We start from the raw sequence: 57671 nt of genomic DNA on the forward strand, positions 1-57671 counted from the left end.
GGACCGGCAACTGGATCCAGGCAGCCGGCGGCAATCCAGGCGCCGCAAGGGCGCGCGGCGTCAACGTCAGCGGCGTCAAGATCGGCCTGTTCGTGCTGTCGTCGGTGATGGCTTCGCTTGCCGGCGTCATCTCGTCGCTGCGCACGTCGGCCGCCAACCCCAACAGCGGCACCGGCTACGAGCTCGAAGTCATCGCCATGGTGGTGATCGGCGGCACGGCGCTGACCGGTGGGCGCGGCACCATCATCGGCACCGTGCTCGGCATCCTCATCCTGCGCGTCATGCGCAACGGCATCGTGCTGATCGGCGTGCCCGGGCTGGCCTACAACATCTTCATCGGCGCCATCATCCTCGGCATGATGGCGCTGCACTCATGGCTGGAACGCCGGCATCAGGCAGGGACCTAGAACCATGGCTGAACCGCTCATCCGCATGTCCAACATCAAAAAGTCCTACGGGCGCGTGCAGGCGCTCGAAGACGCCAATTTTCATGTCAACGAAAGGGAGATCGTCGGCCTGCTCGGCGACAATGGCGCCGGCAAATCGACGCTGATCAAGGTGTTGTCGGGGGCGGTGCCGCTGACCAGCGGCGACATTTTCATCCGCGGCAAGAAGGTCAATCTGCGCAGCACCAGCGACGCCATCGCGCACGGCATCGAGACGATCTACCAGGATTCGGCACTGGTGACGCAGCTGTCGATCGCGCGCAACCTGTTCCTCGGCCGCGAGCCGATCAAACCGCCGCGCTTTTTGAACCGCATGGACCAGGAGGCGATGAACAATGTCGCGCGCGACCTGCTGAAACAGGTCGGCATCTCCAAGAACATCCCGCCGACGACGCCGATCGGCTCCCTGTCCGGCGGCGAGCGGCAGGCCGTCGCCATCGCGCGCGCCATGCACTTCGACAGCGACCTGATCATCCTCGACGAGCCGACCAACAATCTCGGCGTCGCCGAGACGCAAGGCGTGCTGAGCTTCGTGCGCAACGCGCGCGATTCCGGGCATTCCTGCATCTTCATCGCCCACAACATCCACCATGTCTTCCAGGTGGTTGACCGCATCGTCGTCATGCGCCGGGGCAAGGTGGTGGCCGACGACATCGACCCGAAGAAGACCAGCGTGGCCGAGGTCGAACGCATCATCACCGGGATGTCGGACAAGGAGATCCGCGACGCCATCATCGAAGGCGGGCCATCGCACGGCTGAACCGTCTTCGCGCCGTCTGGCACGGAAACGCATCCGCTCTAACTCGTTGTAGAGCATGACCTTTTGACAAAACGGTTCCCGTTTGTCCGAGAAAACCGGTTCCCACTTTTCGGGATCATGCTCTATGACTACAGCCATGAAAGCCACCGTTGCCGACATAGCCAGGAGCTGCGGCCTGTCGACCGCGACCGTCGACCGGGTTCTGAACAACCGGGCCGGCGCGAGCGCCGCCAACCGCCAACGGGTGATGGAGGCGGCCAAGCAGCTCGGCTATTTGCCGGTGGTCGATCAGGTGACGCTGCCGTCGCGGCCGGCGCATCTTGAATTCTTCCTGCCGATCGGCGCCAACGGTTTCATGATCGACCTCGCCGGGCACATCGAGGACTATGCGGGGCGCCTGCCGCTGGTCGCCTCGTGCCGGATCCACAATCTCGGCGGCATCTCGCCGGCAGCGCTGCAGGCGGCGGTTGAAAATCTGTCGCTGAAGGCCAATGGCGTCGGCGTCATTGCCGTCGATCATCCGCGAACGCGCAACATATTGCGCGATGTGGTCGAGGCAGGCATCCGCCTTGTCACGCTGGTCTCCGACGTTCCAGCCGCCCCGCGTTCGGCCTATGTCGGCATCGACAACCGGGTTGCCGGACGCACGGCGGCGCTGTTGATGGGGCGCTTCCTCAATGGCCGCCAGGGTCATCTGGCGATGGTCGTCGGCTCGCGTTCCTATCGCGGGCACGAGGAGCGCGAGATGGGCTTTCGGTCGGTGCTGACAGAGGAATTCCCCAATCTCACGGTCTCGAGTGCGGTCGAGATCAATGACGAACCGGAGGGCAGCTACACCGCAACGATGCAGGCGCTGCACAACGAGCCGGAACTGCTCGGCATCTACTGCGTCGGCGCCGGGCGCTCAGGTGTGGCGAGAGCGCTGCTTGAGGCCAAGCCAAAGAAGAAGCCGGTCTTCATCTGCCACGACCTGACCAAGGAAACGCGCGGCTATCTCGTTGACGACCTCGCCGATGTCGTCATCGACCAGAATGCGCGGCTGATCGCGGAGCAATCTGTGATCCGCCTGCTCGGCTCGATCGCGTCCGCCGCGCCCTACCTGACGAAGAAGTTCATCGAGCCACGGCTGATCTTCAAGGAAAACGTGCCGGTGCAGTGATTTCGCGCCGTGGCGGTTTTTCCGATTTGTATGACAAGTCGGGCAGATGCCGCAAATCTGCACAGCAGCCATGCAACTTTCATTCTTGCCGAATCATTGGGCAACCCGTACTCATCTGGGTGTCGGCCATCTACTCCTCCCAGATGCGATGCCGACGCTGAGCGCGGTGCACCTCCTCCCGCATCTCGCTCGAAATCGAGCCCGCTGCCACCTCCTCCCGGCAGCGGGCTTTTTTCATTCTCAAATGAATCTAAATTAGAGTTGACTGGCAAGTTCGGAGAATAGCCAAAAGCCACCCCGCCGGATGGGGACTCCTCAACTCCGAAAGCTGGAATTCAGCGCGCCCTGAAAGAGCTGATCAGGCCTTCAGCCATGCGCACGAACTGCGTGCTGGGGCCTTGGCAGCCCATGGTCTGCACGCTGACGCGCGCCCCTTCGAACAGCAGCGACAGCGTATCGGCCAGAAGCTCGGCCTGACCGATGCCCGCATCCCGGCACAGCGCAACGAGGCGATCGCGCTGAGCGCTCTTGAGCTCCTTGATCACGCTCCTGGCGGGATGGTCCGGCTCGGTCAATTCGGCGGCGGCATTGGCCATGTCGCAGCCGCGACCGTCAGCCGCCAGGCAAGCAGCGGCCATGCGAATCCAGGCATGCAACTGAGCGAGCTTGTCGCCGGGATGCTCAGCCTCGAATTGGTCCCACATCGCGGCGCCTTTAGCCGCCGACGCGCGCAGGCATTGGACGATCAGTTCGTCCTTGGACTCAAAATGACGGTAGAGCGTCATCTTGTTGGTGCCGGCGGCTTCCGTGATGGCGTCGACACCGACGCCCTTGATGCCATGCTTGTGAAACATGTCCTGCGCCGTCTCCAGGATTCGGTCCCGGGGGCGCACGCGATCGGTAATGCCGTCTGCCATCGCAGTCTCCCTAAAAATTCGGTTCACCTCTTGACTAGGGTGTTACCGGTCTGTAACTATCCGAATGTTACTTACTGGTAACACCTATGTGGCCTTCCGTCAATAACAAGGCCGTGAACTGGTCCTGCCAGATCACAAAGGGTGAAAATTGCAGGTCATGCGGCTCCGGCCGGTGAAGAGATGAAAACCGGTTCGCGATCGTCCGATGCGGGCCGCTGGAATGGAGACGCTCCAATGTCGCAGCGCAAGGATTTGACCATCGATGAAGCCATCCGGGATCCGATGATCCGGCTGGTGATGAAAGCGGACCGCGTCAATCCGCGCGCCTTCGAAGCGATGCTGAGGACCGTTGCCGATGAGCAGGGCCTCAGCGGCGCGGCGCCGTCTTCGTATTTTTTGCAAGACCCGGGTTCGGTGCGCGGCCGGCGGCTGTCCCGGTCTGCCAATTCTTTTAAAGAGGCCGGTTCTTCTAAAGAGGTTTGCGTGTCGTGGTAAATTTTTTCATCCATCGTCCGATCTTCGCCTCGGCCATCGCCATCATCATGGTGCTCGCCGGGACGATTTGTTATTTCCTTTTGCCGGTTTCGCAGTTTCCCGACATCACGCCGCCGCAGGTCGTGGTCAGCGCGCATTATCCGGGCGCCAGCGCGCAAGTGGTCGCCGATACGGTGACGACGCCGCTGGAGCAGCAGATCAACGGCGTCGAAGGCATGACCTACATGTCGTCGTCGAGCTCCAATGACGGCTCCTCGACCATCACCATCACCTTCGATGTCGGCTATTCCTTGAGCACCGCGGCCGTCGACGTCCAGAACCGCGTCTCGCAAGCGGCCTCCTCGCTGCCGGCGATCGTCAACCAGGGCGGCGTGACGATCAAGAAGCAGAACCCAAATTTCGTCCTCATCGTCAACCTGACCTCGCCCGACAGTTCGGTCGATCCGGTGGCGCTGAGCAACCTCGCCTATCTGCAGGTCGTCGATCCGCTGAAGCGGCTGCCTGGCGTCGGCGACGTCCAGATATTCGGCGAGCGCCGCTACTCGATGCGCGTCTGGCTCGACCCGGACAAGCTCGCCAATCTTGGCATCACCGCCGTCGACGTCCAGAATGCCATCTCGGAACAGAACGTCCAGGTGGCCGCCGGCAAGATCGGCCAGTCGCCGGCGCCCGCCGGCACCGCCTTCGAGATGCAGGTCAACGCCGTCGGCCGCCTGAGCGACCCCAAGGAGTTCGGCGACATCGTCGTGCGCGCCAACACCGGCACCGGCTCGCTGGTGCGGCTCCGCGACGTCGCCCGCATCGAGCTCGGCGCGCTGCAATATTCGTCGTCGGCCTTCTTCGGCAAGGACCCGACGGTGGTGCTCGCCGTCTACCAGATGCCGGGTTCCAACGCGCTCGATCTGCAGCAGCACGTCAAGGACAAGATGCAGGAACTGTCGGCCCGTTTTCCCAAGGGCGTCAGCTACGCCATGCACTACGACACCACGCGCTTCGTGTCGGCATCGATGCATGACGTGCTGATCACGCTTGGCGAAGCGCTGGTGCTGGTCGTGGCCGTGGTGTTCATCTTCCTGCAGAGCTGGCGCACGACGATCATCCCGACCATCGCCATTCCGGTGTCGCTGGTGGCGACGATGGTGGTCATGGAAATGATGGGCTTCTCGCTCAACATGCTCTCCCTGCTCGGCATGGTGCTGGCCATCGGCCTCGTCGTCGACGACGCCATCGTGGTGGTCGAGAATGTCGAGCGACAATTGGAGGCGGGCCTCAAACCGCTGGCGGCGACCAAGGCCGCGATGGCCGAGGTCACCGGACCGATCATCGCCACCACCGCGGTGCTGATGGCCGTCTTCGTGCCCGTCGCCTTCATTCCCGGCGTCTCCGGCAAGCTCTACAATCAGTTCGCGCTGACGGTGGCGATTTCGGTCGGCATATCCGCCTTCAACTCGCTGACGCTCAGCCCGGCGCTGAGTGCCGCCTTCCTGCGCCATCGCGGGGAGACGCAGTTCGCCCCGTTCCGCTGGTTCAACACGGGTTTCGATAGGCTGTCGCATGCCTATGCCCATGGCGTACGCATCCTCATCCGGCTGCGCTGGATCATGCTCGGTCTGTTCGCGGCCGGCCTGGTCGCCACCTACTTCGTCTGGCAGAAGCTGCCCTCGACCTTCCTTCCGGTCGAGGACCAGGGTTACTTCTTCGTCGTCATCCAGCTGCCTGACGGCGCCTCGCTGGAACGCACTGACGCGGTGGCCCAGAAGGCGCGCGACATCCTCCAAGCTACGCCCGGCGTCGAGATTGTCGGCTCGATCAGCGGCCTGAACTTCCTGACCAGTGCCGCGCAGTCGAACTCGGCTGTCGAGTTCGCCATCCTGAAGCCGTGGGAAGAGCGCGGCCCCGACCAGAGCGCGTCGAAGCTCGTCGCCGACGTGCGCGGCAAGCTGATGCAGATTCCGGAAGCCTTCGCGCTGTCCTTCGATCCGCCTTCGATCCCGGGTATCGGCACCACGGGCGGCTTCGAATTCGTCGTCGAGGATCTCACCGGGCGCGGCAGTTCAGCCCTCAACGACGCGACGCAAGCCGTGATCGCCGAGGCGCGCAAGCAGCCGGAAATCAATCCGCAGCAGCTGTTCTCGCCGTTCTCGACCTCGACGCCGCAGTTCAACTACGACCTCGACCGCAGCAAGGCCAAACTGCTCGGCCTCAACCTGCCCGACGTCTTCAACACGCTGCAGATCTATCTCGGCTCGCTCTACGTCAACGACTTCAACCTGTTCGGCCGCACCTTCCGGGTGACCATCCAGGCCGACAAGGATGCACGTGCCGACGCAGGCGACCTTTCGCGGCTCTATGTGCGCAACGCCTCCGGCGGCATGGTGCCGCTGAGCACACTGGGCAAACTGGTGCCGTTCGTCGGCCCGGAAACCGTGCCGCACTACAACAACAACGCCTCGGCCACGATCAATGGCGGCGCAGCCCCCGGCTTCTCGTCGGGCCAGGCGGTTGCCGCGATGGAACGGGCCGCCGCCACCGCTTTGCCCAGGGATTTCGGTTTCGAATGGACCGGCATCACCTTCCAGGAGCTCAAGGCAGGATCGATAGCGTCGGTCGTCTTCGGCCTCGCCATCGTCTTCGTCTTCCTGATCCTGGCGATGCAGTATGAGAGCTGGGCGATGCCGTTCATGGTGCTGCTGGCGGTGCCACTGGCCCTGTTCGGCGCCTTCGCAGCCCTGTTCTTGCGCGGCATGCAGATCGACGTCTACTCGCAGATCGGCTTCGTCATGCTGATCGGCCTCGCCGCCAAGAACGCGATCCTGATCGTCGAGTTTGCAAGGCGGCGGCGCGAGGAGGGACTGAGCATTGTCGACGCGGCAATGGAAGCCGCGCGGCTGAGGCTGCGGCCGATCCTGATGACGGCCTTCGCCTTCATCCTCGGCGTGCTGCCGCTGATGTTTGCGACGGGTGCGGGTGCGGCAAGCCGGCAGTCGATCGGCACCACCGTGTTTGGCGGCATGGTCGCGGCGACCATCCTGTCGCTGGTGTTCGTGCCAGTCTTCTACGCGGTCATCGAACAGCTGCGCGAAGGCCGCGTGCGCAGCGAACCGAACGCTGCTCATGACCAGGACAATAATGAACCGACTGCCGAACCAGCGCCGATGCGCCTGGCCGAAGCAGCCGAATAGAATTGGAGACCAAAATGCGTAAATGGAAAATAGCTTTGGGAACGGCCGTCGCCCTGGGAGCGATCTCGGTGGCAAGCGTCCACTTCCTCGACATGGGCAATCTCAGCCTCAATGCCGGCACGGCGGCAGCGACGGCAGCACCTGCGGCATTCGTTATGCCGGTGCCGGTGACGAGCGTGGTCAAGAAGACGATCCCGATCTATCTCGACTACGCCGCCCGCATCGAGGCGATCCGCAGCGTCACCTTGCAGGCCCGCGTGCCCGGTTATCTGCAGGAGCAGACGGCTGAGGACGGCGCGGATGTGCGCCAGGGTGATCTGCTCTACAAGATCTCGCCCGACGACTTCAAGGCGGCTCTCGACCAGGCCAAGGCCGAAGTGCAGCGCGACCAGGCGAGCCTCGACTATGCACGCTCCAATCTCGGCCGCGGCTCCGAACTCGCCAAGAGCGGTTATCTGGCCAAGGATGGGTTCGACCAGCGCACGAGCACCTTGCGTCAGGCCGAAGCGTCGCTTGCCGTCAACCAGGCGGCGGTGCGGACGGCCGAGCTCAATTTGAGCTACGCCGAAATCCACGCTCCGTTTGCCGGCCGCGTCGGCCGCAACCAGGCTTCGGTCGGCACGCTGGTCAGCGTCGCCGGGACGGTGCTGAACACGCTGGTGCAGCTCGACCCGATCTACGTCACCTTCAATCCGAGCGAGACGGACCTGGCCGAAATCGAACGGGCCCGGGCCGCCGGCCCGATCGAGGTCGAGGTGCTGCTGCCCGGCGAGACCGAAGCCAGCCAGAAGGGCGAACTCACCTTCATCGACAACACGGTCGACCACTCGACCGGCACGATTACGGCGCGCGCCACCATCGGCAATGCGAAGTTCTCGCTGCTGCCGGGCCAGTATGTCCGCGTGCGGCTGCACATCAAGCAGCTGCCCGACGCGCTGATGGTGCCGCAGGTGGCGCTGGGTTCGAGCCAGCTCGGCAAATATGTCTATGTCGTCGGCAAGGGCAACACGGTCGACCAGCGCATCGTCTCGCTTGGCGCGACCAGCGGCGACCTTGTGGCGGTCCTCAGCGGCGTTGCCGAAGGCGACCAGGTGATAACGGGCAATCTGCAGAAGATCGGACCAGGAATGCCGATCTCGCCGTTGCCCCAGGAGAAACCGGCCAGCTGATAACCCCCATCAGCCCCGGTCCTGCGGCGCCTTCGGCTTCCACGCCGAGGGCGCCGTTTTTTTATGGAGCGCCGCACGCCGTTTTTGGAGTAACCGCAAGGCACAAGAATCCGGAACAGACATATTGTAGGATTGTCGACAATCTGCTTGTCTGTTTCCGGCTCTCACTGGAGTGACGGAATGGCCAAGCTGGACTTCAATCCGATCGCGGATACGACACGCCGAGCCGAGATCGTTGCGCTGTTGCGGCGGGCGATCCTGATCGGCCAGCTGGAACCCGGCCAAAAGCTGAGCGAGCTGAGGATCGCCGAGCAGATGCGGGTCAGCCGCGCGCCTTTGCGCGAAGCTATGCGCGAGCTGGTGCAGGAAGGCATCCTGACCAGCATTCCCTATGCCGGCACCTTCGTCATCGATGTCACCGCCAAGGACATTGACGACGCCTACTCGCTGAACAAGGTGCTCGATGAATTCGCCATCGAGCGGACATGGAAGCTGCGCGACCAGCGCTTCTTCGATGAACTCGACCGCCGCCACGAAGCGGTGAAGCAGGCAACGCGCGCGCGCGACACCACCCGCCAGATCGAGACCGCACTGCAATTGCACGGGCTGATCTATGAATGGGCCGACAATTCGGTGCTGCTGGAAACCTGGCAGCGGCTGACCAGCCGGCTGCAGATGTACTTTGCCCTGCACCAGCAGGCCCGCAACGAGCCGGTGCCGGCCGAAGATCTCCACGAAACCTATGTGCGGCTCTTGAAGGGCGCCGACATGCGCGCTGCCCAGCGCCATGCGCGCGAGCATATCGACCTCGATTTCGAAGAGCTGCTTGCCTATGCGCGTGGCCTCGATCAGCGGAACATCGAAGGACTGACCCTCCTCAACGCCTAGAGACAACGGACAGACAAGTGCAGATCAAAACCATCAAGGCCTATCGCGTCGTGCAGCCCTTCGTGGACGGGCCCTACCGCATGTCCAAGGGGCGGGTTGCAGACTGCTTCGATGCGGTGATCGTCGCAATCACCTCCGACAGCGGCGTAACCGGCTGGGGCGAGATGGCGCCGCTCGGCAATTTCTATTCGGCCGCCTTTCCGGCGGGAACGCGCGCGGGCGTGGTCGAGATCGCGCCGCACCTGATCGGCCAGGACCCGCGTGGCCTCGCCGGCATCGGCCGATTGATGGATACGGTGTTCAAGGGCCATCCCTACATCAAGTCGGCGCTCGACATGGCCTGCTGGGATCTGGCGGCCCGGGCCGCCGACGTGCCGCTGGTGACCATGCTTGGCGGCCGCGAGAGCGACATGGCGGAGACCTACCGCGTCGTCACCCACGGCACGCTCGACCAGATGGCGGCACTGGCCAAAAGGATCATCGCGGAAGGCTGCCGGCGGCTGCAGGTCAAGGTGGGCGGCAATGTGCATGACGACATCGACCGGGTGAGCGCAGTCGCTTCGGCCGTGCCGAAAGGCACGGTGATTTTCTGCGACGCCAATGCCGGCTGGACACCCTACCAGGCGCGGCAGTTCGCCGATGCCACGCGCGGCATCGACTACACGTTCGAGCAGCCCTGCACGACGATCGAGGAGAACATGTCGGTGCGCCGCATGCTCGACAAGCCGATGGTGCTGGACGAGAGCGTCATCTCGCTCGAGGCGATGCTGGAAATCCATCGCCTCGGCGCCGCCGATGGGCTGACGCTGAAGATTTCGCGGCTGGGCGGCGTAACCAGGACAAGGCAAATCCGCGACGTCGCCGTCGATCTCGGTTTCATGATCACCGTCGAGGATACGGGCGGCGCCGAGATCGACACGGCGGCGATGGCGCATCTGTCGCTGTCGACGCCGGAAGAACGCCGGCTGCACGCCATCGCCTTCCATGAGTGGGTGACGGTGCGCACGGCCTCCAACGCCCCACCGGTCACCGGCAGCCACATGGGCATTCCCGACGGGCCCGGCCTCGGCATCGATGTCGTGCCCGACCTGCTCGGCAAGCCTTTCCTAGAGATCGGCTGAGATCAAGCGCAGCATGAAGCTGTCACCCCACGAATCCTCCGTGGGAGATTTGGTCCTGCAGCCATTCTCCGATTTGTGGGTTGAAATATTTTTCAGATGGAAATAGGAATGTTCAAAATGATGATTTGACGCTGCGGCGCGTCGTGACTGGAGGAAGCGATATGGCCCATCCGCAATTTGCAGCGGAACTTCTGCAGCGCGCTGAAGCCCAAGGGCCCATCACCATCGGACTCGCCGGCGCCGGGCAGATGGGCACCGACATCGTCGTCCAGGTGGCGCTGATGCCGGGCATGCGGATCGGTGCCATTTCCGAGGTGCGGCCGCAAGCGGCGATCGATGCCGCACTGCTCGCCGGCCATGACCGCTCCGACATCGTCCAGGCTGCGAACGCCTCTGCCATCGACCGCGCCATCGAGGCCGGCAAGATCGCTGTCACCGAAGATCTGCATGCGCTGGCCGCGGCCGGCCGCATTGATGTCATCATCGACGCGACAGGCAATCCCAACATCGGCACGCTGTTTGCGCTCGAAGTGATGAAGAACGGCAAGCACATCGTTATGCTCAATGTCGAGGCGGACATTACGATCGGCCGCTTCCTCAAGGAGGAAGCGCGCAAGGCCGGCGTGGTCTACACCGGTGCGGCCGGCGACGAACCCGCCTGCACGCTGGAGATCATCGGCTTCGCCAAGAGCCTCGGCTTCAACATCATCGCCGCCGGCAAGGGCAAAAACAACCCGCTCAAGATCGACGCCATGCCCGCCGACTACGAGAAGGAAGCGGCCGAGCGCAACATGAATGCGCGCATGCTGGTCGAGTTCGTCGACGGTTCCAAGACGGCGATCGAGATGGTGGCTATCGCCAACGCCACCGGGCTGGTGCCCGACGTGCCGGGCATGCACGGCCCGACGGCGACGCTGGAGGAACTGGCCAGCGTGCTTTGCCCGCGCGAGGATGGCGGCGTGCTGCACCGCAAGGGCGTGGTGGACTATTCTATCGGCAAGGGCGTGGCGCCCGGCGTGTTCTGCATCATCGAAACGAGGCATCCGCGCGTGCTGGAGCGCATGGTCGACCTCAAGGTCGGCAAGGGCCCCTATTTCACGATCTACCGTCCCTATCACCTGACAAGCCTTGAAGTGCCACTGTCGGCGGCGCGCGCCGTTGTCTACAAACGCGCCGACATGGAGCCCCTCGACCATCCGGTCGCCGAAGCGGTGGCGGTGGCCAAGAGCGATCTCGGCGCGGGCCAATCGCTCGGCATGATCGGCGAGAACGACTATCGCGGCTTCGCCATGACCTGGGAGGACGCCCGCGCCAAGGGCGCGCTGCCGCTCGGGATTGCCGAACGCGCCAAGGTGGTCAAGCCGGTCAAGACCGGCGACTTCCTTACCTATGAAAATTGTGTACCCGACGATTCGATGGTGATAACGCAGATCCGCCGCCGTCTAGACCAGTCGGATGGACAGTTTGTGACCAACGCCGCCTGAACCTTCGGGATCTCCCTGTGATGGACGATGTCGTTATCGGGATCGATGCCTCGACGACGGCGGTGAAGGCGATCGCCTTCACCGGCGACGGCGCGGAGCTGTTCCAGGCGCGCGAGGCCTATCCGCTGGCCAATCCTAAGCCCGGCCATTTCGAGCAGGATGCCGAACATTGGTGGGCAGCCCTTATCAGTGCGCTGAAGCAGGTTGCCGACAAGGTCGGCGCCGCGCGCGTGGCGGCAATTGCCATAGCCCATCAGCGCGAGACCTTCACCCTGATCGATCAGGCCGGCACGCCGCTCATCCCGGCGATCCTGTGGCTTGACGAGCGCGCCCGGCCTCAAGTCGCCAGGCTGTCGGCCGAGCTTGGCCGCGAGACGATCCGCGACTGGAGCGGCAAGCCGCCGGATCCGACGCCGGCGCTCTATGCCATCGCCTGGCTGGCGGAACACCAGCCGCAGGTGCTGGCCAACGCCGCCGCCCTGGTCGATGTTCATGGCTTCTTCGTTCACCGGCTGACCGCACGGCTGGTAACCAGCACGGCAAGTGCCGACCCGCTCGGCTTGCTCGATGTCACGACAGGCGAATGGCACCCTGAGCTTGTCTCGGCTGCAGGGTTGCAGCCACGGCAGTTGCCGGCGCTGATCGGCCCAGGCGAAATCTGCGGCGGCCTTGCCGAAAGCATTGCCCAGCTGACTGGCCTCAAAGCGGGCACGCCAATTGTCGCCGGCGCCGGCGATGGCCAGGCCATGGGTCTCGGCATGGGCGTCTATGGTGCCGGCAGGAGCTATCTCTCGCTCGGCTCCGGCGTCGTCAGCGGCTGCTATTCCGGCACGGTCACCACTTCGGATGCGTTTCGCACGCTGGTCTCGCCGACCGGCTCCGGCTTCATGCTGGAAACCGTGCTGCGCTCGGGCATGCAACTGGTCGACTGGATCGTGCGCACCACCGGCGCGTCTTCCGCGGCAGAACTGGAGAAGGGTGCGGTCGATGTTGCGGCCGGCGGCGACGGTCTTTTGGTCATGCCCTATTGGGCCGGCGTCATGAGCCCCTATTGGGATGGCGCGGCGCGCGGCGCCGTTGTTGGCCTGTCGCTCGACCATGAGCCCAGGCATCTCTTCCGCGCCACGCTGGAAGGCATCGCTTTGGAGCAGGCCATCGCCAGCGAGGCGATGGAGGCCGAAAGCGGCGGCAAGTCGGGAGAGATGATTTCCGCCGGCGGCGGCACCAATTCGGCGCTGCTGATGAAGATCATGGCCAGCGTGCTGGAGCGGCCGCTGTTCGTGTCGCCGGTCAACGAGGCGGCGGCCCTTGGCGCGGCCATGCTGGCTGCTTCGGCGATCGGCTGGTTCGCCTCGGCGGAAGACGCCGCCAAGGCAATGGCGGCGGCGCCGGCCAGGCGTGTCGATCCGGATATGACGCTGGTGCCGGCTTACCGGGCGCGCAAGGCGATCTACCGCGACCTCTATCACGCGACACGCGACATCCACGCGCGGCTCGGTGCGATCTGAGTTCAAGCGCAGCTTGCCTGCGTGAGGCTCCCATGCCCAACCTGCCCAGCTTGCCGATTTTGCGTCCTGCCCGGCCAATGCTAGACTCATCGGGCTCATGAAAGCAGTATTTCACCTTGCCGCCCTGCCCTGGATTGTCGCGCTTGCGGCAGCTCCGATGACGGCGCGTGCGCAGGACGAGCCGCCCTTCGAGGTCACGCTCGACATGGACAATGACGGCAGGATGGATCGGGCCGCGATCGCGGCGGATTCCGACACCGGGCTGGCGGATCTCTCGATCTATCTGGCTGCCGGCGAAGGAAAGCTCGATCCTTCGCGCAAGCCTGACTTTGTCAAAAAGGCGCTGACGCAGGACCGTATTCTCGGGCTCGAAAGCAAGGGCAAGGGATCGCTTGTCGTCACCTCGTGCTTCGGCTGCGGCGCCAACAAATCATGGGATACAACGCTGACCATCGTCTGGCGCGGCGGTAAATTCCTTGTCGCCGGCTACAGTCGCGACTGGGACTGGAATGTTCAGAAAGCCGACGGCTCGGTCGAGACGACGCTGGGCGGTTGCGACATCAATTTTCTCACCGGCAGAGGCGTTGCCTCAAAGGACCTGGACGACGGCAAACCGGTCGCGGGAAAATTCGTGCCGATCGCACTGGCCGACTGGTCGGACGACAGTCGTCCGGAGCCCTGCGAATTCTGACCGACGCCGGACAGCGCTCAACGATTGAGCAGGCCTTTGGCCGCATCCTCATCGGTGATCAGCACCGAAATCCTGGTGTTGGCCAGCGCCGCGCGCATCACAGCGACCTTCTCCTGACCACCTGAAACCAGTATGATGCTCGGAATATCGGACAAATCCTGCAGCGGATAGGCGCAGACGCGGCGGTTGACCTCATGGTCGACCGGGTGGCCCTCGGCGTCGATGAAATGGCACAAGAGGTCTCCGACCGCGCCGGCGGCCTGCAGTTCCTCAAGTTCGCTCGGCTTGATGAAGCCGTAATTGGCGATCGGGCTGTCCTTGGAAAACGAGCCGACGCTGAGCACGGCGATGTTGGCGCGGCGCGCGCGGAAGACGACATCCTGGACGCTGCGCTGGCTCATGAAGGCATCGCGCTGTTCCGGCTTGTCGGCATAGACCGGCACCGGCAGCAGGAAACATTCAGCGCCGATCTTTTCGGCGAACTCCCAGGCGCTTTCGGTCGGGTTGAGCGGCTGCGCGTGGGTGAGGCCGCCGAGCATCGAGACGACCGTCGTCCTGGCGATCGGCCGCCTCGGCAATTCGTTGATGGCGAATTTCAGCGTGCGGCCCCAGCCCAGCGCAATGACGTCGCCGGCATTCACATTGTCGGCGAGATAGGCGGCAGCCGCGTGGCCGATCATCAGCGGCGCGTTGCTGCGATCAGCGGCTGATGGCACCACGACCGCCTGGCTGAGCCCGAAACGCTGCTTCAGGCTCTCCTCGAGCTGCACGCATTCGACGACACTGTCGCGAATGCGGAACTGCACGATGCCCTCCTCTCGCGCAGCGGAGAGAATGCGGTGCACCTTGATGCGGCCGACGCCGAGGATCTCGGAAATGCGCTCTTGCGTCAGACCTTCGACATAGTAATGCCAGGCGGCCCGGGCCTTGAGCTCGGCATCGGGGAAGCGCGAGGCCTTCTCGTTTTCGACGGTCGCCATCTTTTGCCCTCCCGCGGCAAATTTCGGAAATCTTTCCGCAAGCGCCGCCCCCTGGCCTTCCCTAGGACAAACCGCCCGGTGGCGCAAACAACCGCCGAATGGCGCAACGGCTCTTGACAATTTTCTAATGAACAGTTTAGCTGAACAAAATTGCATATCAAAGATAAATTGTTCACAGGGAGGTGCCTGGTGAACAAGAGCGGACGGCAGGCCATCGCCGTTTCGCTGACGGAGGAGACGAAGTGGCCGTGAGTAATGATGCAAGCGAGTCGAAGGCTGGCGAGTTGAAAGCCGCGCCCGGCACTCAAGGTGCGACGGCCGCGAAGCTTTCGGCGCTGTTTGCCGGAACCATGGGGCCGCTGATCGGGCTGCTGCTGCTTTGCCTGGCGCTGACGTTGACCACCGACACGTTCCTCACCATGCGCAACATCCTCAACGTACTCGACCAGATCACCGTGCTCGGCATCATGGCAATCGGCATGACGCTGGTGATCCTGATCGGCGGCATCGATCTCTCGGTCGGCTCGGTGCTGGCGCTGGCCGCCATGGTGATGGGCTTCGTCGCCCACCCCGACTATCTCAATCTCGGCCTTGCGGCCGGCGTCGTTGCAGCACTGGTCGTCGCCGGCCTTTGCGGACTGGTGTCCGGCCTGCTGGTGACCGTCACCCGGCTGCCGCCCTTCATCGCGACGCTGGCGATGATGTCGGTGGCGCGCGGCCTTGCCAACATGATCACCGACGGCTCGCAGATCGTCGGCTTTCCCGACTGGTTCACCAGCCTGTCAATCATCCGCCATTTCGGCTTCCTGTCGGTCACAGTCGGGGTGATGATGGTGCTGGCGATCGTCTTCGCCATCTTCCTCAACTACCGCGCCACCGGCCGCAGCCTTTACGCCATCGGCGGCAGCGCCGAGGTGGCGCGGCTCTCCGGCATTCCGGTGAAGTCACTGACCAACTGGGTCTACACGATCTGCGGCGTACTGGCCGGACTGGCCGGCATCGTGCTCGCCGCGCGGCTGGATTCGGTGCAGCCGAGTTCCGGCCTGGGCTATGAACTCGACACCATCGCGGCGGTGGTGATCGGCGGCGCCAGCCTCTCGGGCGGCGTCGGTTCGATCGGCGGCACAGCGGTAGGCGTGCTCATCATCGGCGTGCTGCGCAACGGCCTCAATCTGCTCGGCGTCTCGCCCTTCATCCAGCAGGTGGTGATCGGCGTGGTGATCGCGCTGGCCGTCGCCAGCGACACCTGGCGGCGCAGGGCGCGATAGAGAGCGGGGCACAATTGAGAATTCGCCCGGAACGTCCGGGCGATAGACGGATCGGTCGATCCGAAACTGGGATGTTCCAAGGGGCGCGATGCGCTGGCGGGACAGTTTGACTATCAACGGAGGAAACACATGCTGACCAAACGTTCATTGCTGCTTGCCGCGGCCGCCATCATTCCGCTGCTCGGGCTGACCGACATGGCCTCGGCCAAGGAGGCCAAGAAGCTTGGCCTCGCCGTGGCCAATTTGCAGGCCGACTTCTTCAACCAGATCAAGCAGTCGGTCGAAGCCTACGGCAAGGAAAAGGGCATCGAGATCGTCACCGTCGACGCCAAGGGCGATTCGGCAACGCAGGTCAGCCAGGTACAGGATTTGATCACGCAGAACATCGACGCGCTGATCTACATTCCGGCCGGCGCCACAGCCGCCACCGTGCCGACCAAGACCGCCAAGGCTGCCGGCATCCCGGTCGTCAATGTCGACCGCAACGCCGACGGCGCGCCCGGCGACACCTTCATCGCCACCAACAGCGTCGCCTCGGCGCAGGCGGTGTGCGACTACATCGCCAAGCAGGCCGGCGGCAAAGGCGAACTGATCATCATCCACGGCCAGAAGGGCACCACGCCGGAAGTGGATCGCTCGAAGGGCTGCGGCGAAGCGCTCAAGGCCTATCCCGATATCAAGGTGGTCGGCGAATTGTGGAGCGAAGGCTGGCACCAGGACGAAGGCTTCAAGCTGACGCAGGACCTGCTGCAGTCGCATCCCGACGTCTCCATTGTCATCGGCCAGGCCGATGCGCTGGCGCTGGGTGCGGCGCAGGCGGTCAAGGTCGCCAATCCCGGCCACAAGGTCTGGGTTGCCGGCTTCGATGGCGACGTGGCCGCGCTCAAGGCGCTGAAGGACGGCGTGTTCGACGTCACCGCGACGCAGCAGACGCAAGGCATGGGCCGTCTCGCCGTCGATGCGGCGATCAAGCTGGTGGCCGGCGAAAGCGTTCCGGCCGAGCAGCTGCAGGATGCGACGCTGACCACCAAGGACAATGTCGAGCAGTTCATCGCCAAGCATCCGTAACGACCGGCACCGCTTAAGAGAGCACCACGATGTCTCCTGATCCTCGCCACAGCGAAAGCCCGCACAACGGGCTCTTCGTCAACGGCCTTTGCAAGAGCTACGGACCGGTCCAGGTCCTGGCCGATGCAAGCTTTGAGGTGCGGCCGGGCGAGGTTGTGGCGCTGCTCGGCGAAAACGGCGCCGGCAAGTCGACGGTGTCCAATATCATCGCCGGCTCGACCCGGCCCGACGCGGGCACCATCATCTGGCGGGGGAAGCCCTATTCCCCCGCCTCGCCTGCCGCGGCAATCGATGCCGGTGTGGGCATGATCCATCAGGAACTGAAGCTGCTGCCGGACCTGTCGGTGGCGGAAAATGTCTATGTCGGGCGCCTGCCGATGCGCGGCGGCCGCATCGACCGCGCGGAGATGAACGCCAAGGCCTCGGCGCAGTTGAAGCGGCTTGGCCTCGACGTCTCGCCCGAGCGCAAGGTGGGCACGCTGCGCATCGCCGCCCAGCAGCAGGTCGAGATCGCCAAGGCGCTGACGCTGAATGCCGAATTGCTGATCTTCGACGAACCGACCGCAGCGCTTGGCGGCGAGGAAACGGAGCTTTTGTTCCAGCAGATCCGCAAGCTCAAGGCGGAAGGCATGTCCTTCATCTATATCAGCCATCGTCTCGACGAGATCGCGCAGATTGCCGACCGCGTGGTGGTGATGCGCGACGGACGCATCGTCGCCCGCCACGAGCGCGCCGATATTCCCGTGCGCACAGTGGTCGAGCAGATGGTCGGCCGCTCGGTCGAGCGGATGTTCCCGCATCTGACGCCGCCGCGCGAGGAAACACTGCTCGAGGTCGAGAACCTGTCTTCGCCGGAGAAGAGTTTCAACAACGTCTCCTTCTCGGTCAAAGCAGGCGAGATTCTCGGCATTGCCGGGTTGATCGGCGCCGGCCGCACAGAACTGGTGCGGGCGATCGCCGGCGCCGATCCGATCTCGTCCGGCTCGGTGCGTGTTGCCGGCGAACCGGTGCATCTCAGCGGGCCGGCGGCGGCGATCAAGGCCGGCGTCGTGCTGGTGCCGGAAGACCGCAAGGCGCAAGGCGTCGTGCTCGACCAGACAATCGGCGAGAATCTGGCGTTAGGCAATTTCGACCATGTCGCGCCGAAGGGCTGGGTGTTCCCGAAAGCGGTGCAGAAATTCGCCGAGGCCGGCATCGCAAGGCTCGGGGTCAAGGGCAAACCTGGCCAGGCGGTCAGCAAGCTTTCCGGCGGCAACCAGCAGAAGGTGATCATTGCCAAATGGGTGTCGCGGCCGCCAAAAGTGTTCATTCTCGATGAACCGACGCGCGGCATCGATGTCGGCGCGCGTGCGGCTATCTACGACGTGATCGCCGACCTCGCCCGCTCCGGTATGGCGGTGGTGGTGGTCAGCTCCGACCTCGAGGAGGTGCTGGGGCTGTCGCACCGGGTGCTGGTGCTGAGCCGCGGCCGCCAGCGCGGCATTCTCGACCGCAGCGAGGCGAGCAATGTCGCGGTGATGGAACTCGCCACGAGCTGAGGACAGGAGTCGGAACAAAGCGCAGCAGGTGGTATCCTCCCAAGGACCGGACCGCGCGGGGCGCCAGCAAAGACTGGCGCCCCTTCATTTCAGGAGGGGGAACAACATGAAACTATTCGATCTCAGCGGCGACGTAGCGCTGGTAACAGGCGCCGGCAGCGGCATTGGCCAGGCCATTGCCATCGGGCTCGCCGAAGCCGGCGCCGATGTCGTCTGTTTCGGCCACACCTCCAAGGGCGGGCTGGACGAGACGGCGCACAAGATTTCGGCACTTGGGCGCAAGGCGGTGGTGCTGACCGGCACGGTGACGTCGGAGGCCGACCTGGCGACCGCAGTCGAGCGCACGGAAAAGGAGCTCGGCGCGCTGACCATCGCCGTCAACAATGCCGGCATTGCAGGAGCCGAGGCCGCCGAGACGCTGTCGCTGGAGAAGTGGCAGAAAATCTACGACGTGAATGTCAGCGGCGTGTTCCTGTCCTGCCAGGCCGAAGCGCGCGCAATGCTGACGCGGCGCAAGGGCTCGATCATCAACATCGCCTCCATGTCGGGTTCGATCGTCAATCGCGGCCTGACCCAGGCGCATTACAATTCGTCGAAGGCGGCGGTCATCCACATGTCGAAAAGCCTCGCCATGGAATGGGCCGATCGCGGCCTGCGCGTCAATGTGGTGAGCCCAGGCTACACGCTGACGCCGATGAACAAGCGGCCGGAGGTCGCCGAACAGATCAAGATCTTCGAACGCGACACGCCCATGGGGCGCATGGCGACGCCGGAAGAGATGGTCGGCCCGACCGTGTTCCTGGCCAGCCGCGCCGCGAGTTACGTCACCGGCATCGACCTGATCGTCGATGGCGGTTTTGTCTGCTGGTAAGGAGAAAAGATGCAGAAGCGTTTTGAAGGCAAGACTGCGGTCATCACCGGCGCGAGCGGTGGCATCGGCGCGGCGATGGCGAAGCGCTTCGCCGAGGAAGGTGCCGCGATCGTGGTCAGCGCCATCGATGCCCGCGTCGAGGACGTCGCCGCCGGCCTGAAAGCAGCGGGCGCCAAGGTCGCGTCGATGCGCATGGACGTGACCAGGAAGGATGAGGTTACAGCGCTTTACGATCTCGCCGAGAAGGAATTCGGCCGTGTCGACATTTCGGTGCAGAATGCCGGCGTCATCACCATCGCCCGGATCGAGGCGATGACCGAGGCCGAGTGGGACAAGGTGATGGCGGTCAACACCAAGGGCGTGTTCCTGTGCTGTCAGGAAGCGATCGCCCGCATCCGCAAGCATGGCGATGGCGGCCGGCTGATCAACACGGCATCGGGCCAGGCGCGGCAGGGTTTCATCTACACGCCGCATTATGCGGCGTCGAAGTTCGGCGTCGTCGGCATCACCCAGAGCCTGGCCAAGGAAGTCGCCAAGGAAAAGATCACCGTCAACGCGATTTGCCCCGGCATTATCGACACTGACATGTGGGCTTACAACGACGCCGCCTGGGGCAAGCTGATGGGTGACTACAAGCCCGGCGAGCTGATGGCCGAATGGGTGAAGAACATCCCGATGGGGCGCGCCGGCAGCGGCGAGGACGTGTCCGGCCTGGTCAGCTTTCTCGCCAGCGACGACGCCGCCTACATCACCGGCCAGACCATCAATGTCGATGGCGGCCTGATCATGTCGTGAAGTCCGCTCCAGCGGTTGGCAATCGACCAGTCTGAAATTCCGCAGTGCACAGGGCATCAGCCGTTGCGCCGCATGAACGTTGGTATATATAATTTCATCTCATGAAACGGCCTTGGCGGGGATGGGGCTCGCCGGCCGAGACCATGGGACCTTGATGGCTCGCACGTCTGAGAGCGCCGCTGGAGCGGCGATCGATCTGTTGACGATTGCTCACGCAGCAATCCATCCGATGCCATGACGCGGGCCCGCCCGGCATCACATAAACACCGAGTCGAGCAACCATTTCGCCTGCGCAAGTTGCGGCCGCGGCAATGGCATGGTGCGAACGAACTTGCGCAACGACCCGCCTTTCCAACACAATCAAGAAAAGACGCAAGAAGGGAACGATCAAGAAATTTCCACATGGTTTGACAGGAGAACAAGCATGTCATTTCGCAGTGTGATTTCGAACCTATCAATGGGAGCCTTGGCGCTTGCCACCGCAAGTGCGCTTACATCACCGGTCCACGCAGCAGCACCCGAATCCAACGACCCGATCAAGATCGCGCTGTTCGACTGGACCAGCGTCAATCTCAACGCCAAGATCCTTGGCGGTATCCTCGAAAAGCTCGGCTACACCGTCGAATATCCGACCGCCGACTACCTCTCCAGCCTGACCACCGGTCTCACCAATGGCGACCTCGATGTCGGCCTGGAGTTCTGGGACACGACGGCCGGCGAGGCGATGAAGGCTTCAGACGCCACCGGCCAGACCGAGCGGCTGGGTAAGCTCGGGCCGAAGGCCAAGGAGGAGTGGTGGTTTCCCGAATATATGAAGGAGAAATGCCCCGGCCTGCCCAATTGGGAGGCGCTGAAGGACCCGAAATGCGCCGAGGCTTTCTCGACGGCGGAGACGGCGCCGAAGGGCCGCTATCTCGGCGGCCCGGTAACCTGGGAAGGCTTTGACGACGAGCGCGTCGAGGCGCTGAAGCTGCCCTTCACCGTCATCCATGCCGGCACCGACGCGGCGATGTTCGCCGAGTTGGACTCGGCCTATCAGCGCAAGGCGCCGATCATGCTGTGGATCTATTCTCCGCATTGGGCGCCGGCCAAGTACAAGGGCGAGTGGGTCGAATTCCCGGAGTATACGCCCGAGTGCTACACCGACCCGAAATGGGGCACCAACCCGGATGCCAAATATGATTGCGGCAAACCGCATGGCGAAATCTGGAAATACTCCTGGTCCGGCATGAAGGACAAATGGCCGGTCGCCTACAAGGTGGCCAAGGCGTACACCATCGACACCGATGAGCTCAACAAGATGAGCGGCGAGATCGACCTCGGCGGCAAGACGCCCGAAGATGTCGCCGCCGCCTGGATCGCCGCTCATGAAGCCGACTGGAAAGCCTGGGCGCAGTGATCGCCTGACTGGAAGCCAGACCCGGCCCTGGCGGCCGGGTCTTATCTCCATTTTCCAGAAGGACCATTGGATGACGGAAGCGACTGAACCGCAGGCGGCTGGCACGCCGGAGGATGCGCGGCCGATAAAGCTTGCCTGCCGTAATGTCTGGAAACTGTTCGGATCGAACGCGGCCAGCTTCATCCGCGAGCGTAACGGCAAGGCCAGCATCGACGATGTCGCTGCCGCCGGACTGGTGGGTGCGGTGCGCGCCGTCGATCTCGAAATACGCCAGGGCGAGATCTTCATCATCATGGGGCTGTCCGGCTCCGGCAAGTCGACGCTGGTGCGCTGCATGTCGCGGCTGGTCGAGCCGACCCACGGCAAGGTCGAATTCGAAGGCAACGACCTGCTCAAGATTTCCGATGCGGCGCTGATCGAACTGCGGCGTCATCGCATGGGTATGGTGTTCCAGAATTTTGCGCTGCTGCCGCATCTTAACGTGCTCGACAACATTGCCTTTCCCCTGAGCATCCAGGGCCAGGACCGACCGACGCGCGAAACGAGAGCGCGGGAGGTGATCGATCTCGTGGGCTTACGCGGCCGCGAGCATTTCTATCCGCGCGAACTCTCCGGCGGCCAGCAGCAGCGCGTCGGCATTGCCCGCAGCCTCGCGACCAAGCCGGAGATCTGGTTCCTCGACGAGCCGTTCTCGGCGCTCGACCCGCTGATCCGCCGCGAGATGCAGGACGAACTGATGCGGCTGCAGACCATGCTGCACAAGACCATCGTCTTCATCACCCATGATTTCGACGAGGCGATAAGGCTTGCCGACCGCATCGCCATCATGAAGGATGGAGAGGTCATCCAGACCGGCACGCCGGAACAGCTGGTTGTCAACCCGGCGACCGACTATGTCGCCGAATTCACCCGCGATGTCGACCGCGCCAAGGTGATTTCGGCGCGCAGCCTGATGCGTGCCTGCGATGGCGCCGAGCATGGCGGCACGGTTTTGCCCGACGCCAAGATCGCCAGCTTCTCGGCCAGCATTGTCGCGTCGGGTAAGCCCTTCGCCGTGGTCAACGGCAGCGGCAGGCCGATCGGCGAGGTGACGCCGCAATCGGTGATCGAGTTGCTGGCCGGTATCGAGCATACGAGAGCCGGCGCATGACGGTGACGGCAAGCGCCAGCCAAACGAGGCCACCGGTTCAGCGCTGGCTGCTGGTCTGGGCGCTGGCGCTGGCCGCCGTGCTGGTGGTGTTTCTGCTGCAGGACAGACTGCCCTGGGCCATCAACTATCCGGCCGATGCGGTCGTTCCCGTCGCCGACTGGGTCAGTGCGCTGATGCGCTGGATCAAGCCGAACTTGTCCTGGCTGACCCGCTCGATCACCGCGGTGCTCGGCGTTCCCCTCGATTTCGCGCTCGACCTGCTGGCCAAGAATTTCAAGATTGGTCACGGCGCCGATGCCTATTTCCTGCCGCGCCTGTCCTGGATCGGCGTCTGCGTAGCCGCCTTCATCGCCGGGCACGCCGTGGGCGGTAGAAAACTCGGCATGCTGGTCGGCGGCTGCTTCCTCTACACCGCGCTGTTCGGCCAATGGACCAGCGCCATGCTGACACTGGCACTGATTTCCATCGCGGTGCCGTTCTGCATCGTCACCGGCCTGTTCGCCGGCATCTGGGCGTGGCGCAAGCCATGGGCCGAGCGGCTGATCATCTCACCTGCCCTCGATTTGATGCAGACCATCCCGACCTTCGCCTATCTCATCCCGATGCTGCTCCTGTTCGGCAACAGCCCGGTCTCGGCGATGATCGCCACCGCCATCTTCGCCACGCCGCCGATGGTGCGGGCGACGATGCTCGGCCTGTCGCGGGTGCCGTCAGAGATCGACGATTTCTCAGAGATGGCCGGCTGCACGGCGCGGCAGAAATTGTGGCGCGTGCTGCTGCCGTCGGCGCGGCCGACACTGATGATCGGCGTCAACCAGGTGATCATGCTGGCGCTGAACATGGTGATCATCGCCTCGATGATCGGCGCCGGCGGCCTCGGCTACGACGTGCTGCTGGCGCTGCGTGCGCTGAAGGTCGGCGAAGCGATGGAAGCCGGGCTCGCCATTGTGGCGCTCGCCATCGCGCTCGACCGGCTCAGCCAGGCGATCGCGCATAAGCAGGCAAAAGGCCACGTTCAACGGCAGGCGAACCAGAGCGTTTGGCGGCGCTATCCCAATCTGTCGCAGGCCATCGCCATCCTGGTCGTGACGACGCTGCTCGGCCTGTTCGTACCGGCCTTCGCGGCGGTGCCGAAGGCGATCACCTTCACCACTGCGCCACTGTGGAAGGCGGCGGTGAGCTGGGTGACGATCAACTTCTTCGACGTGATCGAAGCGTTTCGCGTGGCGCTCATCCTCAATGTACTGAACCCGCTGCGCGCCTTCTGCGAAGGCTTTCCGTGGCTCGGCGCGGTGGCCCTGCTCGGCCTCGCCGGCTACCAGTTCGGTGGCCTGCGTCTCGCCGCCTTCGTCGCCGCGCTGACCGCCTTCTGCGCCGTCACCGGCCTGTGGGAAAAGACCATGGCGACGGTTTATCTCTGCGGCATCTCGGCCTTCATCGCTTGCCTGATCGGCATCCCGATTGGCCTGATGGCCGCGCGCAGCGACCGCTTCGAAAAGATCGTCACGCCCATCATCGACACGCTGCAGGTGCTGCCGTCCTTCTGCTTCATCATTCCTGTGGTGATGCTGTTCCGGGTCGGCGACGTCACCGCCATGATCGCCACGGTCGCCTTCGCCGTGGTGCCGGCGATCCGCTACACCAATCACGGCATCCGGCAAGTGCCACCGGCGCTGATCGAGGCGGCGAAGGTTTCCGGCTGCACGCCGCGCCAGACCTTCTTTCGGGTACAATTGCCACTGGCGCTTCCCGAAATCATGCTGGGCGTCAACCAGACGATCCTGATGGCGCTGGCGATGATCATCATCTGCGCCATGGTCGGCACACGCGACCTCGGCCAGGAAGTCTTCATCGCGCTGTCCAAGGCCGATTCCGGACGCGGCATTGTCGCGGGTCTCGCCATCGCTTTCATCGGCATCGTCGCAGACCGGCTGTTCAATGCCTGGACGGCGAAGGCGCGGGCAAGACTAGGATAATTGTTGAATGTCCAATCCCGGCGAACCGCCTTTTGCCGTACTCGTCTTCGACATGGCCAAGACCGGCGAGCCGGACGGGGAGCACGTAGTTTCGGGGTTTGAGACGCTGGAGGCGGCGACGTCCTACGCCATTGCGCGGGTTCGCGCCTCGGTGGAGGAGTTGCGCAAGCCCGGCATCGCCACTGCTGAGCTTCGCCAGCTCTGGCACCTCTATGGCGAAGACTGTTCGGTGCTGAACGCCGGAGGGCGCGGCAGCGATCTACTCGACGATTTCATTGCGACGCCGTCGATGCCGGCCGAATGCAACTGGCAAGTTCTCGCGCCAAGGCTGCGCCGCTTCCGCGCCTCGCTGCTGATCTCCAACGGCAACAACGAATCCGTCTGGGCGGGCGGCTTCTTTCGCTCGACCTACAGGCTGACGCGAGACGGCCTCCTCGAGCGCTTTGGCGACGACGCCATTGCCGCCTTCAAGGCCAAGGGGATCGAGCCGGCGGAGCCGACGAAGCTCATGGTCGCCAATTACTTCGAGCTTCCCGACCCGCCCTACCCGCCGCCAGGCGTGACGCTGCGATCCTGGAAGGTCGAGGTCGGTTTTGTCTGCCATGACGTGAAGTTCGGCGGCGACGCCGCCGGAATCTTCGCCTGGCCGCAAGAGCCCACCGACTGGGCGCTCAGAACCATGCAGTTCCTGCTGATGGCCGACATGATGGCCATGCGCGGCGATGGCCCCGACTGGGCCAACGACTGCGAGATACTAACCGCCAAGGTGACCGAGACGGAGGCGCCTCCCGACTATCCGCTGGATTGAAGTGATGATCATCACCTGCCCCGTGGCCGGCACACGCGATCTCGGCCAGGAAGTGTTGGTCGCACTGTCCAAAGTCGCGGCATTGTCGCGGGCTGGCAACAACCTGCCATCGACATCATCGCGGTCGGTCTTCGACCCCTGAGCCGCGAAAGCTCAAGCACGGCTCGGATAGACGGTTTCGCCTCTTCTGGAGTTCGCCTCTTCTGGAAATGGCAGGCCGCGCTCCAGCTCTTGACTTTGACGCATTTTCGCGCGGAAAGCTGCTTCATCCTCGACCAGCCTGAGCTTGCTGCCGAATGCCCGATCAGCGCAAACCGCCTTTTACTGTCGTCGTCTTCGACATGGCCAAAACCGGCGAGCATGTGGTTTCGGGGTTTGAGACGTTGGATGCGGCTACGTCCTACGCGATTGCTCGGGTTCGCGCCTCGGTGGAAGAGCTGCGCAAGCCCGGCATCGCAGCAGCCGAGCTCCGGCGGCACTGGCATATCCATGGTGAGGATTGCACGGTGCTGAACGCCAATGTGCGCGGCAGCGATCTGCTTAACGATTTCATCGCGACGCCGGGGACACCGGCCGAATGCGACTGGCGGGCGCTGGCGCCACGACTGCGCCGTTTCTACGCCGCTGTGAACGTCTTCAACAACGATGGCAAATCTATCCGGGTCAGCGGCTTTTTCCGCGCGACCTACCGGTTATGGCACGCTGGCCTGCTCGCACGATTTGGCGACGACGCCATCGCCTCCTTCAAAGCCAAAGGCATCACGCCGGCAGTGCCGACGAGAGTCTCGGTCGACCATCACTTCGAGCAGCCCGATCCGCCGCGCCCGCCGCTCAGCGATATCAGGCCGTTGCTGTCGTGGAAGGTCGAGATCGATTTCGGATGCACCGATGTGAGGTTCGGCGCCAAAACCGACGGCGTCTTCGCCTGGCCCGAGGAGCCGACCGGCCGGGCACTCAACGACATGACACATCTGCTGATGGCTGACAGGCTGTCTATGTACGGCACCGGCCCGGAGGGTGCCTATTATAGCGAATTGGTGTGGGTCAAGGTGACGGAGACCGATGCGGCTCCCGACTACCCTCTGAATTGAAACTGGGCCGGTGCCGGCGCATTGTTTTGCATCACGCCGACCTATTCCGCCGCCACGCCCTTCACCTGGAGATAGCTTTCCATCGAGTCGTCCAGCGCCTGCAGCCAGGGCGTATGGTGCAATGGCGCCATGGTGCCGGTCATCAGCGAGCGGTAGGCGTGGTCGCGAAAGCTCATAATGTCTTCCGCCTTGTGGTGCTCCCATTCCATGAAGGTCTGGTTGACCGCCTCGACGTCGAAGCCGGGATAGTCGGTCTGGTCCATCAGTTCCTTGGTGTAGTCGCCCTGGAACCAGATCATCTGCTCGGCGTCTTCCAGCGTCTCTTCGCGTGCCCGCCACTTGGCGCCGTGCTCGGCCATCGCCTGTCCCGACGGCAGCTTGATGCGGCCCATGATGACGTCACGGGCGAACCAGGCCTGGGCGTCGAACATGTTGAAAGTGTAGAACTGGTCCTGCATGCCGATATAGGACAGTTTCGGGTTCTTCTCCCACACGACGCCCTCATAGAGCCCGTCCGGCCACATGCGGTTGGCGGTCTTCAGCTTCAGCTCTTCCGTGAGGAACGGGAAGGAATGCAGATAGCCGGTGCACAGGATGATGGCGTCGACATCTTTTGTGGTGCCGTCCTTGAAGTGCGCCGTCTTGCCGACGACCTTCTGCAGCAGCGGCACTTCCTTCCAGTTCTCCGGCCATTTGAACCCCATCGGCTTGGAGCGGTAGCTGGAGGTGATCGATCTGGCGCCGTATTTGTAGCATTGCGAGCCGATGTCCTCGGCAGAATAGGAGCGGCCGATGATCAGTATGTCCTTGCCCTTGAACTCCATGGCGTCGCGAAAATCATGGCTGTGCAGGATACGGCCGTTGAAGGTCGAAAAGCCTTCGAAATAGGGAACGTTGGGAACCGAGAAATGCCCGGAAGCGACGACGACATTGTCGAACTCTTCGGAGTAGGTGACGTCGTTGGTGCGGTCATGCGCGGTGACAGTGAATTTCCTGCTCTCGTCCGAGAAGGTGACCATGCGCACCGGGCTGTTGAAGCGCACCCATTTGCGCAGGCCTGATTTCTCGACGCGACCCTTGATGTAATCCCACAAAACGGCGCGCGGCGGGTAGGATCCGATCGGGCGGCCGAAATGCTCCTCGAACGTATAGTCGGCGAATTCCAGGCATTCCTTCGGTCCGTTCGACCAGAGGTAGCGGTACATCGAGCCGTGGACGGGGTCGCCATGCTCGTCGAGGCCGGTGCGCCAGGTGTAGTTCCACAGGCCGCCCCAGTCCGACTGCTTTTCGAAGCAGACGATTTCGGGGATCTCGGCGCCCTTGTCGGCAGCCGACTTGAAGGCCCTGAGCTGGGCCAGACCGGATGGCCCCGCTCCAATGACGGCAACGCGCGTTTTCATGGCAGGCCTCCCGGTGTCATTCGATTTTTGGAATTGCTCTTACGAAACAAATTTCACTCACAGGACAGTAATTGCCTCTTGGATGCTGTCAACAGGCCTTGTGGAGAAACCGCGTTTCGCCCCAGCGGATTTCCGGAAAAACGGATGACGGCGTAAATCCTGTTCGGACACCATTCGACTTAAGGGGCTTGCTGCGCGGTTGCGTTTCTGTATCGGCACCGAATATGTTCACCTGGAGTGAAATAATCATGGGGATTCGGAGGCGAGATGGCGAAGACAAGTTCCGATTCCAAGACTGCTTCGACAAGGGCAAAGCCACCGGCAAAGGCCTCCGTGGACGGAAAAACCATCCGCGCGCCGCTGACGCAGAATCCGCACGCCATTCGCGACACGCGCGAAAAAGTGCTGGAGGTGGCGATCGGGCGCGAGGTGCGCGCCTTCCGCAAGAAGCTCGGCATCACCGTCGCCGATCTCGCCGTCGCCACCGATATTTCGCTGGGCATGCTGTCGAAGATCGAGAACGGCATCACCTCGCCGTCGCTGACCACACTGCAGGCGCTGTCGAGGGCGCTCGGCGTTCCCGTCACCGCCTTCTTCCGCCGATTCGAGGAAGAGCGCAGCGCCGTCTTCGTCAAGGCCGGCGAAGGGCTAGATGTCGAACGCCGCGGCACCCGCGCCGGCCATCAATACAATCTGCTCGGCCATATCGGCTCCAACACCAGCGGCGTCGTCGTCGAGCCCTATCTGATTACGCTGACCGAGGATTCGGATGTGTTCCCGACCTTCCAGCATGAGGGCATGGAATTCCTCTATATGCTGGAGGGCGAGGTGGTGTACCGGCACGGCAGCAACCTCTATCCGATGAAGCCGGGCGACAGCCTGTTCTTCGACGCCGACGCGCCGCACGGGCCGGAGCAACTGACGAAACTTCCGATGCGGTATCTGTCGATTATTTGCTATCCGCAGAGCGCGGGGTAGTCGGACCGCCGCAGCCCGCTCACCCGGATTGCCCCGAGGGGAGAGGAGTCTGGCGTCAGCGCTGGCGATCTCTTCTCCGCTCGGGGAGAAGGTGGCCGCGCAGCGGCCGGATGAGGGGGCCTTTAGTCCGGCCCGAACCCCGGTGACGTCGCACTGCCATCATCCAGCTTCGACAGCCATTCCACCAATGTCGGCCGATACCGCGTCAGGCCCTTGTAGGTGGCCAGCTCTTCCGGCAAATCCCGGATCACCCGGTGCAGTCGCCTTGCCCATTTCGGCTGTGTCACCAGTTCGTCCATCTTGATCAGATAGCAGCGGATCGGGAAGACGATGCCGTTCGAGCGCGGCAGGCGCCAGAAGCTTTGCAGTTCGACGCGCAGATGCACCTTGTCGCCGACATTTTCGGGCGTCACCGTCGCGCGGTCCGGGCCCCATTTGTGGTAATTCTCCGGACTGGTGTCGAGGCGCGGGTTGATGGTCATCGTCCAGTTGAGACGCCGCGCCGGCTTGCCCTGCTGGATGTTGGTGAGGAACTTCAGCGCCCTGACGAAAATCCCCTTCTCATGCGCCAGCGGCACCGGCGCGTGCCATTCGAAGAAATTCATGCCGATGTCGAAATCGAGCGACCAGTCGGCCTGAGTGGTGACCATGCCGGCGTCCATCCAAAGATTGCCGTCGCGCTGATCGAGAATGCAGAAATCACCCTGGCTCTGGCGGGTGATGTACTCCATCGGCCCGTAAGGCAGTGTCGAGGTGTCGCCGAAGGTGAAGGTGTCGTCGATGCCGAGCGGCCGGTTGATCCAGCGCCAGCGGTCGCCGTCGCGGGTCAGGGTGAAATGCTCGGGATAGCCAAGTGCCTGTTGCTCCATCAAAAGTTCGAGCAGGTCCCAGCCGGCCAGCGTCATATGCGGCAGCGACTGGCAGCGCAGCGGATCGTCGGCCAGCACCAGTGCACGGTCCTGCATCTCGGCGACATAGTGCTCGTCGACGTCGATCAGGTTTTCCAGAACGCTGCCCTTGGGGCCAACCACATGCGGCTCGATGTTGACCGCATACATGTAGGCGTCTTCGTGGAACGGGAACGGAAACCGCCTGATGTGTTCCGGGCTGTTCCTGAAGGTGAAATCGTCGCGAAACGTTTCCTTGCGAAAGGTGATGCCCAAGCTGGCCTCCTATCTTTCCAGGACCAGCGACTTGCCTTCGAAGCGCGACACGCACGGCATGATCTTGCAGCCGGAACGATGGTCTTCCTCGCTGAGCCAGTGGTCGTTGTGGATGAACTTGCCGTCATACGAGACGACGTTGGTCTCGCACTGGCCGCAGACACCGCCGCGGCAGAGATAGGGCGGATCGACGCCGGCGGCCTCGATCGCTTCGAGCAGGCTCTGCTGCTCGCCGACGCGGATGGTCTTGCCGCTAACGGCAAGTGTGACGTCGAACGGCAGGCCGGGCTGGGGTGCCGCGAAATGCTCGTAGTGCACGGTCTCCGCCGGCCAGCCGAGAGCCGCAGCGCGCTCGCGCACCCAGTTGATCATGCCGGCCGGGCCGCAGACATAGAGATGGGTGCCGAGCGGCTGCGAGGACAAGAGACGGTCGAGTTCGATGCGCTCGTCGCGGTCGTCGTGATAGAGCCGGACGCGACGGCCATAGCGCTCCTGCAGCACATCGGCATAGGTGCCGAGCGAGGCGGTGCGGCAGGTGTAGTGCAGCTCGAAATTGCCGCCGGACCCGGCGAGCTGCGCGGTCTGCGCCATGAACGGCGTGATCCCGATGCCGCCGGCAAGCATCAGATGCTTCTTTGCCCTGAGGTCGAGCGAGAACAGATTGACGGGGCAGCTGACGACCATCTCCAGGCCAGGCTTGACGCTCCGGTGCATGAACAACGAGCCGCCGCGGCCGACATCGTCGCGGCGCACCGAGATGGTGTATTCGCGGGTGTCGAGCGGCGATCCCATCAGCGAATAGGGATTGAGCCTTGTGCGGTCGCCATCGCGCATCTCGACCACGACATGGGCGCCGCCGGAAAAGGTCGGCAAAAGCTCACCGTCACGGCGGCGGAAATGGAAGCGCGTCACCAGTTCGTTGACCGGGACGACGTCGCTGACGACGACATCGAGCTTGGTGGTGCCGGTGCTCATGGGAAGACCTCCTCTATGGGAGGGATCTCCGAGCGATCCTCGGCATTTATGCAGACGCCCTGGAATGCTGCCAGCCGTCGCGAATAATGATCGCGCACCAGAAGCAGCAGGCCGCAATGCGCGCAGGTGGCCGGCTGCGTCGTCACATTTTCGGTGATGCCTTTGCAATGCACGCACTGCATGCGCCGCGCCAATGAGCCGCGATGCTCGGTCTGCATGGAGGTATGATCGATGCCGGCTTCGAGCGCCACCTGCATGGCCTGGCCGATCAGCCCTTCGGTGCCGGCGAGATAGAGGCGCAGGCCCATATGCGCGTTGGCAAGCGTCTGCTTCAGCCGGGGCAGCAGGCTGGCGAAGGTTGGCGCGACATGAAATTGCGCGGACTTCAGTGCCTCAAGAGCGGCAACGTGCTTGCCGTCGGCCCCGGGAATGAAGACGATTTCGGCGCCGTCGAAGAAGCCGGGGGGCGCCGTCCTTGCCATATCGACGATCGCCAGCGCGCCTTCCGCATCCGCCACGAAAAGATGATGCTTGCCGGGCTGCGGGGACAGGGTTCCGTAAATGGGCCGGCTGATGATCGTTTTGGCTGCCATTCTCTACTTCGTACCTCGAAACCCCTCGCTGTCGATTGTGCCTCAGCCTTTCGCCGTGCGCTTGGTCTTTTTGGGATCGTCGAAGGGCAGAGGCTGCGCCGTCGCCCTGATCGAACCGCTCTTGTTGCGGATCTCGAGCTTGGTGTCCTTGACCGCGCAGTCGACGTCGAGGCGGGCGATGCCCATCGATTTCTCGACCAGCGGCGAATACATGGCGCAGGTGACCACGCCCACCTTTTTGCCGTCGCGATAGACCGGCGCGCCCTCATCCGCGGGTTGCTTGCCGTCGAGCAGCACGCCGTAGATCTTGAAGCGCTCCTTGCCCTTGAGGCGGTAATGCTCTTCGGCGCCGCGAAAGCCGGTCTTGCCGGGGCTGACGGTGAAGTCGAGGCCGAGCTCCCACAGCGTGTCGCCGGGGCCTTCGTTCTCGAACGGATATTTCTGCGAGTTGTCATAGGGATAAAACAGCAAATAACTTTCGACGCGCAGCATATCGAGCGTGGTGAAGCGGCACGGAATGATGCCGGCGCTCTTGCCCTCGTCGAGGATCCTGTCCCAGATCGTGCCGGCGTCCTGGCCGCGGCAGAATATCTCGTAGCCGCGCTCGCCGGTATAGCCGGTGCGCGAGATCATGACGGGAAAGCCGAACAGCTGCGTCTGCATATGATGGAAATAGTTGAGGTCGCGAATGCCCGGCACATGCTTTGAGAGATAGTCGACCGCGGTCGGTCCCTGCAGCGACAGGTCGTGCAGATTGTCGTCGAAGCGCAGCGATACGTCGCGGCCGACGGAAGCGCGCTGCAATTCCTCATGGCCGGTGCCGGAGCCGTGCACCACCATCCAGGCGTTCGGCCCGGTGCGGTAGAGGATGCAGTCGTCGGTGAATTTTCCGGCCTCGTTCAGCATGCAGGCATAGGCCGACTTGCCGGGATAGATCTTCTCCACGTCGCGCGTCGTTGCCAGGTCGATGAGGTGTGAGGCGTGCGGCCCGGTGATGTGAACCTTCTTCAGGCCCGACACATCCATCAGCCCGGCCCTGGTGCGGATGGCGGTGTATTCCTCGTCGGCGTCCTTGTCGTAGGTCCAGGCGGTGCCCATGCCGCTCCAGTCTTCGAGCTTCGAGCCTAACGCGCGATGGCGATCCGCCAGGGTCGAAAATCTCCAGGATGCCGTCATCCGCAAATCCTCCGTTCGAAAATTCTATTGTGTTCCCGGCTCCCTGCGCGAGGCGGGAGCATTTGGTCGAATATTGATCGCAAACGTCCTGATGCCGCAATACCCGGAAGCAAATAATTTCATTGTCAGGCAAAATTCGCGGCTGGGGACAAACGGTTAACCCAACGTAAAATCGGCTTGACAATTGCTGGATTCGGCCCGAATTTATGAAAAAAATTTCACTCTGTTGAAAGAGGGCAGCGGGCGGCCAATTCGGGGTCGGGCGCTGGAAAAGGGGAAACCGATGTCAGACCTGCAGCAGCGCATCGAAGCGCTGTACCGTTCCGACCTGCGCGGATCCGCGCTCCTGATCATCTGCCTTTGGGCGACGATCCTCTTCGTGCTTGTCATGACATGGCCCTACATCCCGGACACCGGGATCAAGATCGTCGTCGCTATCGCTGCCGCCGCCGTGCTGATCTTCAATACGGCCGCCATCCTGGCGATGGTCAATCACTACAAGGAAGACAAGGACTTCATCTACGGTCTCGACATCAAGAACGCCGACGCGGCCCGCAACCGCAAGTCCTGAAAACAGAACGTCCTGAGGGGTAGAAGTCATGTCGCGCTACACGCCGCCGGAACAAGGCAAGGCCGGGCAGATTTTCGATATCGTGGTCGTCGTGGTCGCCATTTTCGTGGCGCTGTGGCTGCCATTGAAACTCGGCCTGGCGGGTGCGGCGAAATCCATCGACGCGCTCGATGCCAAAACCTGGGAAGCGTTGGGACAGAACCCGACCATGGCCTCGATCTGGGAAAAGCTCGGCTATACGCCGGAGACCGCGCACGACATCATCCAGAACCGCTTCCACTACATCATCGACTGGCCGACGCTGATCATCATGGCGGCGGTGCTGATCGGCTATTTCGTCTTCCTGTTCCGCGCCTCCGACCGCGAATATCGCGACGTCATCAACGAAAAGTTCGACGACAAGTAACGCCAGAGATTTTGGGGAAGCACGCTCATGTGGGTCGCACTCTCTTACGCATCGTGGGGCATCTCGGTCGTGCTTGCGCTGTGGATGCTCTACGACTGGTTCAAGATCGACACGACCTATTCCGAGGAGGTGCTGACTTCCTCGCGCGAAGGCGAGCTTGAAGCCGCTTCCGAAAAACACCGGATCTGAGTGGGGATTGAACAATGACGATCACGCTTGAACCGGCAATACACGGCGACAGGGTTTCACTGCTACGCGTGCTCGGCCCGGCCCATGTCTGGGCGCTTGGCGTCGGCATCGTGCTGGTCGGCGAATTCACCGGCTGGAATTTCTCGGCCGACAAGGGCGGCGCACTGGCGGCGCTGATCGTCTGCTGGGTGGTCGGGCTCTTGTACACTTCGGTCGCCATGATCGACTCCGAGGTGACATCGACGGTTGCCGCCGCCGGCGGCCAATACGCGCAGGCCAAGCACATTGTCGGGCCGCTGATGGCCTTCAACGTCGCGCTGTTCCTGGTCTTTGCCTACACCATGCTGGAGGTTTCGGACGCCATCCTGCTCGGCGACACCATCGTCGCCAAGGCCGGCGTCGAAGGGCTCACCCACAACTCCTTCATTGCCGCCACCATCGTCGTGCTGGCATGGCTGAACTATCGCGGCGTGCTGATGACGCTCAACGTCAACTTCGTCATCACGGCGATAGCCTATGTCTCGATCGTTATCCTGTTCTTCTCGGTCAGCCCCTGGACGCAGGGTGCTGTGCTGAAGCTCAACGAACTGGTCACCCCCGGCAATGCGCTGCCCTATGGCTGGATCGGCGTCATCGCGGCCTTCCAGTTCGGCATCTGGTACTATCTCGGCATCGAAGGCACCACGCAGGCCGCCGAGGAAGTGCGCTCGCCGGCGCGTTCGCTGCCTTACGGCACCATGGCCGGCATGATCACGCTTTTGATCGCCGCCGCCATGACCTGGTATGTCTGCGCCTCGCTGATGCCCTGGGAGTACCTCGGTATCACCTATTATCCCTTGTGGGACGCCGGCAAGCTGACCGGCAGCCCGCTGCTGGAAAACCTGTTGTTCGTCGCCACGCTGCTCGCGGCACTGGCGTCGGCCAATGGCTGTATCAACGATGCGGCCCGCGCGTGGTTCTCGCTTGGACGCGACCGCTATCTGCCGACATGGTTCTCGGCCGTGCACCCGAAATACCGCACGCCCTATCGCTCGATCCTGTTCCTGTTGCCGATCGCGCTCGCCTTCGCCTTCATCGCCGACCTCAACCAGGCGATCACCTTCTCAATCCTGTCGGGCGTGCTGCAATACACCTTCATGAGCATAAACATCATGATGTTCCGCAAAAAGTGGCCGCTGGGCACGATCCGCCGCGGCTATACGCACCCGTTCCACCCGATCCCGGCGATCGTGCTGTTTTGCCTCTGCGTGGTGACCTTCTTTGCGATCTTCCTCGGCTACGGCACGCAGCTGATCGCCATGGTCGCCTTCTACTTCCTGATCTCGCTGTGGTTCCACTTCTACCGTTACCGCTATGTGCGCCGCGGCGACCAGTTCACCATGCCGTGGCCGAAGCCGCAGGGCTATTGACAGGAGAGGGCCTGCCGGTCTGGGCGGGCATGGCGTGACGAGGTGTCTGACGTGACGACAGCATTGCTGGCCGGGGCGGTCGCCGTGGCTCTCGTCCTGCACCTCGCCTGGCATACGCGCGCCAGCCGCAAAAAGGCCAAGGCTGATCTTGCAGCCGAGGCAGCCAGCATCCGGACCGTCATCACAGATGCCGTTGATGTCTCCGATGGCACAGCCGGCGTTGTCACCTGGGCCGGCACATGGAACGGACAGCGCGTGCAGCTGCGCACCATCGTCGACACGCTGGCAACGCGAAAGCTGCCGGCGCGATGGTTGAGTGTCACGATCACAGAGCCGGTTGCGGTGCCGGCGACCTTCGACATGATGATGCGGCCGGGCTCGCCGACGACCTTCTCCAATTTCGATCATCTTCAGCATACGCTGCCGAAGGCTCCGGGATTTCCGGCTGAAGCCGTGCTGCGAACCGACCTCAGGGCGGCGCGCTTTCCGCAGAACCTGATCGCCAGCCATCTCGACATCTTTGCCGAAGGCCGCGCCAAGGAACTCTTGATCACCCCGAACGGCGTGCGCATCGTCTGGCTGCTGGCCGAGGCCGAGCGGGCGCGCTACGGCGTGTTCCGGCAGGCCGCATTCGGCGGCGCAAGGCTGGATCCAACGCTGGTCGAGAGACTGCTGACCTCGGCCTCAGTGCTGCGCGATGCCATCAACCGACAGGAAAGGCAGGTCGCATGAGCGCACCCGCAACGACAAACCCGTATCTGGTGCTCGGCGCTGCCATCGTCTTACCGGCCAGCGGCCACGTCATTCTGGGCGTGCCCGTGCGCGGCCTGCAGTTCCTGTTCTTCATGGTGATCCTCGCCTGGGTGACGGCCAAGATCGCGCCGGCCGATGCCAGCTTCGTCGGCCGCCACGCCGGCGGCTTCCTGATCTATGCGCTGTCGATCCTCGATGCCTACAGAATAGCCCGCATCCGCACCGCCACATGGATTCACAGCGCCCGCGACGGCGGCGATAGTTCACAAGGCCGCATCGAGCCGGATACGTAACTACAGGAATATTTTTTTCATACGATTGAATTCGCACGACGCATTCGATACATCATCGTCTAGTGGTAACGTCGGGAGGCTGACATGTGTGGAATCGTCGGACTTTTTCTGAAAGACAAGTCGCTTGAGCCGCAGCTCGGCTCGATGCTGTCGCAGATGCTGATATCGCTCAGCGATCGCGGCCCCGACAGCGCCGGCATTGCCATCTATGGCGCGCCTTCCAGGAATGAAGCCAAGATCACCATCCAGTCCGCGAAGCCCGAGCGCGATTTCCGCGGCCTCGACGCCGAACTCGCGAAGGCCATCGGCGCGCCGGTGAGCATAGCGGTGAAGTCCACCCATGCAGTGTTGAGAACCGCGCCCGACAAGGTCGATGCCGCGCGCGAAGCGCTGCAGTCAATCCGCCCCGACGTGCGCATCATGGGCGCCGGCGAAGCGGTGGAAATCTACAAGGAAGTCGGTCTGCCGGAAGCGGTCGTCGACCGCTTCGACGTCCGCTCGATGACCGGCACGCATGGCATCGGCCATACCCGCATGGCGACGGAATCGGCCGTCACCACTATGGGCGCGCATCCGTTCTCGACCGGCGCCGACCAGTGCCTGGTGCACAATGGCTCGCTGTCCAACCACAACAATGTGCGGCGTGAGCTGGTGCGGGAGGGCATGAAATTCGAGACCGAGAACGACACCGAGGTCGCCGCCGCCTATCTCTCCTCGCAGATGGCGCATGGCAAGAACCTCGGCGAGGCGCTGGAAGGCACGCTGTCCGACCTCGACGGCTTCTTCACCTTCGTCGTCGGCACCAAGAACGGTTTCGGCGTGGTGCGCGATCCGATCGCCTGCAAGCCCGCCGTCATGGCCGAGACCGACCAGTATGTCGCCTTTGGCTCGGAATATCGGGCGCTGACCAAGCTGCCCGGCATAGACAATGCGAGGGTCTGGGAGCCGGAACCCGCAACCGTCTATTTCTGGGAGCATTGAGCCCATGCCGGCAACCAAACTTTCGAAGGCGGCGCAAGACCAGGCGTCCCGGGTCTTCGATCTTGATGTGTCGTCGCTGCGCGAGCTCAACCAGGCGCTTCACAATCTGACGCCCGGCTCCAACGAAACGGCGTGGGAAGTGCTGCACCCGAAGGGCAGCCATTCGGTTGCGGTCGGCGTCGACCAGCCTGTCAGCATCGATGTGCGCGGCAGCGTCGGCTACTACTGCGCCGGGATGAATGACGGCGCTGCCATCACCGTGCACGGCTCGGCCGGACCTGGCGTCGGCGAAAACATGATGTCGGGCTCGATCGTCATCAAGGGCGACGCCAGCCAGTATGCCGGCGCCACCGGCAAGGGCGGGCTGCTCGTCATCGAGGGCAACGCCTCGTCGCGCTGCGGCATCTCGATGAAGGGCATCGACATCGTCGTGCACGGCAATATCGGCCACATGTCGGCCTTCATGGCGCAGTCCGGCAATCTGGTGGTGCTGGGCGATGCCGGCGACGCACTTGGCGATTCCATCTACGAAGCGCGGCTGTTCGTGCGCGGCAAGGTCGAAAGCCTGGGCGCCGACTGCATCGCCAAGGAGATGCGGCCCGAGCATATCGAACTGCTGCAGGGACTGCTCGACCGCGCCGGCGTCACCGGCGTCAAGCCGTCGGAATTCAAGCGCTACGGCTCGGCGCGCACGCTCTACAATTTCAATATCGACAACGCCGACGCGTATTGAGGCAGCATGACCTACAAGAACCCGCCGACGACGCCGCGCAAATCCGCGACCTTCGACGACTACACGCTTTCCGAAATCCGCCGCGCCGCGGCGACCGGCATCTATGACATCAGGGGCGCCGGGGCCAAGCGCAAGCTGCCGCATTTCGATGACCTGCTGTTCCTCGGCGCGTCGATTTCGCGCTACCCGCTGGAAGGCTATCGCGAACGTTGCGACACCAGCGTCGTGCTCGGCTCGCGTTACGCCAGGAAGCCGATCGAGCTGAAGATCCCGATCACCGTTGCCGGCATGAGCTTCGGTTCGCTGTCCGGCCCGGCCAAGGAAGCGCTCGGCCGTGGCGCGACCCTGTCCGGGACGTCGACCACCACGGGCGACGGCGGCATGACCGAGGAAGAGCGCGGCCATTCCAAGCAACTGGTCTATCAATATCTGCCGTCGCGCTACGGCATGAACCCCAGGGATTTGCGCCGCGCCGACGCCATCGAAGTGGTCGTCGGCCAAGGCGCCAAGCCCGGCGGTGGCGGCATGCTGCTGGGACAAAAGATTTCCGACCGCGTCGCTGAGATGCGTACGCTGCCGAAGGGCATCGACCAGCGCTCGGCCTCGCGCCATCCCGACTGGACCGGGCCGGACGATCTCGAGATCAAGATCCTCGAACTGCGCGAGATCACCGACTGGGAAAAGCCGATCTACGTCAAGGTCGGCGGCGCCCGCCCCTATTATGACACAGCACTTGCGGTGAAGGCCGGCGCCGATGTCGTCGTGGTCGACGGCATGCAGGGCGGCACGGCGGCCACCCAGGAAGTATTCATCGAAAATGTCGGCCAGCCGACGCTTGCCTGCATCAGGCCGGCGGTGCAGGCGCTGCAGGATCTCGGCATGCACCGTAAGGTGCAGCTGATCGTCTCCGGAGGCATTCGCAACGGCGCCGACGTCGCCAAGGCGCTGGCGCTCGGCGTGGACGCGGTGTCGATCGGCACGGCAGCGCTGGTCGCACTCGGCGACAATGATCCGCGCTGGGAAGCGGAGTACAATGCACTCGGCACCACCGCCGGCGCCTATGACGACTGGCACGAGGGCCGCGACCCCGCGGGCATCACCACGCAGGACCCCGAACTGATGAAGCGGGTTGATCCGGTCGCCGCGGGACGGCGGCTGGCGAACTACCTCAAGGTGATGACGCTGGAGGCGCAGACCATTGCGCGTGCCTGCGGCAAGAACAGCCTGCACAATCTCGAGCCCGAGGATCTCGTAGCCCTCACCATCGAAGCCGCCGCCATGGCAGGCGTGCCGCTGGCCGGCACCAACTGGATACCGGGGAAAAACGGCTTCTAACAAAATCACATCAAAATAAGCGAGGAGCTATAATGGGGAACGATCTCGCCGCATTCGCCAAAGAGAACGGCGTCAAATATTTCATGATTTCCTACACCGACCTGTTCGGCGGCCAGCGCGCCAAGCTGGTGCCGGCGCAGGCGATCGCCGACATGCAGAAGGACGGCGCCGGCTTCGCCGGTTTCGCCACTTGGCTCGACCTGACGCCGGCGCATCCTGATATGCTGGCGGTGCCGGATCCGGATTCGGTGATCCAGCTGCCGTGGAAGCGCGATGTCGCCTGGGTCGCCGCCAACTGCATCATGGACGACAAGGAAGTCGAGCAGGCGCCACGCAACACGCTGCGCCGGCTGATCGCGGAAGCCGCCACTGACGGCATGCATGTCAAGACCGGCGTCGAGGCTGAGTTCTTCCTGATCTCGCCGGACGGCAGCGTCATCTCCGACAAATACGACACGGCTTCAAAACCCTGCTACGACCAGCAAGCAGTGATGCGCCGCTACGATGTCATCGCCGAGATCTGCGACCACATGCTGGCGCTGGGCTGGAGCCCCTACCAGAACGACCATGAGGACGCCAACGGCCAGTTCGAGATGAACTGGGCCTTCGACGATGTGCTCGCCACCGCCGACAAGCACTCCTTCTTCAAGTTCATGGTCAAGTCGGTGGCCGAGAAACACGGCCTGCGCGCGACCTTCATGCCAAAGCCCTTCCAGGGCCTGACCGGCAATGGCTGCCACGCCCATATTTCGGTGTGGGACAAGGCCGGCAAGGTCAACGTCTTTGCCGATAATGCGATGGAGCTCGGCCTGTCGGCCAAGGGCAAGAATTTCCTCGGCGGCATCATGAAACATGCCTCGGCGCTGGCCGCCATCACCAACCCGACGGTGAACTCCTACAAACGCATCAACGCGCCGCGCACCATTTCGGGCGCCACCTGGGCGCCGAACACGGTGACCTGGACCGGAAACAACCGCACCCACATGGTGCGCGTGCCCGGCCCCGGCCGCTTCGAGCTGCGGCTGCCGGATGGCGCCGCAAACCCTTATCTGCTGCAGGCCGTCATCATTGCCGCCGGTCTCGACGGCATCCGCTCCAAGGCCGATCCCGGCAAGCGCTACGACATCGACATGTACCAGAACGGCCACACGGTGAAAGGCGCGCCGAAGCTGCCGCTCAATCTGCTCGACGCGCTTCGCGAATACGACAAGGACAAATCGCTCAAGGCGGCGCTGGGTGAGGAATTCTCGTCGGCTTATCTAAAGCTGAAGCACCAGGAATGGAATTCCTATGCTTCGCACTTCACGCAATGGGAGCGCGACCACACGCTGGACATATAATCGTCCCAGCTGTGCGAGCGACCTCGGAATGACCTGATGAAATATTCGATCTTCTCGCTCGCCCGTGCTGCCCTTTCCGGCCACAAGAATTGGCAGCGCACCTGGCGCGATGCGGCGCCCAAGGACCACTACGATGTGGTGATCATCGGCGGCGGCGGCCATGGGCTCGCCACCGCCTGGTTCCTCGCCAGCGAGTTCGGCATCAGAAACGTCGCCGTGCTGGAAAAGGGCTGGATCGGCTCCGGCAATGCCGGCCGCAACACCACCATCATCCGTTCCAATTACGGCCTGCCCGGCAATACCGGCTTCTACGAGCTTTCGATGAAGCTTTGGGAGCGGATGGAGCAGGACCTCAACTATAACGCCATGGTCAGCCAGCGCGGCGTCCTCAACCTCTATCATTCCGACGCGCAGCGCGACGCTTATGCGCGGCGCGGCAACACCATGCGCATCAATGGCATCGATGCCGAACTGCTCGACCAGGCGGCGCTGAAGAAGATGCTGCCGTTCCTGAATTTCGACCATGCGCGCTTTCCCGTGCAGGGCGGCCTCCTGCAGCGCCGCGGCGGCACCGCGCGGCATGACGCGGTGGTCTGGGGCTATGCCCATGCGGCGAGCGAACTCGGCGTCGACATCATCCAGAACTGCGAGGTCACCGGCTTTGTCCGGGACGGCAACGGCAAGGTGACTGGCGTCGAGACGTCGCGTGGAAAAATTGGCGCCGGCAAGGTCGGCATGGCGGTCGCCGGGTCCTCCTCGCGCGTCGCCGCGATGGCGGGCCTGCGCCTGCCGATCGAAAGCCATGTGCTGCAGGCTTTCGTCTCGGAGGCGATCAAGCCGCTCATCCCCGGCGTCATGACCTTCGGCGCCGGGCATTTCTATGTCAGCCAGTCCGACAAGGGCGGGCTGGTCTTCGGCGGCGACATCGATGGCTACAATTCCTACGCCCAGCGCGGCAATTTGCCTGTCATGGAAGATGTCTGCGAAGGCGGCATGGCGCTGATCCCGATGATCGGCCGCGTGCGGCTTCTGCGCCAGTGGGGCGGCATCATGGACATGTCGATGGATGGCTCGCCGATCATCGACAAGACACCGGTCGACGGGCTCTACCTCAACGCCGGCTGGTGTTATGGCGGCTTCAAGGCGACGCCCGGTTCCGGCTTCGTCTTTGCCCATCTTCTGGCGCGTGACGAAACGCACAAGGAGGCGGCGCTGTTTCGGCTCGACCGCTTCCAGCGCGGCGCCATGATCGACGAAAAGGGCCAAGGCGCCCAACCGAACCTGCATTGAGGCGGCCGGAACAAGATGCGTATCACCTGTCCTTTCTGCGGCGAACGCGAACTCGGCGAGTTCAGCTATCTCGGCGATGCCAAGCCTGTACGGCCGGCGGCGGATGCCGGCGAAGATGCCGTCTACGACTATGTCTATCTGCGCGACAACATCGCCGGCGTGATGGCGGAGAACTGGTATCACGGCGGTGGCTGCCGGGCCTGGCTGAAGGTCACCCGCAACACGCTGACGCACGAGATTTCGGCGGTGGAACCGGCGGCGGGGGCTGGTGCGAGCCAGGTGGAGACATGAGCTATTCTGTCGAGACCACAGCCGTCGCGAAAAGCGCCAGCCCCCTACCTCCCCCTTGTGGGGAGGTCGGACCGCAGGTCCGGGTGGGGGTCGGTGCCGCACCCCCACCCCCCGGCGGCGAAGAGAACCTCCCCACAAAGGGGAGGGTAAGGGGCGGCGCCCACCGTCGCCAGGCCCCCATATGGGTCGGAGGCTGGACCTCGTGACCTCTCATCGTCTCTCATCCGGCGGTCTCATCGACCGTTCCACCCCCCTCACCTTCCGCTTCGACGGCACGACATTTTCCGGCTTCCAGGGCGACACGCTGGCGTCGGCGCTGGTCGCCAATGGCGTCAAGCTGGTCGGCCGCTCGTTCAAATACCATCGTCCGCGCGGCATTCTGACTGCGGGCTCGGAAGAACCCAACGCGCTGGTCGAACTGCGCACCGGCGCACGGCGCGAGGCCAACACCAAGGCCACGACGGCCGAACTCTATGAAGGCCTCGAAGCGGCCAGCCAGAACCGCTGGCCGTCGCTGCGCCACGATGTGATGTCGGTGAACCAGCTGTTCGCACCGATCTTCGTCGCCGGCTTCTACTACAAAACCTTCATGTGGCCCGCAAAATTCTGGGAAATGGTCTACGAGCCGGCGATCCGACGCGCCGCGGGTCTGGGTCGCGCGGCGGTCACCCCCGATCCGGATCACTACGACAAGGCCTGGGCGCATTGCGATGTGGTGATCGCCGGCTCCGGTCCGGCCGGTCTCGCCGCCGCACTCGCTGCAGGCCGCAGCGGTGCGCGCGTCATCCTGTGCGAAGAAGATTTTGCGCCCGGCGGCCGTCTGTTGTCGGATGGCGGCACGATCGACGGTCTGCCGGCCGCGGAGTGGCTGTCGCGCACACTGGCCGAGCTCAGCTCGATGCCGGATGTCCGCATCATGACCCGCACGACCCTGTTCGGCGTCTATGACGGCGGTACCTATGGCGCGATCGAGCGGGTCAACGATCATCTGCCGGTGCCGCCCGAGCATCAGGTGCGCCAGCGCCTGTGGCGCATCGTGGCCAAGCGCTGCGTCGTCGCCGCCGGCGCGATTGAGCGTCCCATCGTCTTTGCCGGCAATGACACGCCCGGCGTGATGATGGCGTCCGCCATCCGCACCTACGTCACACGTTATGCGGCGACGCCGGCAAAGCGGATCGCGCTGTTCACCAACAATGAGGATGGCTGGCGCACGGTCGAGACGGCACTCGGCGCCGGGCTGCAGATCGCGGCGGTGGTCGACGCGCGGGCTGACGTCACGCCTGCCCATCGTTCTCTCGCTTCCAGGAACGGCTTCACCGTGCTGCATGGTTCGGTCAGCGGCGTCGACGGCGGCAAGGACGGCGTAAGAAAAATAGCGGTGTCGCTGACCGGCGGCGCGCGCGCCGAGGTCGAGGCCGACGGGCTTGCCGTTTCCGGCGGCTGGAATCCGGCGGTCGGGCTGACCTCATACCATCGCGGCCGGCCGAAATGGCGCGACGACATCTCAGCTTTCGTGCCGGACGGCGCGCCGCCCGGGATGGTCGCCGCAGGTGCGGCTAACGGCGACTTCGGGCTAGGCGCCTGCCTGCGCGCAGGTTTCGAGGCCGGCGCCGCAGCGGCGCGGGACGCGGGACGCAATGGCAATCCGGGCTCTGCAGCTGTTGCCGGCGACGAGTCCTTCTCACTGACCCCGCTCTGGCACGTCGCCGGCAAAGGCAAGGCCTTTGTAGACCAGCAGCATGACGTCACCGCGTCCGACATCGAGCTGGCGCAGCGCGAGGGTTTTGAATCGGTCGAGCATCTGAAGCGCTACACCACGCTCGGCATGGCGACCGACCAGGGCAAGACGTCCAATGTCGCCGGCCTCGCCATCATGGCGGCGGTGTCGGGCAAATCCCTTCCCGAGACCGGCACGACCATCTATCGCCCGCCGTACGTGCCGGTCGCCATCGGCGCCTTTGCCGGCCACCATCGCGACGAAAATTTCCATGCGACGCGGCTGACGCCGTCGCATCACTGGGCGGCCGAACAAGGCGCGATCTTTGTCGACACCGGCCTGTGGAAGCGCGCGCAATGGTATCCGCGCGCGGGCGAGAAGGACTGGCTGGAATCGGTCACCCGCGAGGTCAAGGCGGTGCGCTCGGGCGTCGGCTTCTGCGATGTCTCGACGCTGGGCAAGATCGATGTGCACGGCCCCGATGCCGGCGCCTTCCTCGACCGCGTCTACATCAACACCTTCTCAAACCTTGCCGTGGGAAAAGCCCGCTACGGGCTGATGCTGCGCGAGGACGGCCTCGTCTATGATGACGGCACGACCTCGCGGCTGGCCGAGGACCATTATTTCCTCACCACGACCACGGCGAAGGCCGGGCTGGTGATGCAGCATCTCGAATTCTGCCGGCAGGTGCTATTCCCCGAACTCGACGTGCAACTGACCTCGGTCTCCGACCAGTGGGCGCAGTTCTCGATTGCCGGGCCAAGGACGCGAGACCTGTTGAAGGAAATCGTCGACCCTGCCGAGGACCTTTCGAACGAAGGTTTTCCCTTCATGGGCGTGCGCGAAGTCGCTTTGCGCGGCGGCATCAAGGCGCGGCTGTTCCGCATCTCCTTCTCCGGCGAGATGGCGTTCGAGATTTCGGTGCCGGCGCGTTACGGTGAAGCGATGGCACGCAATTTGATGCTGGCGGGAAAACCGTTGGGCGTGACGCCGTATGGCACAGAAGCCCTCGGCGTCATGCGCGTTGAAAAGGGCCATGTCGCCGGACCGGAACTGAGCGGCACGACGACCGCCGCCGATCTCGGTCTCGGCAAGATGATGTCGACCAAGAAGGATTTCATCGGTCGCGTCATGGCCGGCCGCGAGGCGCTGGTGGCGCCGGACCGGCAGGTCGTGGTCGGCATCAAGCCGATCGACAAGGCGCGCCGCCTGCGCTCCGGCGCGCACATCATCCCGAAGGGCCAGACGCCCGGGCCTGATAACGACCAGGGCTACGTCACCTCGGTCTGCTTCTCGCCGACGCTCGACCAGTGGATCGGTCTCGGCCTTGTCGAGCGCGGCCGCAAACGCATCGGCGAGATCGTCCACGCGCATGATCCGCTGCGCGGTGAAGACTATGATGTCGAGCTCTGCAATCCTGTCTTCTACGATCCCGATGGAGGGCGCCAGCGTGGCTGATTTTTCCTGGGATGTTCGTAGCCCGCTCGAGCGCGCGCTCGCTCCTGGCGCTTACGGCGTGCAAGGCGATGCCGGTGTGTCGCTGACCGAGATCCGCAATTTCGACCTCGTCCAGGTGATGGCACGGCGCGGCAAGGCGGGTGATTTGGCCGAGGCCGCGAACGCTCGTTTCGGCGTCGCGGCTCCGGAAACGCCGAAGGCGGTTGGCACCGCGGATGCGACGCTGATCTGGTCGGGACCGGATCAGTTTTTTGTCCTGTCGAAGGGTGGCAGGACTGAGGTGCTCGCTCAGACCTTTGCATCTTCCGCTTCGCTATCCGACCAATCGCATGCACGCGTGCTGATCAGCATCTGCGGCCCCAAGGCGCGCGCCATGCTGGCGAAACTGTCGTCGATTGATTTGCATCCCGATGCGTTTCCGGTTGGCGCTGCTGCCGCGACCTCGATGGATCACACCAGCGTCACGCTCTGGCGTGGTGGTGACAAGGCGGATGGGCAGGCGGTGTTCAACCTCCTGGTGTTTGCGACGTTTGCCGAAAGTCTGTGGCACACGATGTTGGATTCGGCTGCGGAGTATGGTGTGGCTATCGGGCATTCCGAGGAGCTTTAGCTCGATAGTTTCAGATGTTGGCGCCGCCCCTCATCGCCCTGCCGGGCATTTCTCCCCGTATAGTGACGGGGAGAAAGAAGCTGGCCGCAGCCTCGGCGCTCATCCTGCAACGTTGGCGATTGGCGAAGCCGGCGACGACAGCTTCGCCCGTTTACGGGGAGAAGATGGCGGCAGCCAGATGAGGGGCGGCGCTGGCGTTCGGAAGATGGGTTTGATTGGAAGGGTCTAACCTGCAGCGACCGCGTCGAGAACGCCACCTCCACCTTGCCAAACCCAACCGCGCTGCTATTCTTGCTGCTAAAATAATTTTACACACAGGCAAACTTGTTTCTGTAACCGCAAGGCTGAGATGAGCCAGTCGCCCTACCCTTCAGTGACAGCCGGGCCGCCGCGGCCGAGCCTCATCCTGAGGCCCGGCCAGATCGCGCTGCCGCCGGGCATGGAGCGCCATACTATCCTGGGGAATGGCGCGGTGCTGATCGAGGTCGAGGCCGGCGATACGTTCACCGTGCGCAATGTCGAGGGCGGGCAGGCTTGCGAGTTGCTGGCCTGGGACAGGACCGGCGCCACCGATCCTTCCATCCTCGGCGAAAAGTCCAACAGCAATGCCGCCGGGATCAAGGCGCTTCTGGCCGAGGGCGATGACAGCCTGGCTTCCGTCCGTCGTGGCCTTGAGCGCCGCCAGGTGCAGCTCGACGAGCCCAAGGCGGTGCGTGTGTTCGGCGGCGCAACGCCTGCCGGCACCGAGCAGGCATTCACGGTCAGGCGCGACGGCGCGATGCTGATTGCCGCACCCGGCGGGCCGATGCTCGTCGACAGCCATGATACGGCAACGCCGCTCACCGTCATGGTGCGCCGCGCCACCGTGCGCCTGAAGACAAAGTCGCAGCTGGCCGATCCGCTTGCCGATCCGGTGCTCGATCTGCGCGTCCATTCGGCGACAGCCGAATCCTATTTCGTCAAGGCGGGCGACTACCTGCAGATCATCGATGTCGACGGCCGCCAGTGCACCGATTTCCAGTGCTTCTCGGCGCGCAAGCTGGACAAGGGGCTGGACCATCCGCTCGACGTAACGACCACGCGCACGCTGATGGGGTCGAGCTACCCGATGCCGGGCCTGCATTCGAAATATTACGACCAGGACATGGAGCCGCTGGTCGAGGTTATCCAGGACACATGCGGCCGGCACGACGCATTCGCGCTGGCGTGTGCCGCCAAATATTACGATGACATCGGCTATCCCGGCCACACCAACTGCTCGGAGAACTTCAATCGCGCGCTGGCCGACAAGGGCGTGACGCCCCGCGCCGGCTGGATGGCGATCAACTTCTTCTTCAACACGGCGATCGACGCCCATGGCGTGATGGTGTCGGACGAGCCGTGGTCGCGGGCAGGTGACTATGTGCTGCTCAGGGCGCTCACCGACATTGTCTGCGTCTCCTCCGCCTGTCCCGACGACACGACACCGGCCAATGGCTGGAACCCGACCGACATCCATGTGCGAACCTATTCCGGCCAGCACAAATTCTCGCGAGCGATCGCCAGACGCATGACGCCCGATTCGGAACCGAAAATGACCCGCGAGACCGCCTTCCATTCAAGCTTCGCCAAGCACACCCGCAACTTCGTGGAATACCGGGGTTATTGGCTGGCCAATTCTTTCGCCAAAGAGGGGCCGATCGCCGAGTACTGGGCCTGCCGGCAGGACGCGGTGATCATGGACCTGTCGCCGCTGCGCAAGTTCGAGGTCACCGGTCCCGATTCCGAAGCGCTGCTGCAATACACGCTGACCCGCGACGTCAAGAAGCTCGGCGTCGGCCAGGTCGTCTATTCCGCCATGTGCTACGAGCATGGCGGCATGATCGACGACGGCACGCTGCTGCGGCTCGGCAAGGACAATTTCCGCTGGGTCGGCGGCGATGACCTGTCCGGCGAATGGCTGCGCGGGACGGCAAAGAAGCTTGGCCTCAACGTGCTGGTGCGCTCGTCCACCGACCAGATGCACAATGTCGCTGTCCAAGGGCCGAAGAGCCGTGACATTTTGCGAGAGGTGGTCTGGACCTCGCCGCTGCAACCGTCGATCGACGAACTCGAATGGTTCCGCTTCGCTGTCGCGCGCATCGGCGGCGGCAATGGCATTCCGGTCGTGGTGTCGCGCACCGGTTATACCGGCGAGCTCGGCTACGAAATCTGGTGCCACCCACGCGACGCCGAAAAAGTGTTCGATGCCATCTGGGAGGCCGGCCAGCCGCACGGGCTGAAGCCGATGGGCCTGCAGGCACTCGACATGGTGCGCATCGAAGCCGGGCTGATCTTCGCCGGTTACGAATTCTCCGACCAGACCGACCCGTTCGAGGCGGGCATTGGTTTCACCGTGCCGTTGAAGACCAAGACCGACGATTTCATAGGCCGCGAGGCGCTGATAAGGCGCAAGGAACATCCGCAGCACAAGCTCGTCGGCCTCGACATCGACAGCAATGTCGCGGTCGGCCATGGCGACTGTGTCCATATCGGCCGCGCCCAGATCGGTGTCGTCACCTCGGGCATGCGCTCGCCGGTGCTGAACAAAAACATCGCTCTGGCGAGGCTTGACGTCACCCACGCGGCAATCGGCACAGAGGTGGAGATCGGCAAGCTCGACGGTCATGCCAAGCGGCTGCCGGCGCGGGTGGTGGCCTTCGCTCACTACGATCCGCAAAAGACCAGGCCGCGATCCTGAGGGTTGCACCCCCGGCCCTTCGCAGGCTCAGGGCGTTCGAAGCTCGAAAGCAATTGGCTTTCCGTCCGCTACCGCGGACCGCTTCTCACCCCGCAAGGGGAGAAGGACAAAGCGAGCGTTTCGCAACCGTGATGTGCACGACGCCACAAATCACTTGACGTGAAAGCGCGCCGGATCAATCTTCACTGTTAAGAAAAAAATACGACTGAGTGGAAACACTGGAGTCGTGCGGTCATGTACCGGGGAACAAGCTTCGCGAAGCCGAGGCATCACCGGCCGGGAACACAAAATGGGGAATTCAGACAGATGAGCACGATTACCACTGCCCTGGAGCAGCCCGCTGAAGGCAAGCTGCTCCGCAACATCGACTGGCGCGGCGCCTTCTGGGTGGCGAGCGGCGTTCCTGCCCTTGTCCTGTTTTCGATCGGCGGCATTGCCGGAACGACGGGAACGCTGGCCTTCGGGATCTGGATCGCTTCCATGATCATGGGCTTCCTGCAATCCTTCACCTATGCCGAGATCGCCGGCCTGTTCCCGAACAAGTCGGGCGGCGCCTCGATCTACGGCGCCACCGCCTGGCTGCGTTATTCCAAGTTCATCGCGCCGCTGTCGGTGTGGTGCAACTGGTTCGCCTGGTCGCCGGTGCTGTCGCTGGGCTGCTCGATCGCCGCCGCCTATATTCTCAACGCGCTGGCGCCGGTGCCGCTGTTCACCGAGGCGTCGCCGGACGTCGTCGCCTATATCGCGGCGCATGCCGGAACGGTGCCTGCCGACGCCATCGCCGCGGTGACCGCGGCGGCCACGCCGGCGATCCGCAACTGGACGCTGTTCAGCCACACGCTGGGTCCTGTCTCCTTCACCCTCAATGCCACTTTCTTCATCGGCGCGGTGCTGATGCTGATCATCTTCTCGATCCAGCATCGCGGCATTCTCGGCACCGCCAATGTGCAGAAGTATATCGGCCTCCTGGTCATCATCCCGATGCTGATCGTCGGTGTCGTGCCGATCGTCACCGGCCAGATCAACTGGGCGAACTTTTCGCCGCTGGTGCCGCTGGCGGCGGCTTACGCGCCGGAGCCCGGCTCGTGGAACATTGCCGGCTGGACGCTGGTGCTGGGCGGCATGTTCATCGCCGCATGGTCGACCTATGGTTTTGAGACCGCCGTCTGCTACACATCGGAGTTCAAGAACCCGGGCACCGACACGTTCAAGGCGATTTTCTATTCCGGCCTGCTCTGCATGCTTCTGTTCATCCTGGTGCCCTTCACCTTCCAGGGCGTGCTGGGCCTCAACGGCATGCTGGCGACGCCGATCGTCGACGGCTCGGGTGTCGCCGATGCACTGGCCGGCATGGTCGGGGGTGGCGCATTGATCCACAGCCTCTTGGTGATGCTGATGATCCTGGCGCTGGTGCTGTGCATCATGACGGCAATGGCCGGCTCGTCGCGCACGCTCTACCAGGGCTCGGTCGATGGCTGGCTGCCGCGCTATCTCAGCCACGTCAACGAGCATGGCGCGCCGACGCGCGCCATGTGGACCGATCTCGTCTTCAACCTGATCGTGCTGGCCATCGCCTCGGCCGACGCGACGAGCTTCTTCTTCATCCTCGCCGTGTCGAACTGCGGCTACATCATCTTCAACTTCCTCAACCTCAATGCCGGCTGGATCCACCGCATCGACAACGGCCACATCAACCGGCCTTGGAAGGCGCCGAGCTGGCTGCTCGGCCTCGGCGCCATCTTCGCCTATGTAAACGCCATCTTCATGGGCGCCGGCGCCAAGGTGTGGAACCCGATGGCGCTGTGGGCCGGCCTGATCACAGCCGCCTTGATCATCCCGGTGTTCTGCTACCGGCACTACGTCCAAGACAAGGGCAAGTTCCCCGACCACATGCTGGCCGACCTCGGCATGGCGGGCGCAGACCTCTCGGTCAAAAAGGCAGGCATGCTGCCCTACCTGACGCTGGTCGCCGGCCTGGTGGTGATGCTGCTCGCCAACTGGTACTTCGTCATCTGAAAGTGATGGCTTGAAAAGAATGGGCGCGCTTCGGCGCGCCCGTTTCTTTTTGTGGCAGACGTCAGCCGGCCTTGCGGATGACCGCTTCGGAGCCTTCGAAGAACCGGTTCGGCGGACGCTTCAGGCCGAGATTCTCGCGCAAGGTGGTGCCCTCATACTCGCGCCGGAAGAGCTTTCGCCGCTGCAGCTCGGGCACCACCTTCTCGGCGAAGTCGTCGAGCCCGGCTGGCAGATAGGGGAACATGACGTTGAAGCCGTCTGACCCTTCGGCAAACAGCCATTCCTCCATCGAATCGGCGATGGTTTTCGGCGTGCCGACGAAAGCAAGGCCGGAATAGCCGCCGAGCCGCTGCGCCAGCTGGCGGACGGTCAAAGTCTCTCGGCGCGCCAGTTCGATGACGCGCTCACGGCCGCTCTTGGAGGCATTGGTCTCGGGGATTTCGGGCAAGGGCGCGTCGGGATCAAAGCCGGATGCGTCGTGCCCCAGCGCGATCGATAGCGAGGCAATGCCGCTCTCGTAATAGACCAGGCTGTCGAGCTTGGCGCGTTTGGCCTGTGCTTCCTCGACACTGTCGCCGACGATGACGAAGGCGCCGGGCAGGATCTTGATGTCGTCGCGCGAACGGCCAAGGTTCTCGGCCCTGCCTTTGACATCGGCGAAGAAGCGCTGTCCGGCTGCGAGATCGGAGTGGGCGGCGAAGATCACCTCCGCCGTTTCGGCTGCCAGCTGCCGCCCGGCCTCAGACGCGCCGGCCTGGACGATGACCGGCCAGCCCTGCACGGGGCGCGCAATGTTGAGCGGGCCGCGCACCGAGAGATGCTCACCCTTATGGTCGAGCACATGCAGCCTCGCGGGATCGAAATAGAGCCCGCTCTCGGGGTCGCGGATGAAGGCGTCGTCGGCAAAGCTGTCCCAGAGGCCGGTCACCACATCGTAGAATTCCCGCGCATTGTGATAGCGCTCGTCGTGCTCGACATGCTCGTCGAGGCCGAAGTTCAGCGCGGCGTCGGGATTGGATGTGGTGACGATGTTCCAGCCGGCGCGGCCGCCGCTGATATGGTCGAGCGAGGCGAAGCGGCGGGCAATGTGATAGGGCGCGTCGAAGGTTGTCGATGCGGTGGCGACAAGGCCGATATGATCAGTGACGGCGGCGAGCGCCGACAGCAGCGTGAACGGCTCGAACGAGGTCACCGTGTGGCTGCGCCGTAGCGCCTCGATCGGCATGTTGAGAACGGCCAGATGGTCGGCCATGAAGAAGGCGTCGAACTTCGCCGCCTCAAGCGTCTGCGCGAAGCGCTTCAGATGGGCGAAGTTGAAGTTGGCATCGGGATATGAGCCGGGATAGCGCCAGGCCCCGGTGTGAAGACTGACCGGACGCATGAAGGCGCCGAGCCGCAATTGCTTGTTGTCTGCCATGGGATGATCACCTGATGCGAATGAGCGTTGCCGCTCCGATATGTAAGCAGGATCGGACGGCTTTGCCGTCCTGGAAAGGAATTCTGTTTTGCAAAACCGGCGCCGCGAAGCATTTTCATACAGGTGGCCGTTCAACCTATTTTGATGAACCCGCCTGGTGTTGAGATACTTGCCTGGGTGCTCGGTGCCACCGGCAAGGAGAAAGCCAGAACGCCGCACGTCAAGCGTACGGCGTTCCAGCCTTTTCCAAGGTGCATCCTGTGCGCCGGCAGCGCCTACTCGGCGGCCAGCGCGAGTGGCGGCCTGTCATTGTCCTGCACCGCCTCATCAGCCGGCTTCCTGCCTTTCTTCGGCTCGCGGCCGAAGAACAGCGCGTAGCCTGCCGGCAGCACCAGGATGGTGAGTACGGTGGCGACGAGGATGCCGCCCATCATGGCGTAGGCGAGCGGTCCCCAGAACACCGCACGCGAGATCGGGATCAGCGCCAGCACCGCCGTCATCGCCGTCAGCACGATCGGCCGGAAACGGCGCACGGCCGAGCCGATGATGGCCTCCGATCGGTCCATCCCCCTGGCGATGTCCTGATCGATCTGGTCGACCAGGATGATCGAGTTGCGCATGATGATTCCGAGCAGCGCGATGACACCGAGGATGGCGACGAAGCCGAACGGCGCGCCGCTGATCAACAGAGCCGCCGCCGCACCGATGATGCCGAGCGGACCGGTGGCCAGCACGAGCATCGCCTTGCCGAAATGCTGCAGCTGGATCATCAGGAGCACGACGATGACGGCCAGCATGATCGGCGCCTTGGCGGCAATCGAGGCCTGGCTTTCGGCGGAATCTTCCGCACCGCCCTGGATCTCGATCTTGTAGCCGGGCGCCAGGCCGGCGCGCATGCCCTGCATGTCATTGTAGAGCTTGGTGACGACGTCGTTCGACTGCACGCCATCCGGCAGCGTGGCGCGCACCGAGATGGTCGGCAGGCGGTCGCGCCGCCATTCGACGCCCTGCTCGAGCACCGGCACCACCTTGGCCACCTGCGACAGCGGCACGAAGCCGCCGAAATCGGTCGGGATATAGACCGAGTCGACCGAGGACAGCAGGCTGCGGCTGGCGTCCGGTTCGCGGGCGACGATGGAAACCGTCTCCTCGCCATCACGGAAGTCATCGAGCGGCGCGCCGGACATCGCTGCCTGCAGCATCTGGCGGATGCGCTGCGAGGTGACGCCAAGAGCACGGGCGCGGTCCTGGTCGATGATCAGCTTCATCGCCGGTACCGGCTCCAGCCAGTCGTCATGGACGGCGCCGAGCAGCGGATTTTCGGCGAATTTCGCCTTCACCTGGTCGGCGATGCGGCGCACCTCCTGGCGGTCCGGACCCATGATGCGCATCTGCACCGGCCAGCCGGTCGGCGGGCCGAGGAACAGACGGTCGACCTTGGAGCGGATCGAAGGGAAATCCTGCGCCAGGACTGAGCGCAGCTTGAGGATCAGCCGCTCACGTGCCGGCTCGTCATTGGCCATCACCAGAAGCTGCGCATAGTTCGGATTGCGCAATTGCTGGTCGAGCGGCAGGAAGAAGCGCGGCGCGCCTTCGCCGATATAGGTGGCGATGAAGCGCTTGTCCTTGTCGTCCATCATCCGGGCTTCCAGCGCTTTGGCCTGCGTCTCGACCTCCTTGATCGAGGTTCCCTCAGGCAACCAGAGATCGACGAGGATTTCCGGCCGCGAGGATTGCGGGAAGAAGTTTTGTGGGATGAACTGGAACGCCCACAGGCTGGTGGCGAAGGTGACCAGCGTCATCACCAGAACGATGATGCGGTGGCGCACCGCCCAGCCGACCGTGGCGCGCAGCCGCCGGTAGAAGCCGGTGTCGAAGGCGTCATGATGGTTGCCGGCGTGTTTGCGCTGCTTGAGGATCATGTAGCCCAGCCACGGCGTGAAATAGACGGCGACGAACCACGACACGACCAGCGCGATGCCGACCACATAGAACAGCGTGCGCACATATTCGCCTGCGGTCGAGGCGGCGAAGCCGACCGGGATGAAGCCGGCTATGGTGATCAGCGTGCCGCTCAGCATCGGGAAGGCGGTCGAGGAATAGGCGAAGCTCGCCGCCTCGATCTTGACCAGCCCCTCCTCCAGCTTGCGCTCCATCATCTCGACGACGATCATGGCGTCGTCGACCAACAGCCCGAGCGCGATGATCAGGGCGCCGAGCGAAATGCGCTGCAGATCGATGCCGAGCTCGTACATGATGGCGAAGGTGGCGGCCAGCACCAGCGGAATGGCAATGGCGATGACCAGGCCGGAACGCCAGCCGATCGACAGCAGCGAGACAGCAAGCACGATCAGCAGCGCCTCGCCGAGCGCCTCCATGAACTCGTTGACGGCGTCCTTGACAACCTCGGGCTGGTTGGAGATCTGGTCAACCGCAACGCCGTAGGGCAGCGCTTCCTCGAAGCGCTTGTAGGTCGCCTCGACATCCGTGCCGACGTCCCTGACGTTGAAACCCTTGGCCATGACGACGCCGACCTGGACGCTTTCGTGGCCGTTGAAGCGGTACTTGCGCTGATAGGGATCTTCGAGACCGGAACTCACGGTGGCAATATCGCCAAGACGTGTCACCTGACCACCGGCGCGCAGGCGCAATTCCCTGATGTCGGCAGCCCTGGTGACATCGCCCTCGACCGAGATGCGCACCGAGCGCAGGCCGGTGTCGACGGAGCCCGCCGGATCGACATTGTTCTGGCCCTTGATGGCGTTCTGCAGGTCGGTCAGCGTCAGGCCGCGTTCGGCCAGGGCCTTGGACGAGACGTCGATATAAAGCTTCTCCGGCTGGTCGCCGATGATGACGGCCTTCTCGACGCCCGGCGTCGTCAGCAGCATGTCGCGAGCCTGGGTGGCGAATTTCTTCAGCTCCGGATAGCTGTAGCCATCGCCGCCGATCGAGTGCAGGGTGATGAAGGTGTCGCCGAACTCGTCGTTGAAATAGGGCCCGAGCAGGCCTTGCGGCAGGTCGCCGGAGATGTCGCCAACCTTCTTGCGCACCTGGTAGAAGGCGTCCTTCACCTCCTCTGCAATGGTGTCGCCCTTGATCTGGACGGTGATGATGGCGCTGCCGGCGCGGGTGTAGGAACGGACGAAGTCGAGGTGCGGCGTTTCCTGCAGCTTGCGCTCGATCTTGTTGACGACCTGGTCTTCCATCTCCTGGATCGAGGAGCCCGGCCAGATCGCCTGGACGACCATGACGCGGAAAGTGAAATCGGGGTCTTCCTTCTGGCCCATGCGCATCAGGCCGAGCGCGCCGGCAATGATGATCAGACCGAACAGGAAGCGCGCGATCGAGGGATGGCCGATGGCCCAGCGCGAAAGATTGAAAGGCTGCTTTTCAGTGCTGTCGGTGGTGGTCATCGGCGTCAGTCCAATTCGTTGATCGTGCGCGCATGCGCTTTGCATGCAGCTAGGATATTCCGATGCTGGCTTCCGGGCGGCGAGGCTTTCCGAGCGGAGAGACACTCATCGCGGTGGGACGCGCGGATCGATGCGGGGGAACTCGATCTTGGCGTCTCGACCATCGGGCGCTCGCCGCCCGGAAACCCTGAATTCGCTTGCCCAGCCCTTTCGCCGAAGCGACGATCAAGCCGGCTTCATGCCTGCGGTCAGCGCAGGGCCTTTGCGGCATCGCCTTCCGCAGAGGCGGCCTGGACCGCATCGCCGGTCAGCTTGACCTTGAGATTCTCGGTCATGAACTGGGTGCCGGCGGCAACGACGACATCCCCCGGCTTGAGCCCGTCGGCGACGCTGACGCCGTCGGCGGTGAACTCCGCAACCTTGACCAGGCGCTCGTGCACCGTCTCGCCGGCGCGGTCGACGGTCCAGACAATCTTGCGACCATCCTTTTCCGCAAGCGCGCTGAGCGGGATCGACACCATCTCCTGCTTCTTGGCCACCGAGGCCTCGATGTTGGCGGTCATGCCGAGCAGCACGCGCGGGTCGTCGGGCAGCGAGACGCGGACGGCAAAGGTGCGCGACTGCTGGTCGGCGCTGCCGGCGACTTCACGCACTTTGCCGGAGAGCGCCAGCGCGTCATCGGACCAGAAGCTGGCCTTGACGTCCTTTCCCGGCTTGAAGGCGGCGATGTCCATTTCGGGAACCGCGATCAGCACTTCCTTTTCGCCGTCGACGGCAACGGTCATCACAGGCGTTCCGGCGCCGACCACCTGGCCGACATCGGCCGAGACCGCCGTGACGATGCCGTTCTCGCTCGCCTTGAGATCGGTGTAGACGACCTGGTTCTGCGCCTGGGCAAGGGTAGAGCGGGCGGCATCGCGCGTCGCTACCGCCTGGTTGTAGCTCAGCGTCGCCTGTTCGAGTTGCGACTTGGAGGTGAAGTTCTTGGCAAAAAGCTGTTCGGCGCGCTTGCGGGACAGATCGACCGTCTCGACCTGCCGCTCGGCGGCGTCGAGGCTGGCCTTGGCGCTCTTGACCGACAGCTCATAGTCCGTGGGATCGATACGGGCTAGCACATCGGCTGTCGTCACATGCTGGCCGATGTCGACCAGGCGCTCAGTGACCTTGCCCGAGATGCGAAAGCCGAGGTTCATTTCGGTACGGGCTCGCACCGAGCCGGAATAGGTGAGTTCGCGACTCTTTTCGGCCTGGCCGATCTCGACCACCTTGACCGGACGGATGATGTCCTGGACCTCGGTCTTCTCCTGGCTGCAGGCGGCGAGCCCGAGCGTGGCGACGATCAGGCCGGCGACCGGCAGCTTGCGGATGATGGAACTGGACAAAGACACTTTCGTATTCCCGACTGGAGATGAACGGTCGACACCGGCGCCCGGCGGGCGGCGGCTATTACTTCAGAGCCTTGATCGCGTAATCGATGAGATCGTCGGGCATCGCCCGATTGGTCTTGGCAAGGCACTGCGCCACCATTTGCGGGTGGCACAGAATGACGGTGGCGGCGCCGAAGCAGCGCGATGCGATGACCGGATCCTGGTCGGCAAACTCGCCGGCCTCGATGCCCTCGCGGATGACCTCGGCAAACAGGTCGTGAATGCTGTCGATATGCTTGTCGATGACGCCCCAG

The 57671-nt window shown here is 63.5% G+C and carries 50 protein-coding genes (2 of these 50 running past the window's edge); 39 read left to right on the forward strand and 11 right to left on the reverse strand.

Translation table 11 applies throughout. The annotated features are described in order from the left end of the window. From NKI96_RS06310 to NKI96_RS06320, 3 genes are all read left to right on the forward strand, one after another. Positions 1-407, forward strand: partial view of an ABC transporter permease gene (locus NKI96_RS06310; protein ID WP_023668514.1) — the end only. It extends 580 nt beyond the left edge of the window; the window shows 407 of its 987 coding nt (coding positions 581-987); its start codon lies beyond the left edge, outside the window; it ends in the stop codon at positions 405-407. A 4-nt stretch (positions 408-411) separates the two neighbouring features. Next, positions 412-1206 (forward strand): ATP-binding cassette domain-containing protein, encoded by a 795-nt coding sequence (locus NKI96_RS06315; protein ID WP_023668515.1) that lies wholly within the window; start codon positions 412-414, stop codon positions 1204-1206. Positions 1207-1342: 136 nt separating this feature from the next. Further along, positions 1343-2365, forward strand: coding sequence for a LacI family DNA-binding transcriptional regulator (locus NKI96_RS06320; RefSeq protein WP_023668516.1), 1023 nt, complete (start codon positions 1343-1345; stop codon positions 2363-2365). Between the two features lie 335 nt (positions 2366-2700). On the opposite strand, the gene NKI96_RS06325 is transcribed toward NKI96_RS06320, so the two are convergent. Beyond that, on the reverse strand, positions 2701-3282 hold the full coding sequence (locus tag NKI96_RS06325; RefSeq protein WP_023668517.1) for a TetR/AcrR family transcriptional regulator: 582 nt from the start codon (positions 3280-3282) through the stop codon (positions 2701-2703). Between the two features lie 234 nt (positions 3283-3516). On the opposite strand from NKI96_RS06325, the gene NKI96_RS06330 reads away from it, so the two are divergent. The 8 genes from NKI96_RS06330 (at position 3517) to NKI96_RS06365 (ending at position 13820) form a co-directional block, all read left to right on the forward strand. Continuing rightward, positions 3517-3777: a hypothetical protein gene (locus NKI96_RS06330; RefSeq protein ID WP_023692134.1), complete on the forward strand. Its 261-nt coding sequence runs from the start codon at positions 3517-3519 to the stop codon at positions 3775-3777. Further along, a complete protein-coding gene (locus NKI96_RS06335) occupies positions 3771-6959 on the forward strand; it encodes an efflux RND transporter permease subunit (protein ID WP_023687080.1) in 3189 nt (1062 codons plus the stop codon). The genes NKI96_RS06330 and NKI96_RS06335 overlap by 7 nt, the downstream gene beginning before the upstream one ends. Before the next feature lie 14 nt (positions 6960-6973). Next, complete coding sequence (locus tag NKI96_RS06340; protein ID WP_023804343.1) at positions 6974-8128, forward strand: efflux RND transporter periplasmic adaptor subunit; 1155 nt, start codon at positions 6974-6976, stop codon at positions 8126-8128. A 180-nt stretch (positions 8129-8308) separates the two neighbouring features. Then, positions 8309-9016: a GntR family transcriptional regulator gene (locus tag NKI96_RS06345; RefSeq protein WP_023726374.1), complete on the forward strand. Its 708-nt coding sequence runs from the start codon at positions 8309-8311 to the stop codon at positions 9014-9016. A gap of 17 nt (positions 9017-9033) precedes the next feature. Continuing rightward, on the forward strand, positions 9034-10137 hold the full coding sequence (locus tag NKI96_RS06350; protein ID WP_023726373.1) for a mandelate racemase/muconate lactonizing enzyme family protein: 1104 nt from the start codon (positions 9034-9036) through the stop codon (positions 10135-10137). 161 nt (positions 10138-10298) lie between these two features. After that, positions 10299-11621, forward strand: coding sequence for an NAD(P)H-dependent oxidoreductase (locus NKI96_RS06355; RefSeq protein WP_023668524.1), 1323 nt, complete (start codon positions 10299-10301; stop codon positions 11619-11621). Positions 11622-11641: 20 nt separating this feature from the next. Continuing rightward, entirely contained in the window at positions 11642-13129 is a 1488-nt protein-coding gene (locus NKI96_RS06360; protein WP_023692138.1) for a xylulokinase, read from the forward strand. A 97-nt stretch (positions 13130-13226) separates the two neighbouring features. Further along, positions 13227-13820: a hypothetical protein gene (locus NKI96_RS06365; RefSeq protein ID WP_023668526.1), complete on the forward strand. Its 594-nt coding sequence runs from the start codon at positions 13227-13229 to the stop codon at positions 13818-13820. A gap of 17 nt (positions 13821-13837) precedes the next feature. On the opposite strand, the gene NKI96_RS06370 is transcribed toward NKI96_RS06365, so the two are convergent. Beyond that, the gene (locus NKI96_RS06370; protein ID WP_023668527.1) at positions 13838-14800 is read right to left on the reverse strand and encodes a sugar-binding transcriptional regulator; all 963 of its coding nucleotides are present in this window, start codon (positions 14798-14800) and stop codon (positions 13838-13840) included. Between the two features lie 284 nt (positions 14801-15084). On the opposite strand from NKI96_RS06370, the gene NKI96_RS06375 reads away from it, so the two are divergent. The 11 genes from NKI96_RS06375 (at position 15085) to NKI96_RS06425 (ending at position 26764) form a co-directional block, all read left to right on the forward strand. Further along, positions 15085-16068, forward strand: a complete 984-nt coding sequence (locus NKI96_RS06375) for an ABC transporter permease (protein ID WP_502900251.1) — start codon at positions 15085-15087, stop codon at positions 16066-16068. Between the two features lie 129 nt (positions 16069-16197). Further along, the gene (locus NKI96_RS06380; protein ID WP_023684414.1) at positions 16198-17136 is read left to right on the forward strand and encodes a sugar ABC transporter substrate-binding protein; all 939 of its coding nucleotides are present in this window, start codon (positions 16198-16200) and stop codon (positions 17134-17136) included. A gap of 29 nt (positions 17137-17165) precedes the next feature. Next, positions 17166-18674, forward strand: a complete 1509-nt coding sequence (locus tag NKI96_RS06385; RefSeq protein WP_352803364.1) for a sugar ABC transporter ATP-binding protein — start codon at positions 17166-17168, stop codon at positions 18672-18674. 106 nt (positions 18675-18780) lie between these two features. Then, a complete protein-coding gene (locus NKI96_RS06390; protein ID WP_352803366.1) occupies positions 18781-19545 on the forward strand; it encodes an SDR family oxidoreductase in 765 nt (254 codons plus the stop codon). A gap of 9 nt (positions 19546-19554) precedes the next feature. Continuing rightward, positions 19555-20340, forward strand: a complete 786-nt coding sequence (locus NKI96_RS06395) for an SDR family oxidoreductase (RefSeq protein ID WP_352803368.1) — start codon at positions 19555-19557, stop codon at positions 20338-20340. 424 nt (positions 20341-20764) lie between these two features. Beyond that, the gene (locus tag NKI96_RS06400; RefSeq protein WP_023732157.1) at positions 20765-21739 is read left to right on the forward strand and encodes an ABC transporter substrate-binding protein; all 975 of its coding nucleotides are present in this window, start codon (positions 20765-20767) and stop codon (positions 21737-21739) included. A 70-nt stretch (positions 21740-21809) separates the two neighbouring features. After that, on the forward strand, positions 21810-22889 hold the full coding sequence (locus NKI96_RS06405) for a quaternary amine ABC transporter ATP-binding protein (RefSeq protein ID WP_023825995.1): 1080 nt from the start codon (positions 21810-21812) through the stop codon (positions 22887-22889). Beyond that, complete coding sequence (locus tag NKI96_RS06410; RefSeq protein WP_352803370.1) at positions 22886-24865, forward strand: ABC transporter permease; 1980 nt, start codon at positions 22886-22888, stop codon at positions 24863-24865. The genes NKI96_RS06405 and NKI96_RS06410 overlap by 4 nt, the downstream gene beginning before the upstream one ends. 7 nt (positions 24866-24872) lie before the next feature. After that, positions 24873-25673 carry a hypothetical protein gene (locus NKI96_RS06415; protein ID WP_023738438.1) on the forward strand — a complete coding sequence of 267 codons (801 nt, stop codon included), beginning with the start codon at positions 24873-24875 and terminating at the stop codon, positions 25671-25673. 4 nt (positions 25674-25677) lie between these two features. Continuing rightward, complete coding sequence (locus NKI96_RS06420; RefSeq protein ID WP_023726364.1) at positions 25678-25815, forward strand: hypothetical protein; 138 nt, start codon at positions 25678-25680, stop codon at positions 25813-25815. 154 nt (positions 25816-25969) lie between these two features. After that, complete coding sequence (locus tag NKI96_RS06425) at positions 25970-26764, forward strand: hypothetical protein (protein ID WP_023738437.1); 795 nt, start codon at positions 25970-25972, stop codon at positions 26762-26764. 41 nt (positions 26765-26805) lie between these two features. Here the strand turns inward: NKI96_RS06425 and NKI96_RS06430 are convergent, their stop codons facing one another. Next, a complete protein-coding gene (locus tag NKI96_RS06430) occupies positions 26806-28164 on the reverse strand; it encodes a trimethylamine monooxygenase (protein ID WP_023709929.1) in 1359 nt (452 codons plus the stop codon). A gap of 267 nt (positions 28165-28431) precedes the next feature. Between NKI96_RS06430 and NKI96_RS06435 the strand changes: the two genes are divergently transcribed. Then, positions 28432-29142 (forward strand): helix-turn-helix domain-containing protein, encoded by a 711-nt coding sequence (locus NKI96_RS06435; RefSeq protein ID WP_023687066.1) that lies wholly within the window; start codon positions 28432-28434, stop codon positions 29140-29142. A 122-nt stretch (positions 29143-29264) separates the two neighbouring features. Here NKI96_RS06435 and NKI96_RS06440 read toward each other — a convergent pair whose 3' ends face one another. From NKI96_RS06440 to NKI96_RS06455, 4 genes are read right to left on the reverse strand one after another with little or no spacing between them, the layout of a single operon-like run. After that, positions 29265-30305 (reverse strand): heme-dependent oxidative N-demethylase family protein, encoded by a 1041-nt coding sequence (locus NKI96_RS06440; RefSeq protein WP_023687065.1) that lies wholly within the window; start codon positions 30303-30305, stop codon positions 29265-29267. A gap of 9 nt (positions 30306-30314) precedes the next feature. Next, a complete protein-coding gene (locus tag NKI96_RS06445; protein ID WP_352803373.1) occupies positions 30315-31280 on the reverse strand; it encodes a PDR/VanB family oxidoreductase in 966 nt (321 codons plus the stop codon). Then, entirely contained in the window at positions 31277-31873 is a 597-nt protein-coding gene (locus NKI96_RS06450) for a dimethylamine monooxygenase subunit DmmA family protein (protein ID WP_023668542.1), read from the reverse strand. Before NKI96_RS06450 ends, NKI96_RS06445 begins: the two co-directional genes overlap by 4 nt. A 42-nt stretch (positions 31874-31915) precedes the next feature. Continuing rightward, positions 31916-33049: an aminomethyl transferase family protein gene (locus NKI96_RS06455; RefSeq protein WP_023668543.1), complete on the reverse strand. Its 1134-nt coding sequence runs from the start codon at positions 33047-33049 to the stop codon at positions 31916-31918. A gap of 283 nt (positions 33050-33332) precedes the next feature. On the opposite strand from NKI96_RS06455, the gene NKI96_RS06460 reads away from it, so the two are divergent. The 16 genes from NKI96_RS06460 (at position 33333) to NKI96_RS06535 (ending at position 51160) form a co-directional block, all read left to right on the forward strand. Next, the gene (locus tag NKI96_RS06460) at positions 33333-33620 is read left to right on the forward strand and encodes a hypothetical protein (protein WP_023668544.1); all 288 of its coding nucleotides are present in this window, start codon (positions 33333-33335) and stop codon (positions 33618-33620) included. 28 nt (positions 33621-33648) lie between these two features. Further along, positions 33649-34026: a hypothetical protein gene (locus NKI96_RS06465; protein WP_023668545.1), complete on the forward strand. Its 378-nt coding sequence runs from the start codon at positions 33649-33651 to the stop codon at positions 34024-34026. Between the two features lie 27 nt (positions 34027-34053). Further along, positions 34054-34215 (forward strand): hypothetical protein, encoded by a 162-nt coding sequence (locus tag NKI96_RS06470; RefSeq protein WP_023668546.1) that lies wholly within the window; start codon positions 34054-34056, stop codon positions 34213-34215. 14 nt (positions 34216-34229) lie between these two features. Next, positions 34230-35624, forward strand: coding sequence for an APC family permease (locus NKI96_RS06475; protein WP_023668547.1), 1395 nt, complete (start codon positions 34230-34232; stop codon positions 35622-35624). Positions 35625-35666: 42 nt separating this feature from the next. Beyond that, positions 35667-36356 (forward strand): hypothetical protein, encoded by a 690-nt coding sequence (locus NKI96_RS06480; RefSeq protein WP_023704841.1) that lies wholly within the window; start codon positions 35667-35669, stop codon positions 36354-36356. Continuing rightward, a complete protein-coding gene (locus NKI96_RS06485; RefSeq protein WP_352803376.1) occupies positions 36353-36670 on the forward strand; it encodes a hypothetical protein in 318 nt (105 codons plus the stop codon). The genes NKI96_RS06480 and NKI96_RS06485 overlap by 4 nt, the downstream gene beginning before the upstream one ends. 84 nt (positions 36671-36754) lie before the next feature. Further along, entirely contained in the window at positions 36755-37651 is an 897-nt protein-coding gene (locus tag NKI96_RS06490; RefSeq protein ID WP_023668550.1) for a class II glutamine amidotransferase, read from the forward strand. Between the two features lie 4 nt (positions 37652-37655). Beyond that, entirely contained in the window at positions 37656-38384 is a 729-nt protein-coding gene (locus NKI96_RS06495) for a GltB/FmdC/FwdC-like GXGXG domain-containing protein (RefSeq protein ID WP_023668551.1), read from the forward strand. Between the two features lie 6 nt (positions 38385-38390). Further along, the gene (locus NKI96_RS06500; protein WP_023804356.1) at positions 38391-39719 is read left to right on the forward strand and encodes an FMN-binding glutamate synthase family protein; all 1329 of its coding nucleotides are present in this window, start codon (positions 38391-38393) and stop codon (positions 39717-39719) included. Positions 39720-39751: 32 nt separating this feature from the next. After that, positions 39752-41059, forward strand: coding sequence for a type III glutamate--ammonia ligase (gene glnT / locus NKI96_RS06505; RefSeq protein ID WP_023696631.1), 1308 nt, complete (start codon positions 39752-39754; stop codon positions 41057-41059). A gap of 36 nt (positions 41060-41095) precedes the next feature. Beyond that, the gene (locus NKI96_RS06510) at positions 41096-42349 is read left to right on the forward strand and encodes a sarcosine oxidase subunit beta family protein (RefSeq protein WP_023752573.1); all 1254 of its coding nucleotides are present in this window, start codon (positions 41096-41098) and stop codon (positions 42347-42349) included. 15 nt (positions 42350-42364) lie between these two features. Continuing rightward, on the forward strand, positions 42365-42640 hold the full coding sequence (locus NKI96_RS06515) for a sarcosine oxidase subunit delta (RefSeq protein WP_023684437.1): 276 nt from the start codon (positions 42365-42367) through the stop codon (positions 42638-42640). Between the two features lie 181 nt (positions 42641-42821). Then, positions 42822-45815 carry a sarcosine oxidase subunit alpha gene (locus tag NKI96_RS06520; RefSeq protein WP_352803379.1) on the forward strand — a complete coding sequence of 998 codons (2994 nt, stop codon included), beginning with the start codon at positions 42822-42824 and terminating at the stop codon, positions 45813-45815. Continuing rightward, positions 45808-46425 carry a sarcosine oxidase subunit gamma gene (locus tag NKI96_RS06525; protein ID WP_023823496.1) on the forward strand — a complete coding sequence of 206 codons (618 nt, stop codon included), beginning with the start codon at positions 45808-45810 and terminating at the stop codon, positions 46423-46425. Before NKI96_RS06520 ends, NKI96_RS06525 begins: the two co-directional genes overlap by 8 nt. A 349-nt stretch (positions 46426-46774) precedes the next feature. Continuing rightward, complete coding sequence (locus NKI96_RS06530; RefSeq protein WP_352803382.1) at positions 46775-49144, forward strand: trimethylamine N-oxide demethylase; 2370 nt, start codon at positions 46775-46777, stop codon at positions 49142-49144. A gap of 306 nt (positions 49145-49450) precedes the next feature. Next, entirely contained in the window at positions 49451-51160 is a 1710-nt protein-coding gene (locus NKI96_RS06535) for a trimethylamine N-oxide permease (RefSeq protein ID WP_023668560.1), read from the forward strand. Between the two features lie 61 nt (positions 51161-51221). Here the strand turns inward: NKI96_RS06535 and NKI96_RS06540 are convergent, their stop codons facing one another. The 4 genes from NKI96_RS06540 to NKI96_RS06555 all read right to left on the reverse strand — a co-directional run. Then, positions 51222-52577 (reverse strand): LLM class flavin-dependent oxidoreductase, encoded by a 1356-nt coding sequence (locus NKI96_RS06540; RefSeq protein ID WP_352803385.1) that lies wholly within the window; start codon positions 52575-52577, stop codon positions 51222-51224. A 275-nt stretch (positions 52578-52852) separates the two neighbouring features. Further along, a complete protein-coding gene (locus tag NKI96_RS06545; RefSeq protein ID WP_352803386.1) occupies positions 52853-55990 on the reverse strand; it encodes an efflux RND transporter permease subunit in 3138 nt (1045 codons plus the stop codon). Positions 55991-56238: 248 nt separating this feature from the next. Beyond that, on the reverse strand, positions 56239-57378 hold the full coding sequence (locus NKI96_RS06550) for an efflux RND transporter periplasmic adaptor subunit (protein WP_352803389.1): 1140 nt from the start codon (positions 57376-57378) through the stop codon (positions 56239-56241). Positions 57379-57436: 58 nt separating this feature from the next. Next, positions 57437-57671: the 3' end of a TetR/AcrR family transcriptional regulator gene (locus NKI96_RS06555; protein WP_023668564.1), read on the reverse strand. Its footprint extends 371 nt past the window's final position; the window shows 235 of its 606 coding nt (coding positions 372-606); its start codon lies off the right edge, out of view; its stop codon occupies positions 57437-57439.

This window comes from Mesorhizobium sp. M0292 (assembly GCF_040321695.1).
Lineage (GTDB): Bacteria > Pseudomonadota > Alphaproteobacteria > Rhizobiales > Rhizobiaceae > Mesorhizobium.

Bases quoted from the DNA above. Each gene is read 5' to 3' on its own strand.
- NKI96_RS06315 (WP_023668515.1), top strand. From the start codon at position 412: ATGGCTGAACCGCTCATCCGCATGTCCAACATCAAAAAGTCCTACGGG.
- NKI96_RS06320 (WP_023668516.1), top strand. From the start codon at position 1,343: ATGAAAGCCACCGTTGCCGACATAGCCAGGAGCTGCGGCCTGTCGACC.
- NKI96_RS06325 (WP_023668517.1), bottom strand. From the start codon at position 3,282: ATGGCAGACGGCATTACCGATCGCGTGCGCCCCCGGGACCGAATCCTG.
- NKI96_RS06330 (WP_023692134.1), top strand. From the start codon at position 3,517: ATGTCGCAGCGCAAGGATTTGACCATCGATGAAGCCATCCGGGATCCG.
- NKI96_RS06340 (WP_023804343.1), top strand. From the start codon at position 6,974: ATGCGTAAATGGAAAATAGCTTTGGGAACGGCCGTCGCCCTGGGAGCG.
- NKI96_RS06345 (WP_023726374.1), top strand. From the start codon at position 8,309: ATGGCCAAGCTGGACTTCAATCCGATCGCGGATACGACACGCCGAGCC.
- NKI96_RS06355 (WP_023668524.1), top strand. From the start codon at position 10,299: ATGGCCCATCCGCAATTTGCAGCGGAACTTCTGCAGCGCGCTGAAGCC.
- NKI96_RS06360 (WP_023692138.1), top strand. From the start codon at position 11,642: ATGGACGATGTCGTTATCGGGATCGATGCCTCGACGACGGCGGTGAAG.
- NKI96_RS06365 (WP_023668526.1), top strand. From the start codon at position 13,227: ATGAAAGCAGTATTTCACCTTGCCGCCCTGCCCTGGATTGTCGCGCTT.
- NKI96_RS06370 (WP_023668527.1), bottom strand. From the start codon at position 14,800: ATGGCGACCGTCGAAAACGAGAAGGCCTCGCGCTTCCCCGATGCCGAG.
- NKI96_RS06380 (WP_023684414.1), top strand. From the start codon at position 16,198: ATGCTGACCAAACGTTCATTGCTGCTTGCCGCGGCCGCCATCATTCCG.
- NKI96_RS06385 (WP_352803364.1), top strand. From the start codon at position 17,166: ATGTCTCCTGATCCTCGCCACAGCGAAAGCCCGCACAACGGGCTCTTC.
- NKI96_RS06390 (WP_352803366.1), top strand. From the start codon at position 18,781: ATGAAACTATTCGATCTCAGCGGCGACGTAGCGCTGGTAACAGGCGCC.
- NKI96_RS06395 (WP_352803368.1), top strand. From the start codon at position 19,555: ATGCAGAAGCGTTTTGAAGGCAAGACTGCGGTCATCACCGGCGCGAGC.
- NKI96_RS06400 (WP_023732157.1), top strand. From the start codon at position 20,765: ATGTCATTTCGCAGTGTGATTTCGAACCTATCAATGGGAGCCTTGGCG.
- NKI96_RS06405 (WP_023825995.1), top strand. From the start codon at position 21,810: ATGACGGAAGCGACTGAACCGCAGGCGGCTGGCACGCCGGAGGATGCG.
- NKI96_RS06410 (WP_352803370.1), top strand. From the start codon at position 22,886: ATGACGGTGACGGCAAGCGCCAGCCAAACGAGGCCACCGGTTCAGCGC.
- NKI96_RS06415 (WP_023738438.1), top strand. From the start codon at position 24,873: ATGTCCAATCCCGGCGAACCGCCTTTTGCCGTACTCGTCTTCGACATG.
- NKI96_RS06420 (WP_023726364.1), top strand. From the start codon at position 25,678: ATGATCATCACCTGCCCCGTGGCCGGCACACGCGATCTCGGCCAGGAA.
- NKI96_RS06425 (WP_023738437.1), top strand. From the start codon at position 25,970: ATGCCCGATCAGCGCAAACCGCCTTTTACTGTCGTCGTCTTCGACATG.
- NKI96_RS06430 (WP_023709929.1), bottom strand. From the start codon at position 28,164: ATGAAAACGCGCGTTGCCGTCATTGGAGCGGGGCCATCCGGTCTGGCC.
- NKI96_RS06435 (WP_023687066.1), top strand. From the start codon at position 28,432: ATGGCGAAGACAAGTTCCGATTCCAAGACTGCTTCGACAAGGGCAAAG.
- NKI96_RS06445 (WP_352803373.1), bottom strand. From the start codon at position 31,280: ATGAGCACCGGCACCACCAAGCTCGATGTCGTCGTCAGCGACGTCGTC.
- NKI96_RS06450 (WP_023668542.1), bottom strand. From the start codon at position 31,873: ATGGCAGCCAAAACGATCATCAGCCGGCCCATTTACGGAACCCTGTCC.
- NKI96_RS06455 (WP_023668543.1), bottom strand. From the start codon at position 33,049: ATGACGGCATCCTGGAGATTTTCGACCCTGGCGGATCGCCATCGCGCG.
- NKI96_RS06460 (WP_023668544.1), top strand. From the start codon at position 33,333: ATGTCAGACCTGCAGCAGCGCATCGAAGCGCTGTACCGTTCCGACCTG.
- NKI96_RS06465 (WP_023668545.1), top strand. From the start codon at position 33,649: ATGTCGCGCTACACGCCGCCGGAACAAGGCAAGGCCGGGCAGATTTTC.
- NKI96_RS06470 (WP_023668546.1), top strand. From the start codon at position 34,054: ATGTGGGTCGCACTCTCTTACGCATCGTGGGGCATCTCGGTCGTGCTT.
- NKI96_RS06475 (WP_023668547.1), top strand. From the start codon at position 34,230: ATGACGATCACGCTTGAACCGGCAATACACGGCGACAGGGTTTCACTG.
- NKI96_RS06485 (WP_352803376.1), top strand. From the start codon at position 36,353: ATGAGCGCACCCGCAACGACAAACCCGTATCTGGTGCTCGGCGCTGCC.
- NKI96_RS06490 (WP_023668550.1), top strand. From the start codon at position 36,755: ATGTGTGGAATCGTCGGACTTTTTCTGAAAGACAAGTCGCTTGAGCCG.
- NKI96_RS06495 (WP_023668551.1), top strand. From the start codon at position 37,656: ATGCCGGCAACCAAACTTTCGAAGGCGGCGCAAGACCAGGCGTCCCGG.
- NKI96_RS06500 (WP_023804356.1), top strand. From the start codon at position 38,391: ATGACCTACAAGAACCCGCCGACGACGCCGCGCAAATCCGCGACCTTC.
- glnT (WP_023696631.1), top strand. From the start codon at position 39,752: ATGGGGAACGATCTCGCCGCATTCGCCAAAGAGAACGGCGTCAAATAT.
- NKI96_RS06510 (WP_023752573.1), top strand. From the start codon at position 41,096: ATGAAATATTCGATCTTCTCGCTCGCCCGTGCTGCCCTTTCCGGCCAC.
- NKI96_RS06515 (WP_023684437.1), top strand. From the start codon at position 42,365: ATGCGTATCACCTGTCCTTTCTGCGGCGAACGCGAACTCGGCGAGTTC.
- NKI96_RS06520 (WP_352803379.1), top strand. From the start codon at position 42,822: ATGGGTCGGAGGCTGGACCTCGTGACCTCTCATCGTCTCTCATCCGGC.
- NKI96_RS06530 (WP_352803382.1), top strand. From the start codon at position 46,775: ATGAGCCAGTCGCCCTACCCTTCAGTGACAGCCGGGCCGCCGCGGCCG.
- NKI96_RS06535 (WP_023668560.1), top strand. From the start codon at position 49,451: ATGAGCACGATTACCACTGCCCTGGAGCAGCCCGCTGAAGGCAAGCTG.
- NKI96_RS06540 (WP_352803385.1), bottom strand. From the start codon at position 52,577: ATGGCAGACAACAAGCAATTGCGGCTCGGCGCCTTCATGCGTCCGGTC.
- NKI96_RS06545 (WP_352803386.1), bottom strand. From the start codon at position 55,990: ATGACCACCACCGACAGCACTGAAAAGCAGCCTTTCAATCTTTCGCGC.